The following is a 57,671-nucleotide window of genomic DNA, read 5'->3' as shown; positions in this document are numbered from 1 at the left end:
AATATATGGCGAAGCCCCGCTACTGAAGAAAACCCTGCCAATGTTTGAATATCAGATAAGGTCCGCTCACTACACAAATCGATACTGGCAACGCTTTTAAACGGCAGTTGGGCTCGTTGTTCTAAATACCGGATCTCACGCCAAGGACGTTCATTGTCGAACCCTGCTTCAACATGCACGTAGCCTGCAAGAGTGTGACCGCTAGAAAGTGTTAAGCTTCTTTCATCACATGACGATGCAATGGCTTGCTTGTCGCGCCAATACGGCGGACTTTGCGGCTTAAGCCAGTGGTAATCACCCGCCTCAAGGGCAAAAAAATGTAGATGACCATCGACGATATTCACTTGGCGGTATAACCGCCGTCGACAGCGTGTAAGCTTCCGGTAATGAAGGTCGCTTTTTCACTGCAAAGAAAATACACCAGTTCAGACACATCTTCGGGCTGGCCAATACGACCAATTGGTTGCTCAGCGGCCTCTTGGGCTACAACTGCGGTTTTATCGGCCCCTGATGCTGCCACATATTTATCTATGGCGTGGTGAAATAAGGGCGTTTCAATCGTACCCGGGCATACCGCGTTAGCTCTAATATTAAAAGGGGCATAATCCAGTGCCGTGGTTTTAGCCATAGACGCTAAGGCAGACTTTGTTAAACCATAGGCAAAAGAGTTCTGCTTACCGACAAAACACTGATCGGATCCCATCACCACAATAGCCCCACTTTTTTGAACTTTCATGATAGGCAGTGACGCTTTAATTGCCCCATACGCGCCTTTAATGTTTAGGCTCATTATCTTATCGAGTAGTGCTTCATCGGTGTCTTCAATGGTTGCCGACACGTGCATACCTGCATTACACACCAACGCATCTATACGACCATATTTTACGGCAATATTATCGATAGCATGTCGCACTTGTTCCACGTTGCTAACATCACAAGCCACCCATTCAGCGTTAGTTGGTGTGTCGTCAAAATCTCTTACATCCAGGTTTATCACTCGGTAGTCATTTTCACTAAAGGTATTACAAACCGCTAACCCTATTCCTAAACTTCCGCCGGTAACGACACAAACTGATTGCCCGTGGTTCATGAGTACTCTACTTCTTAATGCATGGAATTAACTATAGTTATAGGATGCCAGCGAGCTATTGAAAAGCAAGCTTTGCCACAGATTATGATGCCCCTGTGGTTTAAATTTAAAGGCATTGAACAGTTGTTGTGCAAATACAGCCATATTATTTTTCATTAACTTTCCCTTAACGGGCTACTCTGTCTATGCTTTTTGTGTCTATAATGTGGCAAAATTAAAACACTTGTTTGAAAAGGGAGTCTTCTATGCCTCTGTACCACGCCCCTACTACCGATTTTCAGTTCTTACTTAAGGACTGGTTAGGCCTAGATGCCCACTATGAAAAATTGGGTATCAGCGATTTTGATAGCGAACTGGCCAACGAAATTATTGCGCAAGGCGCTAAATTCGCCATTGATGTTGTAGCACCATTAAACCGTGAAGGTGATGAAGAAGGCTGTAAGCTGGAAGACGGGAAAGTCACCACACCGAAAGGCTTCGCCGACGCTTATCAAGAGTACGTAGCAAATGGCTGGAACGCCATGTTGGGTACGGCAGAATATGATGGACAGGAACTTCCCTACACCATGGCGGTGCCTGTACATGAAATGCTAAATGCCGCAAACCTAAGCTGGCGTTTAACAACTATGCTGACAGAAAGTGCCACTTTGGCGGTCACTAAACATGCTAGCAAGGAATTGAAAGATAAGTATCTCGCTAAACTCATCAGCGGTGAGTGGACAGGTACAATGAACTTAACCGAACCTCATGCGGGTACCGACCTTAGCTTACTGAGCACTAAGGCTGAACCGCAAGGTGACGGAAGCTATAAAGTAACAGGTAATAAAATCTTTATTACTGCTGGCGATCAAGACTGGAGCAGCAATGTTATTCACTTGGTACTTGCACGCCTACCCGATGCGCCTAAGGGCGTAAAAGGCATTAGCTTGTTTTTAGTGCCTAAGCTAATGCTTGATGAAAATAACGAGCCAAGCACTGCAAACTCTTTATCTGTGGGCAGCATTGAACACAAGATGGGTATTAAAGCGAGCCCAACCTGTGTGATGAACTTTGACGACGCGACAGGCTGGTTAGTGGGTGAAGAAAACCAAGGCTTAGCCTGCATGTTCACCATGATGAATGACGCACGTTTCCAAGTCGGTTTACAAGGTTTAGGCGCTGCTGAAGCTTCTTACCAAGGTGCGCTAACATATGCCCGTGAGCGTGTTCAATCTCGTGCGCCTCAAGGTGTTCAAAATCCTGATGGCAAAGCCGATCCTATTGTATTTCAGCCTGATGTAGCCCGTATGCTACTTACGCAAAAATCACAAATTGAAGGTAGCCGCGCGCTGTCTTTGCTATACGCAAAGTTCATGGATATCGAAAAATTAGGCACTGACGAAGAAAAAGAAAATGCAGATAAAGTGCTGCAGTTTCTTACGCCAATCTGCAAAGCCTACATGACAGATATGGGCCTTGAAACTACCAGCATTGGGGTGCAAGTTTTTGGTGGCCATGGATTTATCCGTGAATGGGGCATGGAGCAATTGATGCGTGATGTTCGTATCGCCATGTTGTATGAAGGCACCAACGGTATTCAGGCATTAGATTTAATTGGCCGTAAATTAACCCGTGATGGCGGGCAAATGATGGAAGCCACTTACCAAGCGTTTGCTGAGCTAGTTGCTGATATTAGTGATGCTGAAAACAAAGGGCTGGCGCAAGGCTTACTTGACGATTGGCGCGCATCATCGGCTGACTGCCTAGGTATGGATAGCACCACAGCAGCGGCGGCGGCGGCAGATTACTTAGCCTATTCTGCCTACTCGCTAATTGGTGTGCTTTGGTACAGCATGGCAGATAAAGCGGCGAGTACAGATAATGCTGTGCTAGCTTCTTCTAAGCAGAAAACCCGTGATTTCTACATGCAACGTATATTGCCTCGTCGCAATGCGCACAAACAAGCGTATTCAGCAGGCTATGAAAGCACGTTAGCCGTATCCGGCAGTGAGTTTGATTACATTTAATCAAGCAGGTAAAGCTAAAAAACCGCCTGTTTAGGCGGTTTTTTTATTCATATTGGTATAGCAAATAACAGCTGGTCGCTAAACGTAACTACTTATTAGCAACAAGGCTTTCTGCAAACGTATCGTTAAACCAATCTTCAATCATGTTCTTTTCGTAAACCAGATTATCGCTGGGTAACCTACGATTAACGGTATTCATGAACATCATATCTTTGATCTTAACCTCTTCGCTTTTAAGCACTGTGCTGTCACCGCCTGTAAGTACATATGAGAATGACATTCTAGGAATATCTATTTCTTTAATGATCCTGACATCCGTAGCAGACTGCCCCATACCAACAAAAGATGCTGGCCACACCTGACCGGCTAAATCTAAGTCAGTGACGGTAATTGACAGTTTTTGATCGTCAGGAAGCTTTTCTGCCAGTTCAGTAAAAAACTCATCGAGCTCTTTAAAAGTGCGTTCTCTAAAGCGAGTTCGAGATTCATTCGAAGGCTTAACATCTCGGTAAGACTTTGGTTCTTCCCAGGTTACTTCAACCTGTGCCGCTTGCAGTACACCAGACATACCCACACTGGCGAGCAAGAGCGCAGATACACTCGTTAACTTAGCTATTTTCATGTAACCCCCTACCTCGTTTCTAAAAACCCGGTATTAGTCAGCGACAAAAAACTGAGTAAGCGGGTAACGGCGCTTAGTGAAGCATGACTTCAACTTATAGCAATGTTACTACTTTTATCACAACTATATGCTCAATAATAGCACAGGTAGCTGAACGTAAAGTGAATGGCTTTATCTATATACACGGTAACAGAGTGGAAGGATTAGAAGGCACAACGGAAGAAACAATACCTTTAACGCCAATTATTTATCGGGTTCCAGTAATTATTTATCGGGCTCCAGTAGCTATTTATCGGGCTCCAGTAGCTTAGATTGCTCTATCATTGCGCACAATTGCTGGCGCTTGCCGCGGCTAAAATTAGGGTTTATATCGGTGGTTTCGCAATATGCGATATGAAAGCGCATGACCGTTGAACGACTTGCCAGAATTCTTCGAAGGTAGTTTGCTTCGAATTCTTTTAAAGGCGCAAGCTGCGCCGCCGCCTGATCTCTTAACGCATCCAGCTCTCTTTGTTCAGGTAACTCAGAAATAGAAACAAACCAACCTGAGACGGTACTTTGTATATCTGAAAAAAAGTATTGAACAAAAGGCGAACGTAGCACAATCACCAATAATACAATTTCGGCACAGATTACAAAGAAACGAAGCATTTAAAATTATTCCACTACTATACTTAATTCAAACAACGCAGCTATCGTTAGTTATTTTCAACAAACATTTTCGTCAAAAAAATCAAAAGGATAATTACTTGTATAATTTTCATTCGGTATTAAAAACTATTATCGTCATAGTAGTCAACTAGCATTAAGTAAAGATAGATTGATAAAATATAATTTCTGAACTTTCAGTATTGACTGAAAGATAAATAAAGATGATCATTAGCTCTATCATTGATCTATGTTAAACACGCTGAATTTTCACCTGTTATAATGCGCCGCGCAATACAAGAAGTTGGCTAAGGTTTTGAAAAAATGAACGAACAAATTCCGGTTAAAAACGTTACTCCAGTAAAGGTGCACAAACCCGCATCAACCACTGAAGGGAAGCGATACGACTCGCGTAGTCGTATTTATGTTCGTGCGGTTAAAGGCCCTCTTGAAACATTCAGACGTTTTTTCGGTTTGTTTTTTCTCGCCATCTTCGCCGCTATTCCTTGGATAAGATTTAATGGCCAGCAGGCAGTGCTACTCGATATTGTAGAGCAGCGCTTTTCTATCTTTGGGTTAACGTTATGGCCGCAAGATTTAACCTTGCTTGCCTACATTTTTATTGTAGGCGCATTCGCGCTGTTCTTCGTGACGACCTTTGCAGGCAGGGTCTGGTGCGGCTTCATGTGCCCTCAAACTACCTGGGTATATATCTACACTTGGTTTGAAGAGAAGATAGAAGGCCCTAGAAATAAACGCATTAAGCTAGACGCGCGAAACATGGATGCGGATAAATTTATTCGCAAAACCCTCAAACATACGGCTTGGGTGGCGGTTGCTTTACTTACCGCACTCACCTTTGTGGGATATTTCACCCCAATCGGCGCGCTCTTTATTGATTTTTTCACCTTTAATACAGGTTTCTGGGCCGCGTTTTCAGTGATCTTTTTTGCAGTGTGCACATATGCCAATGCGGGTTACATGCGAGAAATCATGTGTACCCATATTTGCCCTTATGCCCGTTTTCAATCGGCCATGTTCGACAAAGACACCTTTACCGTCTCTTACGATGCCAAACGAGGCGAACAGCGAGGCCCTCGCCCTCGTAAACTAAGCCATGAACAGGTACATGAAAAAGGCTTGGGCGACTGTATTGACTGTAACCTCTGTGTGCAGGTTTGCCCCACCGGCATCGATATTCGAAACGGTTTGCAGTATGAATGCATTAACTGCGGTGCGTGCGTAGATGCCTGTAACGGCGTAATGGATAAAATGGGTTACCCCAAAGGGCTTATAAGCTTTACGTCGGAAGAAGAGCTTGCGGGGGGTAAAACACATATCGTACGGCCTAAGCTGATTGGCTACCTTATCGTGCTTATTGTCATGACAGGGTTATTGGTTGCTGACATTGTGACCCGAGTACCCCTTGAAATTGATATTATTCGCGACCGTAACTCGTTATACCGTGAAACGAATGAAGGGTTAATTGAGAACGTTTATACCGTTAAAGTATTGAACAAATCTCAGCAAACTCATACCTATACCATTTCGGTACAAGGACTGCCTGAATACACCTTTATTGGCAATAAAGAAGTGACAGTGCAAGGTGGTGAGGTTTATAGCACACCGATTTCGGTTGCAACTGACCCGTATAATCTGGAAGATGTGGTAACAGACATTCAATTCACCGTTACCACTACCACCGATTCAGGTGAAAACGTTACGGTTAATGAGCCAACCAAATTCCTTTATCGATGAAAGACTTTTCGTTTTCTGGATTAGATCCAGACACTATATTAGATGCCCTGGAGACTCAGGGCATTTTTCTTCAAAGCGGCTTACTTGCTCTCAATAGTTATGAGAACCGGGTTTACCAGTTTCAAGCCGATGACAACAAACGTTATGTGGTTAAGTTTTATCGGCCTGCCCGTTGGACAGACGCGCAAATTTTGGAAGAACACAGCTTTGCCCAAGAACTTGCTGAAAGCGAAATTCCGATTGTTGCGCCTTTAGCGCTAAACGGAAAAACCCTTCACCACCATGGCGATTATCGCTTTACAGTTTTTCCTTCGGTAGGTGGGCGCCAGTTTGAGAACGATAATTTAGACCAGCTGGAATGGATGGGCCGCTTTATTGGCCGTATTCACCGCGTGTCTCAAGCGAAAACCTTTAAACAACGCCCTGATATCGATACGCAAAGCTATTTAGATGAACCTAGACAGGTTTTAGAAAATAGTACCTTGTTGCCCAATCATCTTAAAACAGCATTTTTTGCTATTTTGAACCCCGTGATAACCGCAGCCTCTTCGGCTTATAAAGCCACCGACGTCATTCGATTGCACGGCGACTGCCACCCCGGAAATATTCTATGGCGTGATGGCCCTACCTTTGTTGATTTAGATGACTGTCGGATGGGCCCTGCTATCCAAGATTTATGGATGATGTTAAGTGGCGACAGACAGCAACAACTATTGCAACTTGATACGTTGATTGAAGCCTATGAAGAATTTCAGCCATTTAATACTAATCAGCTTGTGTTAATAGAACCCCTTCGCGCCATGCGAATGGTGCACTATATGGCATGGCTGTCTCGCCGCTGGGAAGATCCAGCCTTCCCTCGCGCCTTTCCATGGTTTGCCGACGATAAATACTGGGAAGGTCAAATTCTTGCGTTAAAGGAACAGCTTTCAGCCATGCAGGAACCGCCTCTAAAACTCGGGTATTAGCTGGCAAAACCTGAACACACTCGCTATTTATTAGGCACTTAAGCTATACTCCTTCGCGCTTAGGTGCCCATCTATGGGTTAAACGGGAAATCAGTGAAATCTGATGCTGCCCCCGCAACGGTAAACTCAGTGTGAACACACACATTCTCCTTAATACGCCACTGTGTCATCGATATTTATGTCGCGACATGGGAAGGCAGAGAAACCATACACAGTATTGGTGAGTGAGCCCGGATACCGGCCTAGCTTCACGGCAGTTATTCTGCTTACATTCACCCTTGTACTCGGGCGGAGTACATAGCGAGAAATACAATGAAATTTCAAACACACTTTACCTGCACTGCAGTTTACGCTGCCGTGGCTACACTGCTGTCAGCACCTGTTTTAGCGCAAACTCCTGATACCATAGAAACACTCACCGTTACTGGCACCCGTTTGCCTGTACAAATAGCTAAGCTGCCTGCATCGGTAAGCGTATTAACCGAGCAAGATATTCAAGCCTCAGGCGCTGTACAACTTACCGATTTAATTCGCGGTTTACCTGGCGTAAGCCTTTCCCAATCAGGTAGCCCAGGCGGCCTTACCGAACTTCGTGTTCGAGGCAGCGAAAGTAATCACTTGCTTGTGCTTATTGATGGCGTAGTGTCTAACGATATTGGCCAAGGAAGCTTGATAGACTTGGCCCACTTAACCTCGGCGAACGTGGTACGTATAGAACTACTACGTGGCCCGCAAAGTGCCTTATGGGGCAGTGGCGCAATTGGTGGCGTATTAAGTATCACCACCAAAGCAGGTGAAGGAGCCAGTGCAAAACCTAGCATTAATTTAAGTGCGGGAATAGGCACACAAGGTACTTACCAAGGCAGCATTAATGCCGCCACGCAAAATGGCGATGTGGCTGTGCGCACCTACGCCAATTACCTAAAAACAGATGGCGATAACATTTCCCGCGTGGGTAATGAAGATGACGGTTATGACAACATGACCGCAGGCATCAACGTTGATTACGCATTGGCTGATGCACACACATTAAGTGCGAAATTTCGCAGCACCCAATACGAAAATGATTACGATGGTACCGACTATGTCACCACCGGATTACCTGCTGATGCCGACAATGTGACTGATGGTAGCCAACTTAGTACTAAACTAGCTTGGCGCTACGCGCCAGATGCATCTGCCTATGCGTCTACTGTGTCTTTCGATTACCGAAAAGACGACAATGACAACACCACATCAGGTGTCGATGCAGGTGGCACCACGGGGGAGCGCTTAGCCCTAAATTGGACAAGTTTTTACAACTTTGATAACTGGCAAGTAGCGGGTGGTGCTGAATACTTACAACGTTTGTTTGAACAACGTGGCCCTGTTGTATTTGGCGATCCAAATCAAAAGCAGCACGACAATACGACCAGCTTATTTGGTGAAGCCACTGGTGACCTCGTTGATAATGTTTTTGCGACCTTAAGCGCAAGGTTCGACAACAACAGTGAATTTGATGACGCCGTTAGTTATCGCGCGGGCCTAACGTGGCAAGTATCAAAAACCTATGCACTATTTTCAAGCTACGGTAAGGCGATTAAAACCCCAACCTTTACTGAACGATTTGGCTATTTCCCAGATAGCTTTATTGGTAACCCTGACTTAACGCCCGAAGAGAGCGAAGAGTGGGAAGTGGGCGTAAAAGCAGATTGGAATTCGGTTACCGCACAGATGAGTGCTTATAGTGCCCAACTTGAAGACGAAATTAATGGCTTCGTTTATGACGCCACCCAAGGCGTGTACACCGCTGCCAATGTAGATGGTGAAAGTAGCCGTGACGGCGTAGACGTTGAAGTAACTTGGCTTAGCGATTTAGCGAAAGTGTCGGCATCTTATAGCTATTTAGACGCTGATCAAACCAGTTTTGGCATTGCCAGCACAGAGCTTCGCCGTGCACGTCATCAAGGCGCATTATCGGTATTGTCTGATTTAGGTACCGAGAAATTTAGCCTTTATGCAAAACTGGCCTATACGGGCACCCATTACGATACTTACTTCCCTCCCTACCCTGCTAATGCAGAAACCTTAGGGTTGTCAGCTTATACCCTAGCGTCAGTTAACCTTGGCTACCAAGTTTCTGAAAAGTGGGCGTTATCATTAAAAGTGAATAACCTTTTTGATACTGACTACGAGGATATCGTGGGCTATGCAGGACAAGAACGACGTGCATTGCTATCGGTGAGCTACAATCACCAGTAACACCTATTCCGTCACTTTTTAAACTAAAATAGTGACACTTTATTCGCTTCTTCTTTACGAAGAAGCGAAACTTCCCCCTCAGATATCATCCATTCGTTGCATTTTTCCGCTCGCTTGTCGCGTAAACTAGTGCCCAATAAAAGCCTGTGGTAACCTCAGCATTGATAGATAGATTTGAAATCAAAGGATTCAATTACATGAAGAAGTTTGCAGTGTTGTTTGTAATGGCAATGCTTTTGCCATTAACCGCATGTGCCCAAGAAGGTACAGCTAAATGGAAAGAAGGTACCCATTACACGGTATTAGATGAAGAAGCGACTAAAAAGCCAGTTATCACAGAATACTTCTCGTTCTGGTGCCCACATTGCTTCCAATTTGAGCCAATCGTAAAACAAATTAAAGAGAAGAAAGGCGAGAACACTAAGTTTGAAAAAGTGCATGTTAACTTTATGCGCTTTACCGGCCCTGACGTTCAAGATGCCGCCACCCATGCCATGTTAATTGCCCGTGCAATGAAACAAGAAGATGCAATGAACACAGCTATCTTCAACTACATTCATAAGCAACGCGCAACCATTACCAACCTTAAAGATTTGCGTAACATCTTTGTGGTAAACGGTGTTGATGGCGCTGAGTTTGATAAGTTAGCCACCAGCTTTGGTGTAAACAATATGATTCGTAAGAACCAGCAGCTTATCGATAAGAACCGAGACTACCTTACAGGCGTACCAAGCTTTGTTATTAATGGTAAATATCAGCCTAAGTTTACTGCTGAAATGACCTTTGATGATATTGCTGATTTGATTGTTTGGTTATCTGAGCAAAAGTAATTTTTAAAATTATTGAAATAGGCTGCAACATGCCTATTTCAATGCAGAATTAAATGGGCCGTAGCGGTTATCGCTAAGGCCCATTTTCATTTTTAATACGTAAAAAAGCAGGAGCGATTCATGTCGTTTTTACCGGAAGATTTCAGTGCCTTTATTTGCGAATTAGACAAACTAAAAAGTGTTAAGCGCCAAATAACCTTGCCTTGTGATGGCGATCGCCAAGAAAACTCTGCCGAGCACAGTTGGCATGTTGCACTTATGGCCAGTACCTTGGCACATTATTCCGAGAAACCTATTGATGTCGCTCGGGTTATTCGTATGATTTTGATTCATGATGTAGTGGAAATTGATGCAGGCGATTTGTTTGCCTTCAACGAGGTCTCTGAACACCACGCGCAAGCAGAAAAAGAGCTTGATGCGGCAAAGCGTATTTTTGGCTTACTGCCGAGTTCCTATGCCGATGAGTTATTATCACTATGGGTAGAGTTTGAAGAAGCAAAGACCCCTGATGCCGAGTTTGCCAAGGCGATGGACCGAGTGCTTCCTGTGTTTCAAAACATGCAAAATCAAGGTGGTAGTTGGAATAAACATGCTGTTACCCGAGATAAGATAGAAAAACGTAACTTACACTTGAAGCATTGTGCACCTAAATTATGGGATTACGTGACGCGTCAATTAGATACCGCGGTACAGAATAAGTGGCTGCTTCCAGCAAAAAGCTAAAGCGATTAAACGCCCTGACCTTCGCGCTCATAAACGACAAAAAAGGTGCTAGAGAGTCTGTTCTCTAACACCTTTTTTTATAAGTCTTTTTAATGGGCCTGTTGGTGAATCTGTTTTGTCGGCCCTGCTGGTGGGGCTTATTTGATGTCGTTTTTTAAAACAACGGCATCAAACACCCTCAAGCATGATTAAAAACGCGTACTTGCCCACACCCATAGCTTATTGGCGTCTACTTTGATATCACCAGCCGAGTAGCTACCATACTTCACCGCAAGCGTGACCTTATCCATCACTTTAGTTACGTACTGTACGTTAATTTCGCTACCTAAATCATCCACCTCGGCTGAGGCTTCATCGGCACTAAAATCATGATAGGCCAGCAACCATTTACCACCCGCTAATTTTCCGGATAAAGAGAAAGTAACATCTTGAAGACCTTGTGCAGGTGTACCTAAGAATTGGTCGGTCCAACCGTTAAATTTATGCAGGGTGGCCAGTGGCGTGGCAAAACCATATGCACCGTCGTCAGAGCCTAACAATTCATAATCAATCTTCGCGGTAATACCTGAAAAGGTAGCTGCAAGGTTTGCATTAATGTAACTAGCATCATAGTCGGTAGCGGTTTCGCCAGAGCCTGACTCACTGCTTTGCGTAGCAAATTCAGCGCCGTATGCCCAGTTCACTGTCTCACCTTTCATACTGCCGTTATAGCGAATACCGTAGGTATCAAGCGCATTATCGGTGTCATTATCAATTTCTAATAAATAACCGTAAGCGGTAAATTTTCCTACCGCTGTTTTGAAACTCGCGTTGAATAAATGATCTTTTGAATCAAAATCAGCGGCTTGTGCAAAAATTCGATTTCGCTGGGTAAGGTACCCATAAAAGAAATTCACTTTCTCGTTAAGCGCATAGGTAGCAGTAACGCCATCAAAGGTCTGCCTATCTTGACGCCATCCCACATGCCCTACGAACCTGTGATTATCGAGGGCAATCACTTGTCTGCCCCCTTTAAGTGTAAGCTTTTCATTCTTGTACTGAATAAACGCTTGATCCACTTCTGTAGTTTCAGGATCTGCAATCACTGAATACTCACCTACGTTATAACCTGTAGGGCCTACTGTATAATCGCCTTGCCCCATAACAATGCGGCTATCTTCCACTTCTGCGGTAAAGGAAAACCCGTTCAACGTTCCGGATTTAAAACCCAGGCGAGTACGAAGTGTTAATGCACTAGCATCATCAAGTGCATTATCTTGGTCGACTGATTCATAACGTAAGTTCAAATCTGCCCATGTAGACGCCTCACTAAGCACATCATGCCAGCTCTGCGCCATTGATGGCGCACTAAAACACGCCAACATAGCACTTGTCAGTGCAGCTTGAGTAAAGCGCTTTTGTGCCGGTGTAAACCTATTTGACGGTGCTTTTGTCAGCGCTGTTGATGGTTTCATATCTTGCGTATTCATGTGCGTTCCCTTGTTATTAACGATGTTAACGTTTGATGGTTAGCGTTCTTATTGACGATTTTTAGTTAAGGGGCTCCCTCCCAGTAAAAAATGGGATAAGCACCTAAGGGTTTAAATAAGTTTTAGCGACTTATGTGTCGCGCTTTGAATCAGCGTTAAACGCCTAACTCAAGCTGCGTCGGATTTACTGTTCGCTTTTTTTGCAGAACCACCTCCAGCTTGGTTAGATTTGATATGGGAAGACACCGGCTCAATTTTTTTTTGTTTATCATACAAAAAGGTCAGCACTTCATGTCGGTAGTGGTTGTACTGAGGGTTGTCAGCCAGCTTAAGCCTGTCTCGGGGTCTAGGCAGCTCAATATCGAGGATTTCGCCTATAGTGGCAGCTGGGCCGTTATTCATCATCACTATTCTATCTGAAAGCAATACGGCTTCATCTACATCATGGGTGATCATAATCACTGTATTGCCTAAATCGGCATGGATTTCCATTAATGAGTCTTGCAGGTGCGCGCGGGTTAACGCATCTAGTGCCCCAAAGGGCTCATCCATGAGTAAGACTTTGGGTTCCATCGCTAATGCGCGAGCGATACCAACACGTTGCTTCATGCCACCAGATATCTCACTAGGTAATTTATCAAGAGCATGTGTCATATGCACAAGCTCTAAGTTGTGCATTATCCAATCTCGCATTTCTTTTTTAGACTTGCCACGCATGGTGTGCTTTACGGCCAATTCCACATTTTTATAAACGCTTAACCAAGGTAATAGCGAGTGGTTTTGAAAAACAACCGCACGCTCTGGCCCAGGCGTTTTCACTTCAGCACCATCGAGTATGACTCCGCCCGTGGTAGCTTGGTGTAAACCCGCCACAATATTAAGCACGGTTGATTTACCACAGCCCGAGTGACCGATTAATGAAACAAACTCACCTTTCGCAATTTTAAGGTTTACATCAGTAAGTGCCGTAAATGGGCCTTTCGGTGTAGGGAAATCGATGCCTACTTGTTCTAATTCCAAGTGTTTAGCTTGCATGTTCTTTCTCCTTAATTACCGTAATACGCTGGTTTTGTCCCAGCTCACTGCACGTTGAACCGACAGCATTATCCTGTCGAGTATGAAACCGATAGCGCCTATAGTGAGCACCGCTACCATGATGCGAGCCAAAGATTCTGAACTACCATTTTGAAATTCATCCCAGACGAACTTACCAAGACCTGGGTTTTGCGCCAGCATTTCTGCCGCAATCAATACCATCCAGCCGATGCCAAGTGACAGTCTTAACCCTGTGAAAATCATAGGAATAGAAGAAGGCAGAATGATTTTTGTTAAATGAGACATCGGCGTTAAACGCAGTACCTTGCTCACGTTAATCAAGTCTTTATCAATAGCAGACACACCCACCGCAGTGTTAATTAGCGTGGGCCAAAGGCAGCATAAAGATACCGTGAGTGCCGATGTTACAAATGACTTTGAAAACATAGGGTCGTCGCTAACATACAGCGCGCTCACGACCATAGTGACCAATGGTAACCATGCTAAAGGTGATACAGGTTTAAACAGTTGTATGAGCGGATTAATGGCCGCATAGGCTGACTTACTCAGCCCACATAAAATACCCACAGGTACAGCAATCACTGAGGCAATAAGAAACCCCACCATGACGGTGTAAAGACTTGTCCATATTTGATCAAAGAAGGTGGGTGAACCGGTATACTCACGAATTTTTGGTTCGTAAGTTGGGTCTTGTGCAACCCGAGCGGCGTTGCGCTCTTCTTGTCTGGAGTAAAACGCATTAGCGTTTTCTCGCTGTGCACTGTGCTCAGCAATAAGCGAACCTGCTTGCTCCCACACTTGAGCAGGACCAGGGAATTGCCCGAGTGAGGTATCAATACTTTTCGCCACACCATTCCAAACAGCGAGGAACATCAAAAGGCCAATAAGAGGCAATAATAAAGCGGGTGCTCGACTATAAACCGCCCCCATGGTACCGCTCATTGGTGACTTGGCTGGCGAAAAGCTTAATATATTTGCCATCTTACTCATGTTGTTCTCCGCTATTTGTGTATGACTGTGAAACTGTTAAAGAACAGTTTCACCCTTTAGCCCAATACCAAACTGCTCAAGATAAGCATTTGGCTTGCTACCGTCGTAGGTAACGCCGTCGATAAATTCAGATTGAGGTGGTTTAAAGCCAGTTTCAGTGGCAAACGCTGGGAAGTCCGTCGCTTTTGCTTTTCCTTCGGCAATAAGTGCTTTTGCAGCCATGGCGTAAACCTCTGGCTTATACACTTTACGTGCAGTCTCTTTATACCAATCGTCTGATTTAGGCTCTGAAATTTGTCCCCAGCGGCGCATTTGCGTTAAATACCAAATCGCATCACTGTAAAACGGGTAAGTGGCGTTATAACGGAAGAATACGTTGAAGTCTGGTACTTCACGCTTATCGCCTTTTTCATATTCGAAGGTGCCTGTCATGCTGTTAGCCAACACATCTTCATCGGCGCCAACATAGTTGCTTTTCGCTAATATTTTTACTGCTTCTGGGCGATTAGCATTGTCATTTTCATCTAACCACATGGCAGCTCGAATTAACGCTTTAACCACGCGAATATGTGTATTCGGGTACTTATCGGCCCACGCTTGGCTTACACCAAATACTTTCTCTGGGTTGTTTTTCCAAATTTCGTAATCGGTAATAACCGGCACACCAATACCTTTAAATACCGCCTGCTGGTTCCAAGGTTCGCCTACGCAATACCCATAGATAGTACCGGCTTCCATCGTAGCTGGCATTTGAGGAGGAGGGGTAACCGACAGCAAAGCTTCAGCATCAATCTGCCCAGCATTGTCACCTTTGTGTGGTGCATAGTAGCCTGGGTGAATACCACCGGCAGCAAGCCAGTATCGAAGCTCGTAGTTATGCGTCGATACAGGAAAAACCATACCCATGTTAAACGGCTTACCTGCATCACGGTATTCTTCAACCACTGGCTTTAAATAATCAGCTTTAATGGGGTGAACAGGTTTGCCGTCTTCTACCGGAATATGGGCTTTCATTTTTTCCCATATTTCGTTTGAAACAGTGATGCCATTACCATTTAGATCCATACTGAACGCTGTCACAACATGCGCTTCGGTACCAAAACCAATGGTTGCGCCAAGAGGTTGCCCTGCTAGCATGTGAGCGCCATCAAGTTGACCGTCAATGGTTCTATCAAGCAATACTTTCCAGTTTGCTTGGGCTTCTAAGGTGACATATAAACCTTCGTCTTCAAAAAAGCCTTTTTCATAAGCGATGGCCAATGGCGCCATGTCGGTCAGTTTGATAAAACCAAATTTTAATTCTTCTTTTTCTGGCCAACCCACTTTTTCATCGCTTTGAGCGCTAGCAAGTGGCGCGACTAAGGTAAAAGAAAGGGCTATCGCAGCGGTTAAGCCTGCTGTCATTTTTTTCTTTATTTGTTTGAGCATTGAAACGTTTTTAAACTTGGTCATTTATGTTTCCTTTAGCCAAAAAAAAACCCACCAGCGTAGACGAATAAACGTCGCGCTTGGTGGGCTTCGATGCCGAGCCTGTAATCATTAGTTAATGAGGTACAGGCGAACTTATTGTTTGGGTGTTAGTTGTTGCTACCAGTACTCAATGTACTTTTTTGTTTTGGTATTGCTTCATAGTATAACTGCCATTAATAAAGCAGAGTTCGTGCCAAAACCCTAACACACTGAAATAATAGGATTTAGCAAAAACACAAATGGTAATCATTCTTTTGCCTGAACAATAACAGTGCGTTTATTGCACTAGAAGTGTTCGATGCACGGCATAGGGATGGTTGATGCACAGCGGGAAGGAGAATAGAAACACGAGGGAGACACCACACTCCCCCTCAGTGCTTTATTTATCGTTTCAGGCTTTACAGCCGTTGGGTGAATTGACCAATGGCGTTTACGACTTCTGAGGAGCCATTTTGAATTTCGTTCATGACTTTGCCCGACTCAGTCGAGTACTCAAGCGCTTCTCTCGCTTTTTCCTGGCCCGCTTCAATAAGTTGCACCGCATTTTCGGTAAGCTTTCTGTTTTCATTTACCACACTGACAATTTCTTCAGTGGCAGTACTGGTTCTTGACGCAAGTTGGCGCACTTCATCAGCAACAACGGCAAAGCCTCTTCCTTGGTCGCCCGCTCTGGCGGCTTCAATTGCCGCATTCAACGCCAGTAAGTTGGTCTGATCGGCAATACCACTGATGCTTTTAACTAAATCAGCCACTTTTTGCGACTGTTCGTCGAGTTCGCGAATCCCCTCGCTAGCTGTTCCCATCTGCGAAGTGAGCTCCCCCATAATTCGCACCATACTACCCACTACCTCTTTACCTTTTTGGGCTTGCTCTCCCGTACCTTCCGATATATTGAAAGCAACATTAGCGGCCTCAGAAATAGCAAACTCTCTTTGCATTTGTTCTGTGATCGCTGTAGCAAATTTAACGACCTTATAAAGCACGCCTTGATCGTTCCTAATAGGGTTGTAGGAGGCTTCCAACCATACATCATTGCCTCGACTATCTACCCGCTTAAAACGGTCTGAAAACATTTTCCCTTGCGATAGGTCACTCCAAAATTGTCGATACTCTGGTGTGTCGACTTCATCTGCTGGGCAAAATATTTTGTGATGCTTTCCAAGAATTTGCTCTAATGAGTAGCCCATCGTAGATAAAAAGTTGTCATTGGCTTTAAGAATTTTGCCTGTCAGATCAAACTCAATTACCGCGATGGAACGGTTTAATGCAGCCAGCATATCGTTCATTTCACGACTTTTATTAATATTTTTGGTTTGCTCTGCCATGTACAGCGCGATGCGTTCTACACCACCGGATTCGTTAGTAATTGGCTGCAATATACCTCTGAACCAGCGGTCTTCACCATTAGCATTAGCAAGGTTTATCGCACCGTGCCAATGCTGTGCTTGCTTAATCGCGGCAATAAACTCTTTCGTGGCGGACTGCCCCATCACTCCCTGAGGAATGAGGCTATCCATGGTTTTTCCATCAAGTGCATTAGATGAAAAATCTATTGCATCTGAAAAGCTGTCGTTCACTCTACTGATTTTGCCGTTTCTATCCAATTCGACATAAAGCATTTCAGCCCTAAGTTCACTTTCCACTGTATGAAACGATTCAACATCTTTGCGTAAACGCTCTACTTCTTCTAACAATTGCTTATTCTTAAAAAACATCCCGTGCTCCTCGACGTTCGGGCATAGCATCTCGCTCACACAAACTTCCCATAACGTTTATGAGAGCAAGCGAGGATGCAAAGTCGTTATTGCCTTACTTGGCTGATCTAAAGATAGCAGAGGATTTACAAGTTACTTAATTATTAGAAGAATTTGGAAATAATTTGATTCTAAGACAACAGCATTAACTTCAAATGGCCTAATACTGAGTGAAGGGTAACGCGGTTTTATCTCGTTTTGCCCACATTTGTGTGGCAAGCGTATTCGCTTCATCTACGTCATACCCTTCAAGTAAGATAAGGTAACTCACTAGGGTTGCGTGAATGGCTTGTTCCCCATAAAGATGCGAAGTCTCACCTCGCCAAACCGCGAGCATATCGTTCACGTTCATTTGCGTATCTTTGAGGGCCATTTTTTCTGTCAACTCTGGAAGAATAATTTCTTCGGTACTTCCATTGCGCGTGACATAGAGTTCGGTTTTTCGTTCACTGTTTACTTCCGGATCTCCTCCATCGCCTCGAAAGCACAGCGCTTCGAACGCAGGAAAACTTTCATTCACACGACAATGTTTATGATCAAGGTGCATGTGATAGACACCCTGCACACAATAGGGAGCTGACGTCGGGTTCAGCAAGCGCGCCAAGGTATTTGCACATGAGCGTAACCCAAATACTTCACGTAATTTTATGATGGTATTAAGCGCTGGCAATAAGTGCGACAGGTCGAGGTAGGTAACACCAAACTCACCCATTTGGCGAGAGGCATCGGCAATACTATTTACTTCTTCAAGCCCCAAAGCAGGTAAAGCTTTGCTAGCGTATAACCGACCAGAGCCTGGCTCATGGGCGCCGTGTAGCATAATGGTGTAATTATTTTTAGCCAGTACCGCGCACGATAACAGATACCAGGGTAACTGGCGGCGCTTACCGGCATAACAGCCCACATCTAACGTGGGTGTTAAGTTAGCAAGTTCAGGTTCTAGTAATTCACGGCATGCATCAATAAACCCAATGACTTCTTCTGGGGTTTCTTCTCGCGTACGCAAGAGCATTAAAAACGCACCACGTTGATCGCCGGTAACCTGATTAGACAAAACCATCTTCATAGACTCGTAAGCTTCTTGGCGGGTAAGACTGCGCCCCCCTTTTTGGCCCTTGCCGATGATTTTTATATAGTTGCTAAATTGCTGAGACATGCTGCTTATTGTGTAAAAGTGATGTATTGACGAGTTGTCGTGACTCTACCACCTTTCCAAAAATAAGTAACGTAGGACCACTAACATTCGCATGAGATACCTGCTCACTAATTGAACTCAAGGTACCTTCAATAACACGTTGCTGAGGACTTGTAGCATTTTCTACCGCGGCAACAGGCCAATCATCTGCAATACCTTGTTTCTTTAGCTCTTCACATAACGTAGATAAACGACTTAATCCCATGTAAACCACCACGGTTTGAGAGGCTACGTTTTTTGCCAACTGGGGCATATCGGGCCATGCTTCAGGATTTTGAAAATGGGCAGTAATAAAACTTACTGACTGCGCACAGCGTCTATCCGTTAGCGGGATACCTGTGTAAGCAGACATGCCTGAGGCCGCCGTAATGCCAGGTACAATAGCAAAAGGAATATTTGCTTCTGTCAGTGCCATGGTTTCTTCGCAAGTTCTAGCAAACAACGCAGGGTCGCCACCTTTAAGTCGCACCACACAATGACCGGCCTTCGCTAGCTCAACCACCTTCGCGCTAATCTCTTGCTGCTTCATACTGTGCTGACCACATCGTTTACCCACATATTCACGTTTCACATGACGGGGAATTTCAGCAATAACATCTTTGCCCACTAATGCGTCAAACAAAACAATATCAGCTTGTTTGATTAATCTAAGCGCCTTAAGGGTGAGTAATTCAACATCGCCTGGGCCAGCCCCAACAATGTACACTTTGCCCTCTTTTTTGCTACGTGGCGCGCTTTTTCCGTTGCCTAACCATCCACTTAAAAAACCTGATGTAGAGTGACGAGCAGGTTGCGATAATGCATCGCGAAACAACAGCCCAAAGGTGTTAAACAAAGTGTTCATGATAATCTCTCCAGAGCAAGGTTCGTCGTCGCTCTTGTGTTAGTCACGTTCATGCAAAATGCTATGCCAGTAGCATTCTTGATAGTAATCTGCGTAGCTTTCTTATCAGCCACCCGCTTGGTGTTAACTTTCACGAGCGACGTCTTCTACTGTGGTAGCATGTTCGTTAATTAATGTTGCTAAAGCCGGTTTGCAGGAGCCGCAGTTTGTGCCGCACTTTAACGTATCGCCCAATGCAGAAACTGATGAGCACCCGTCTACTATTGCTTTGCTAATGGTTTTTTCCCTTACAGAAAAACAGCTGCAAACCACAGGGCCATTTAAAAATTCTTCGTCAACGTCACAACGTAAAAAGTTAGCCAGTTTTTCAGGGTTGAAACTTTGCGTTAATGCACTGTCTACCCATGAATTTGGCACATCATACTTTGGCTTCGTACTGGGGCTTTGCACACCAAAAAACGCCATAAAACAAAACGAATCTTCATATGTACAAATAAGCACTTGGCTGTCGGCGGTTTTGTGTTGATAGCACACCCAATTTTTAGGTAGTTTTTCTAGCAACCCTTTTATTACCGCTTGCGATTCAAGTTGGCTGGCAATAGATACGCCCAGCCCATTATCAATTAAATATTTAGCCCAGTAGCCGTTATTGCTTTCCACTACCTCGTTCAGCACCTTTACGATATCCCATTCGCCATGTGCCGCTTGAACGTCATCACTAATATAGAGCTTTCCGTAGCTTGAAAAGTTGAGGGGCGTAATCGATACCGCACCATGCTTAAGTTCTGGCTGCCCTGAAATAGGGTCGGTCGCGGGCGCATAAAGTTTTGCCAACTTACTGTGCGAACCCCACTCCCCAGACCAATGAATAGGGACGAATACATCGCCTTGGCGCTGACGTTTATCAATTTGCACAGGGAAAATACAGGGTGTTTCGCCGCTCACTTTACTGCTAAGCGTGACATAGTCGTTCGTTGAAACACCCAATGCTTTTGCATCTTCGGGATGAATATAAACATTAGCGTGGTCAGTATGAGCATGGAGTACCGGCGCTTTGCCTGTTCGTGTCATGGTGTGCCACTGATCACGCATTCGCCCACTATTAAGCACAAAAGGAAATGCATTCGAGGTAACTTGAGTGGGAGGTAAGAATCGCACTGCAACAAAATTTGCTTTGCCCGACGGGGTAGAAAACACTTTGTTATAAAAGGGGCGAACAGGTGCAAGTGTCTGGTCGCTGTTGGTAATAAGTGGCCATTGCACAGGCGCCATTGCATCATATTGAGCCTGAGACTTCCCGGTTAAAGGGGCAAGATTGAGCAATCGCGCGCCGTCGTTTTTGTATGCGGTCAAACGGGCATGTTCATCAAATATTTCGCTAGGGTGAGAGTAAGAAAACTCGCTGGCAAAGCCCATTTTATCGGCTACATCACACATGATTTGCCAATCATGTTTGGCTTCACCTGGAGGCGGCATGATGCCTCGTTGACGGGAAATTCTGCGCTCGGAATTCGTTACAGTACCGTCTTTTTCAGACCATCCTGTTGCAGGCAATGCAATATCAGCAAAGGCAAGGGTATCGTTACTTTGTACAATATCTGACACCACCACCATATCGCATTTTTTAAGCGCCGATTCAACTTGCTCCCGATAAGGCATACTCACTACAGGGTTCGTGCCCATTATCCACACAAACTTGATTTGCCCTGCATCCATAGCTGAAAACAAGTCTACCGCTTTTAATCCGCCGCACTCTGGCATAGCCGGAGACTGCCAAAACGCTTTTACATTTTCACGGTGCTCAGGGTTTTCAATATCACAGTGGGCCGCCAGCATATTGGCTAACCCCCCCACTTCTCTGCCCCCCATGGCATTTGGCTGACCGGTTATAGAAAAAGGACCACAACCTGGTTTGCCAATAAAATCCAATGCCAAGTGACAATTAATAATGGCGTTAGCTTTATCTACCCCAGCTGAAGATTGGTTAACCCCCATGGAATAGAATGTAACTGCAGTGTCAGCATTGATAAACCAATCATAAAAGGTGTTTAAATCCGCCTCATTTAAACCGCACAGACTAGCCACGTCTTTAGCATCAATAGTGTTAGCACTTGTGATGGCGTCATTTAACCCTTGGGTAAACTCACCAATCGCAGCTTCATCTATTGCCCCATTGTTGTGAGCAAATTGAAGTAACCCATTAAACAACGCAACGTCGCTGCCTGCTTTTAGCGGTAAATGTAAGTCTGCAATTGTGCAGGTCTCAGTTTCTCGCGGGTCAATTACCACCACCTTCATATCAGGATTGCACAGCTTAGCCCTTTGAATGCGCTGGAATAATACGGGGTGTGCCCACGCGGTGTTGCTGCCTGTAAGCACCAATAGTGAAGTACATTCTAAATCGGTGTAATCACAAGGCACCACATCCTCGCCAAACGCACGTTTATAACCTGCAACGGCAGAAGACATACAAAGCCGTGAATTTGTGTCTATGTTGGCGCTGCCAATAAACCCTTTCATGAGCTTATTAGCAACATAATAATCTTCGGTCAGTAGTTGCCCTGACACATAAAACGCAACGGCATCCGGCCCATGTTCAGCAATAGTCTGAGTGATTTTATCAGCCACCGCGCGGGTAGCCGTGTCCCAATCTACCTTTGCACCTGCCATGGTTGGGTGAAGCAAACGGCCGCTAAGATCGTTTGTTTCGAGCAGGTTTGTGCCTTTTACACACAGACGACCATAATTGGCCGGATGCTCGGGCGTACCAGTAACCTTGTCCAGGGAGGTAATACGCCCGCTAACGTTGCAACTGATATCTACACCACAACCCACACCACAATAAGGACAGGTGGTTTGCTTTTGCCGTAGTAATGGTTCCAGCATAGTGGTTTTTGGTGTAGCCATATTCATGGATAAACTCTCTTAATAAACAAAAACAACATAGAAAAGTGGGTTAGACAGCAACGAGTATTCGCTCACCTTCCACTTTCACATCATACGCCACTACGCTTACGTCATCACGTTCAATACACTTGCCTGTGGCCAACACGTAGTGCTCTTTATAAAGGGGCGATGCCACCACGACATCATCAGCTATAGAACCTATAAGGCCGCGATATAGCACGTTTGCCTTACCGATAGGGTCCCAGTTGCTAATGGCGTAAAGGAATTGCTCACCACCTCTCATCACACTAAACAGTGCCACTTGCTGACCTTCTACAAGTGCACAAACACCGCTGTTTGTTACCACTTCATCAATGCCACACACATCATGCCAAAGGGGCGCCACTTCTGTATTTGCTGTCATCAGTTTATTCCTTATTAAATTACGTCAACCGCAATGAGGTTGTCGGCACCTTTAGATTTCTCTAATTCAGTGGCAGGCCTAACTTGACCTCGCTCAGAAACAAACTGAATGTTTGTGTCGGTGCCATCTGTGTTAACGAATTGACGGAAACGTTTACGCGAGGCTTCGCTTTCAAGCGTGGTTTTCCACTCACACTGATAAGCACCAACCACGGTTTCCATTTGGGCTTCTAAATCAGCGTTAATATTTAGCGAGTCATTCATGACAACATCTTGCAGGTAAGCTAAGCCCCCTTCTAAGTTGTCCATCCATACCGATGTACGCTGAAGTCTATCGGCGGTGCGTACATAAAACATCAATACGCGGTCGATGTACTTAACCAGTGTTTCTGTATCTAAATCGGTAGCGAATAAATCGGCATGGCGAGGCTTCATACCGCCGTTTCCGCACACATATAAATTCCAGCCATTTTCGGTGGCAATAACACCAATATCTTTACTTTGAGCTTCTGCACATTCCCGCGTACAGCCGGACACGCCAAATTTAATCTTGTGCGGCGCACGTAAGCCCTTATAACGGTTCTCTAAATCGATGGCGGTTTTCACCGAATCTTGAACGCCGTAGCGACACCAAGTGCTGCCCACACAAGACTTCACCGTACGAAGGGCTTTAGCGTATGCATGCCCTGTTTCAAAGCCGCCTTTGACAAGGGCTTCCCAAATATCAGGAAGTTGATCGACCCGTGCGCCAAACAAATCAATACGCTGACCGCCAGTGATTTTGGTATACAGGCTGTATTTCTTGGCAACTTCGCCTAATAAAATTAGCTTTTCTGGCGTAATTTCTCCCCCCGCCACGCGAGGAACCACAGAGTAAGTGCCATCTTTTTGCATGTTTCCAAGATAGATATCGTTGGTATCTTGAAGAGGTAAATGCTCTTGTTTAAGTACGTAATCGTTATACACAGACGCTAAAATAGAGCCTGCTGCTGGCTTACATATTTCACAACCAAGACCGGTACCATGCTTGTCGAGCAATTCATCAAAAGAGGTGATGCCGTTCACTTTTACAATATGGAATAGTTCTTGGCGGGTATGGTTGAAATGTTCACATATGGCTTTTGAGACTTCGACACCGCGCTTTTCAAGCTCGCTATCAACCACGTTTTTAAGCAGAGCAGTACATCCACCACAACCCGTGCTGGCTTTTGTACAGCTTTTTACGTCGCTAAGGCTGCAGCAGCCTTCGTCGATAGCCGATACAATGTCGCTTTTGGCCACGTTGTGACAAGAGCAAATTGTGGCGGTATCTGGCAGTGCATCAGCCCCTAATGCTGGCGCAGCCCCTGCACTTGGCAAAATAAGAGTTTCAGGATTTTCCGGCAAATCAATGCCGTTTAAGGCGTATTGCAACAAGGTGTCGTAGTCACTCGTATCACCCACTAACACGGCACCCAACACTTTTTGTTGGCTTTCATCTACCACCAACTTCTTGTACACGCCTTCTGGCTGATTAAAGTAGGTGTAGCTTTGTGCGCCAGTGGTACGCTCATGCGCGTCACCAATAGAGCCCACTTCCACGCCCATCAACTTAAGCTTTGTGCTCATGTCGGCGCCAGTGAATACGGTATCACCACCTGCTAGTGCGCTTACTGCGGCACGAGCCATGGTGTAACCTGGTGCAACCAAACCAAATATGCGGTTTTGCCACAGTGCACATTCGCCCACGGCGAAAATATCAGGGTCGGACGTTAAACAATTATCATCAACCACAATGCCGCCACGTTCACCAAGGGCTAGCATGGATTTTCTGGCGAGTTGATCTGATGGGCGAATACCCGCTGAAAACAGCACCATATCGGTTTCAAGAAAAGTACCGTCGGCAAATACCATGCGATAGCGTGATTGCTCACCGGCTTCGATAACCTGTGTTGCTTTCTGGGTATGTACGGTTACCCCTAACGATTCAATTTTACTGCGAAGTACGTCACCGCCGGTTTCGTCTAACTGCACAGCCATAAGCTGAGGCGCAAATTCCACCACGTGGGTTTCAAGGCCTGCTTCTTTTAACGCGTTTGCCGCTTCAAGCCCTAATAAACCGCCACCCACTACCACACCCACTTTGCTTTCGCGGGCAGAGTTCTCAATCGCAATCAGGTCATCAATAGTGCGATACACTAAACAGTGCTCTTGGTCGTTTCCTGGGATAGGCGGAACGAATGGGTAAGAGCCAGTGGCCAGTACCAACTTATCGTAAGGAAATACCTGACCATCTTCCGTTAACGCCTTTTTCTCGTCGCGCAGCAAGTCAGTCACTATGGCGTTTGTCACCACATTAACGCCCCACTCACGATATACATCAGCGGTTGTTAGGGCTAAGTCATCTGCGCTAGCACCACTAAAGTAAGAGGACAAATGTACTCTATCGTAGGCCAGTCTCGACTCACCGCACAGTACGGTGATGTCAACGTTATCGCTGCTTTGATGAAGCTGTTCAACAAAATGGTGCCCTACCATTCCGTTTCCAACGACGAGAATTCGCGTTTTAGATGCCAAAGATGTCATGGTCTCTCCCCTTTATTCGGGACAAAAAAAAGCCCGCACCAACTTTCGTTGTTGCGGGCTTCGTTGCCTATCAAGCGCTACGAGTGATCATAGCTATCAAATTTTTATGAGCTAGGTTGCTCTAAACATACACACACAATTTTTCACACAAAAAAGTATATCCAATATTAGTGCCATGTCATTACTAGCCTGTTTTATATAGATTTATTCAAAAAACAGGCTTTTCGAACCACCTTAATTTGCACCAAACAAAAGCATTTGCGATTTCATTTGGTGCATCTAAGCGCTCTCTCGTATTGGTAATCTGCCTCAGTAGCGACACCAAGGCAATAACCAGCAGCGGTTAAGCTAGCTTATCGGTAGCAACCCGGTAACGTGGATCTTCATTCACGTTAATTTCTACGAACTTATCAGCTTTACGCAATAAGTTGCGACACTCATCACTAATATGACGAATATGCAGTTTCTTACCTTGTTGTTCGTATTTATCAGCTAACGTATCTAAGGCATCTATACCCGATGAGTCCCAAATTCGCGATTCTTTAAAGTCGATAACCACATGCTCTGGGTCATTGGCAATATCAAATAAGTCTTTGAAATGACTAACAGAGCCGAAGAACAGTGGCCCTTCTAAATCATAGACTTTCCAATCATCACTATCGATGTGACTTTTAACCTCAATATGGCGTGCATGCTTCCATGCAAATACCAAGGCAGAAACGATAACACCCACCACTACTGCAATCGCTAGGTCAGCTATAACCGTTACCGCGGTAACTAAAAACAGAACAAAAGCGTCTTCTTTGTTTACACCACGAATAATGCGGAACGATGCCCATTCAAAGGTAGCGATAACCACCACGAACATTACGCCAACTAACGCGGCTAGCGGGATCATTTCAATCAATGGTGCAGCGAAAAGGATAAAGGCAAGAAGTACCAAAGCAGCAGTAATTCCTGATAAACGACCACGACCACCAGAGTTAATGTTGATCATGCTTTGTCCAATCATGGCACAACCGCCCATGCCGCCGAAAAAGCCATTCACTGTGTTCGCCACGCCCTGACCAACACATTCTTTGTTGCCACGACCGCGGGTATCTGTCATTTCATCAATAAGTGATAAGGTCAGTAATGACTCAATCAAACCAACCAAACATAAAATGATTGAAGTAGGCAGAACAATCATCACTGTTTCCCAGGTAAATGGCACCATAGGGATAGCAAATGTAGGCAACTCACCGGCAAGTGTAGCAGTGGCCTTTTGCGCTTCAGGTAATAAATCACGCACAAAATCGATTACCGTACGCGCTTCTAAATCGAGACCGTGTACCATAGCCGTTACCGTAACAATAGCCACCAAAGACGCCGGTACCGCTGTGGTTAACTTAGGCAGTAAGTAGATAATCGCCATGGTCAGTGCAACCAATCCAAGCATCCAGTACAACATGGTTCCTTGCATCCACTCCAGCTGACCAAACGCATTAACCACTTTAAATTGCCCTAGTTGAGCAAGGAAAATAACAATCGCTAGGCCGTTTACAAACCCCAGCATAACAGGGTAAGGCACCAATCGGATAAACTTACCAAGCTTGAATATACCGCAGAGTATTTGCAGTAGACCGGCTAAAATAACAGCGGCAAACAGATATTGAACACCATGCTGTGCTACTAGAGCCACCATGACCACGGCCATCGCACCTGTCGCACCAGAAATCATTCCTGGACGTCCACCAATGGCCGACGTAATAAGTCCCATCATAAAGGCGGCATACAACCCAATCATGGGCTCAACACCAGCAACAAATGCAAAAGCAACCGCTTCTGGTACCAGTGCAAGTGCAACGGTAATACCAGAAAGCACGTCATTTTTTACATTACTATCTCGATTAGTAATTAAATCAAACATGTTTTCTCAGGAGTCTAGAGGTTTTAGGGGGCGTGCGTTAACAGTACAGCTGTGAATACTGTAGATCACTGTCATGCACAATTTTTGTGTGCGATTCTACCACCATTAATGCTTAAAATCTTTTAATAGAATGTTAATCGTACGGCGGATTTTAAGCTGACAAGGCTGGCTTTCCATGGCATCGTAATAAGCTTAGTTTTTCCTAACAATTGATTCGTCGTTTATTGTCATTGGCGCTCTCAATTGTATTCACACTAATTTTTCAATCTAGGTTACTGATACTTTTGGCAACGAGGTGTATTTAACCAACCGATAAGGAGTGGAAGTGGTCCCTTATTTACTCACTATTTTATGCGTGCTAGTGGCAGGCGCTATTCATTGGGCATTTCCAAAAACCTTTTGGAAATCTACGCTAATGTCTACTGCAGTCATTTTGCTATTTTCTATCGCCGCATTATTTATCTTCAAAGCATCTGGCATGCTAATGACGGAAGCCGGTGAAGACCCTGACTTTTCAGGCAAATTATTGATGATTACTGCGTTAATGTCTTTTTTCGGGCTTCTTATTTCTATTTTTGTCGGCTGGTTTCTTCGAGTTGTAAGAGCGTAATAGCAAATATTGAAGTAGGTGCAAGTTTAAGCCCCTCTTAACTTGCACCGTTATTGAGCATAGACCGCGGTACGCGCATTAACGGCTATAGATGCCTGCTCAAAAAAACACCTTCACCATCGCCCCATAAGAATAAATAAGCAAAGAAAAACAAACACTTAAATAAACATGTTAAAGAGTGATACGTTCAGGCATACGCATTGCTTTTATAAAGTATTCCTTAAGTTCGCTAATTCCATAACGTATCATGCAAACAAACCATGAAATAACGGCCACTACGCATTATAGCGATGCCACTAAGCGCTTCTTGCTCGCCGCGAAACGAGCTGAAATCACGGTGCTTGAGCAGTTATCCAGCAACTGCCGCATTGTTATTTCCGTTCGAAATATGGTGCATGCTCTGCAGCGAGAACGTGGTGCCACCAACATTTATTTAGCGTCTAAAGGCGATAGGTTTGCAGGGCAACGTGCCACCCATATTGAAGCAAGCTGTGAAGCAGAGTCGATGTTGCGCAGCCAACTTAAATCACTGTATTTAACCGATAGCCATGACACGGCTAACCCTCGCTTGTTAAGCAGCATTACTTTAGCCCTTCAAGGTATTGATTACCTGCCCGTACTTCGTGAACAAGCGAAAAACCTAACCCTTTCACCGTTAGATTCCACCCGCGCTTATTGCCGCTTAGTAGCAGGGTTACTTACTGTAATTTTTGAAGCGGCAGATATTGCAAGCGATCCCGTCATTACCCGCCTTTTAGTTGCACTATTTAACTTTATGCAGGGGAAAGAATATGCGGGGCAAGAACGTGCATGGGGTGCTATTGGCTTCGCAGAGACGCATTTTGACAAGCGCTTGTGTGACAAGCTCAGCGCACTACAACACGCCCAGCAGCATCACTTTACCGTGTTTAATGAATTCGCCCGCACCTGCCACAAAGAGGCTTATGAGCTATTAGATGACAGCCCCGCGGCGCACGATATTAGTCAATTGCGCAAAATGATTGCGCAGCTTGCTGATGGTAGCCCCATTGCGGCTGAAATTAGTGAAGTATGGTTCGATGTGGCCACACGTCGTATTGATGCCATGCAAGAAATTGAGAATAAACTGACCGACAGCTTAACGAAAGAAGCGCAAACTAAAGTAAGCAATGCGCATCATGAAATGAAAAATCATCAGCGGTTAATTGAAAGCTTTACCGATGAACACGCACAAGATGGCTCCCCCCTCACAATGCTATTCGACCCTAGCATGCCAGGTTTAGTGGAAGACAGTGATCTCTCGCTACTACAACATGATATGACGGGTTCGGGTAAAAACACTGATATTAGCGAACAAACACAAACCCTGTCTGCACATCGCTCATTTTACGATTTATTGCGAGGACAAGCTCAGTATATTGAAGACATGAGCCGTGAGTTAGATGAAGCCAAACGCGCCATTACCGAGCACAAGTTGGTGGATAGAGCCAAACTTATTCTGATGCAGCAATTTCAATTAAATGAAAATGATGCGTACCGAAAACTACAAAAGCAGGCCATGAATGAGCATAAAAAGCTGACCGATATAGCCGCTACCGTGGTTGAAATATCAAATAGAGCTAACCAACGCTGAACTCAACGTAAGTTGCGGCCACGTTACCAGCCAATTTTTCGTGTGTACCCGCTGAGTAAATACATCGGCTCTAGGGTGGCGGGGGTTTATCGAAATCGTACCGGCAAAATTACGTGATAGCCCATAGGGTGCAAGCATATCAAACTTATCGCCCTCTTCATTTGGGCAAAGCCTAATAGCCACACAGGTTTCTTGTTCTATCCAATAGCTAATCGCTTCTTCACAGTCTTTATACGCGTTGTGACCGTGCTTCACATGCATACGTGCCTGATTCTTCACTTGCCAGAGTGCTGAAGGTACTTGCTCAGACAGCGCATTTTCTATGTGGAGCTCTGATTTTTTTGAGGTATCTGATGGGTTGTAGTAGATAACATCGATGTCGTTTAACGGCGTAGGTTTCTTAAAGCCGTGAAGCTCATCCCATATGGCATTACGTAAAAATCCCGCCGCTAAATACCCTTGGGGCAACTTTAGCGATTTTAATGCGTTCAAGCACTGCATGCGGTAAAGATCTTCGGTTAGCATGCGGCTAACCGATAATCTAGCATCGCTTTCTGCGTTCGTCATAATAGAAGCCATTTTTTTGTAAAAGCTAATTTCATGAGGCTAATTTGAGAAGGCCAATATATGAAAGCTAAGGGTTATTTCGAATGATCAGAACGAATGCGTAAATTCCTTTGCCATTTAATCACGTAGAAACTAAATGCGGCTATCGCCCCGCCTCCTAGCCACCCCGCTATTACGTCTGTCGGCCAATGCACACCAAGCTGCACACGACTCAAACCAATAACAAATACCAATAGCGTAGTCAGAGAATATACCCATATTTTCAATTTAATTTCTGTAATAGAAAAACAAAAAAGCCTCGCTATACAGAAGTAAACAAGGGTAGACATCATGGCATGAGCAGAGGGAAAGCTTTGCGTTAATACGGTAACTTGATGGCCAGACAGCGGCGGCCTAGGACGGTCTATACCCGCTTTAAGCACAAAGGTAATCACTAAACCTGCAGCGACCGCCATTAATAGCGTAAGTGCTTTTTTTGGATGCCCAGTCAATTTCAAAAAACCAGCAACGGCAAGTGAAAAAAAGATAAGTACTTCATTACTGCCAAGCGCAGTGAAATTTTCAAAGAAGCGTTGAATCACCCCTGGCATATCGTCCCACACCAACATTTCAATGACGGCGTTGTCAAAAGGGGCTAATACTTCCATAGTGGCAAATAGCATTAGCAGCAAAAAACCTCCGCCTAATAACACCACCTGCACCGTAGGTGTTTTTACTATTTGCAAATACGCGTTAACCGAACTTCTTACTTCCATGTTACGTAGCGCTCCTATTGGGGCTATAGAAAATTAAAATGAATACTTAATCAAGTTCTTAATTGAAAAATGAAGCGACTATAAAAACGCGTTATGACTTACTGCCACCTAAACAGGCTGGCGATGTGAGCGCTTCGCCACCACGGGCCACCCACTCTGTTGGGGTATAAGTATGTAATGCTAGCGCATGTACGGGCCCTTTCAAGGCTTCATCGACCAACGTATTAATTTCGCGATGACGGGCAATTAAACGTTTGCCTTCAAAGGCATCAGTAACGACGGTGACCTTGAAATGGCTTTGTGCACCGTCAGGCACATTGTGCATAAAGCTCTCGTCTTCCACGTTCAACAACGCAGGCGAAAGCGCGCTTGTTAGGGTTGATTCTATAAATTCTTTAACATTCATATGAAAACTACTTTGTTGAAATTAAGTGCCGGAAAGTAAGGTTAATTCTACCACCGATATGTTTAGTCGTCTTAGCAATACCGTGCAGATAATGCGATTGAGTGGTTTCCCCCATGACTAATAAACTTCCGTGCTCCAATATTTGGGTAAAACGGGCGCCAGTTTCTTTGTGTTTAAACACAAAAGGGCGAGACTCACCAAAAGTGACCGACGCTACCACGGGATTAGGTCCGAGTTCAGGCTCATCATCAGCATGCATACTCATGCTGTCTTGCCCATGTCGATACCAGTTTGCCAGCACACTGTTGAAGGGTATATCACAAACCTCGATGCATTTATCTCGAATGACCGCTAGTTCAGGGGTCCAAGGTTGTGGTGCAAGCTTAATACCCGAATATTTATAAAGACACTCAGGATCACCTTGCCAAGCCTGTAATCTAGGCACGTCGAGGTATTTTCCATACATACGAATGGTATCTTGTCGCCACGGCAAAGTGCTTTCAAACACGCCTTGGTAGTCATTCGCTTGCTCTGAGCTAATCCATTGCGGATAATAGCGCACCTCAGCTTCTGGCAACGGTAGCGTAATGGGTGAGTTTTTCGCTGCTTTCGCGTCAGTAAAAAGTGGTAATTGCATAACACCCCGATAACTTTAGACAAGAAAATAATGAATACAGAATTTTCAATGGCAGAGCGCCAGTTTACCTTAATACGCTACCCTGAAAAACATCAGCATAAAAGCCTACAAGCGTGGGATAGTGCCGATGAGCTGCTTATTGAGCATGTGGAAGCGCACCTTGAAGCGCTTGTTGAAACTCAAACTGAAACATCCTCTACCTTGGGGCCCATACTCATTTTTAATGATGACTTTAGTACCCTTGGATGTTGGTTTACGCAGTATAATCCTATTTGGATTTCAGATTCGTATATTAGCTTGCGATCATTACAAGAAAACCTAAGGCGTAACCATTTGAAACCGGTTATTGATGAGGCTGGCGCACTAACGTCACCCGTAACCAGTTTAACCAGTGTTGAAAGCCTTACTTTCATGCCAGAGAATGCCCCCAGCGTTATCATGCTGAAAGTACCTCGCACACTGGCGTTACTTGAACAACAGCTTATCGATATTAAACGCTATGCTGCGCCTGGTACGCATATTGTGGCGGCAGGTAAAATAAAAGCCGTGACCAAGTCGGTATCCGCCTTGTTTGAGAAAATCATTGGCCCTGCTAAAACCTCTTTGGCAAAGAAAAAATCGCGATTGGTTTTTAGTACCCTTGATGAAAAAATTTCACCTATCCCTTCGCCTTATCCTGAAACATGGGAATGCAAAGGCGCCACAGGCCAAACCTTCGTATTAAAAAACCACGCAAATGTATTTTCTCGTCAGTCATTAGATATTGGTGCCCGTTTAATGCTTGAGCATATGACCGTAAGTGCTAACGAAACCGTGGTCGATTTAGGCTGCGGCAATGGAATATTAGGCGTAAACGCTTTAGCCTTGGCAGGCGACTGCAAGGTCATATTTATTGATGAGTCTTTTATGGCAGTGGAGAGTGCGCGATTAAACGTACTTGAGAATTTCCCAGACAAAATCGACCAGTGTGAGTTTATTGCCAGTAATTGCCTTGAAAGCTTGCTAGAAAAGCAACAATCGCCTTGGGTAACCAAGATATTGTGCAACCCCCCTTTCCATCAACAAAATGCCATTACCGACCATATTGCATGGCAAATGTTTAACGATTCAAAACACGCGTTAGTAAAAGGTGGCCAGTTAGTGGTGGTTGGAAACAGGCATCTTGAACATCACGTTAAACTTAAACGCATGTTTGGTGGTTCAGACGTGCTGGCAAGCGACAAAAAATTTGTTATTTTGGGCACAGCTAAACGATAAGGAATGTACATGTTAAAACCGCTTATAATGGCCTTAATTTTCTCAGCTCTCGTTTTTACGTCAGCAGCAATGAGCCCTAACGCATTGGCGGCTAAAAAAGATGATGGCTCACAAATTCAGCCAGATAACTATTACCCTAGAGTTAAAATTGAAACCACCATGGGTGATATTGTGGTTGAATTAGACCGCCGCCGTGCGCCTATTACCGTGAATAACTTTTTACGTTATGTAGACAAGCGCAGTTATGAAAACACTATTTTTCATCGTATTGTGCCAGGGTTTGTGGTGCAAGGCGGCGGCTATACCACCGATTTTGAAGGTAAGTCTAATTACCCTGAAATATTCAATGAGTCGGGAAATGGGCTAACCAATGACTTACACACCATCGCTATGGCCCGACAAGATGATCCGCATACTGCAAATCGTCAGTTTTTCTTTAACGTTAACGACAACGAAACCCTAAACCCAGGTCGAGACTGGGGCTATGCGGTTTTTGGCATGATTGTAGAAGGCGAAGATATTGTGGATGCGATGTCTGAAGTGGAGACCGAGTATTCGCTAATGCTGAACACCAACAATGTACCTATTGAGCCTATTATCATTAAAAAGGTGACTGTGCTTCCACCGTTCTAACGGCTAGCGGAATCACTGTTGCGCCAGAATAGGGTTTGAACCGGTGTGGACCTATCAATAAAGTAAGGGCCGCGTTTTTTAAACCCTAGCTGGCGTAATAGATGTTGAGAACGTTCGTTTTCGGGGTGGGTAGAGGCGGTAATGAAATGCATATCTCCTTCCATTTCCACCCAATCAATAACCGCTTTAGTTGCTTCTAACGCTATCCCCTGTTTACGCGCATCTGGTAGCAGCGCAAAGCCTAAATCAGGGCAACTGAAAACATAGCGATTAATTAGCCCACACACACCATAAGGCGCGGTGGTTTTTTTATTTCGTATTGCCAATAAGCCATATCCCCACTCACTAACCTGCGCGTTCACTCGGTCAATATAGTCAGCGGCATCTTCAACGCTCGCCACACCACGATAACCAATAAACTGCTTCCATAGCGGGTCTTGGTGCATTTCAACTAACCACAGTTTGTCAGCTTGCGTCAGTGGGCTTAATTCCAACCGTTCAGTTAGTAACAACATGAATGACTATGCCTCTGTGTGGATTGTGTTACCTTTTTTAGCAGCGTGTCTATTTGCGTTAAATGTTGCTTAGAAATAGCGGCAGCTCTTGGGTAAACGGGATTTACTCTGTCATTAATTCTAGGGTGGTTCCAACCATAAGTGTGTTCAATAAAAGCGGTAGCTTCACTTATCCCGCCATGCTCTAAGCAGCCCACTAGACAAGTATCAATGTAGGTTTGTGAAACGGGGAAGTCGCTGCTGGGGTGATGACACAGTAAAGTTTCACATAACCAGAGTTGGTGATGGCTTAACGCATCACGAAGCGCAGAAGTGAAAGAAGGTTGATTGCACAAGGAGGAACTTACATGTTCGATTGCACTGGCTGGCACTTCCACAAAGCGGTAGTTTTTTTCTCGCGCGCGCAATGAAGGGTTTACCTCGGCAGGAATAAGCTGGGCATTTAATTGAGATGTTCTATCGGCAACGGCGCCAACATAGGTTTGTTTTTCTTGCAGGCTTCGGGTAACCCATGCGCGTTTAAAACCTGAAACACGCACGGGTAAACCTTGAGTATAAATACCGGAGTGACGCTCTCGGGAATCTCGACTAAGCAAACTGCCATAACCTAGCACAATATGTTTACTTTGCTGGCTAGCTAAGGTAGCTAACCAACTGTCTTTCGCTGAATCTTTTATCGATTCATTTGCCGAGCTTTTTACCGACTCTTTAACCGAGCCGTCTGCTGCTTTTACGTCTACCAAGCGCACCCCGTTTTCGCTGCAATATTAGAACAGCGCACGTACTCCTAGCGTAAGATTACGGCCAGGTAGTGGCGCTTGATCTTTCAAAAATGATGTATGAACGCGAGCCTCTTCGTCGGTTAAATTGTTTCCTTTTGCATAAACAATCCACTCTACGCCTTGGCCACCAAATTCGTACTGAACACTGGCATCTAACAAAGTATAACCATCGGTTTGTGTTTCGTAAGACGCAACGTCATCTTGGTCATCATACCAAGTTACGCCAACATCAGCACTTAGCCCATTGCTCATATAACTGATGTTACCACCAAATCGCATAGGAGGCGTTCGAGGTAGGTTATCATCTTCAATTTCTGCGTTAATGTAATCGCTAAATACCGTTACGCGTACTTGCCCATTTACATCATAGTAGGCTTCGGCTTCCAGACCCCAGATATCCGCATCAGCTTGCTGGAAGTAGTAGATAGGTGTGCCTTCTTCTTCATGGCCTTCCTCTTCTTCTTCCTCGTGATCTTCGTGCTCTTCAGTTATTGCCAATAACCCTGTATTTGTTTGATAAATATAATCATCTGCTTGGTTATAAAACAATGAAACCGTATAGCCCCAATCGCCAGTGAATTTACGGAAAGTAACATCGATATTGGTGCTAACTTCTTTTTCTACGTCTTTTAAGTCTTCTTCAATATGACCGTCTTCATCTAAGTCAAAAACCAAACCTAGCTCGTAGCTTTGTGTGGCCAAATGCTGACCTGCAGAAAACAGCTCTTGTTGGCTAGGCGCACGCTCACTACGTGAAAGTGTAGTGGCAATTGAGCGACCTGCTGCATATTCCCAGTTTAAACCAGCAGATAAAGACGTACTGGTGAAGTCATACTTGTTGAAGCTATATGACGTGACTTGCTCTTCATGTTCTTCGTGATCCTCTTCTTCTTCATGCTCTTCTTCATCAGCATGGGTCACTTCAAGAGATAATTCACTGTCATCGGCATCGTATTCGGTGTATTCAACACGACCACCTAATTCGAAGGTCACATCACCCACGACTTTTTGCTCTACAAGGTAAACCGCATAGTTAGAAGAGGTATTTGCAGGGGTAAAGGCTTCTTCACCCTCGGCTTCATAATCACTGTGTTGGAATTGAACACCTAGCACACCATGCCAGCCATCCACTTCTTCGTGAGACACTGAAGCGCGTATATCGCTAGATTTGTTAGTGAAGATAGTCCCTTGCTCGCCATCTTCAATTTCAACATGTTCGTAATCGGTATAAGCCGCAGCAAACTTAGCATTGGTTAACCCTTTGATAGGTGAATGCCATTCGCCTGCCGCTTGATAACGTGTCATGTCTACGTCAATCAATACGCCTTCTTCTTCGTGCAACTCTTCATCATGATCTTCTTCGTCATGATCTTCTTCATCATGATCTTCATCATCGTGGTCTTCTTCATGTTCGTGACTGTGACCAGGCACGCCATAACGGTTATCAAGTTGCTCTACCGCAAAGCCAAAGTAACCTTCCTCACCAATATAAGACAAGCCAGCCGTTATATCGCTGGTTTCCATCGCAGTGCTTTCTAATACACCGTATGCTTCGTCTTCATCAGGCTCTACTGAGGCATAACCAGGAATATCAGTGTCATCTGTGTTACGAGAGTAACCATCGATATGCCATGCAAAGTTACCGCTGCCACCAGTGACATCACCGCGAGCGTATTTACCGTTATCTACTGTGCTGTAGCTAACTTCAGCCTCGCCTTCAACACCGTCCATTTGATGTTGCACAATACGCTTATCAACAATATTAACCACACCGCCAATGGCGCCGCTTCCATATTGTAATGTTGCAGGACCACGAAGCACTTCTACTTGTGTGGCACTTGCCAGGTTGCTCGTGACGTTGTGGTCAGGGCCAACACGAGATACATCAGAAACATCTAAACCGTTTTGAACAATTTTAACCCGTGGGCCATCGTTACCACGAATAATCGGGCTACTTGAAACTGGGCCAAAGTACGTACTTTGTACCCCAGGTGTATTCTTCAATGTTTCGCCTAATGTAGGCGCTTCAATACGTCTAAGGCGCTCTGCTCCAATCACGGTTACAGGTGTAACAGACTCAAGCACTGAAGATTGTAATGCGGTAGCCGTCACAACAATATTTTCAACTGATGAAGGAGTAAGTGAAAAATCTACGGTTTTGTCACCGACGATTTCACCAAGGTCGTTATCACCATGAATATATTGGCTTGAAAATACGTGAAGATGTACATGAGTTTGCTTAACATCGTTAAAACTGTAAACACCATTTTCATCGGTGGTAACGACTCGGCGCGTACCTTCAATGCTAACCTCGGCACCTTCGACGGGTTGACCTGATACATCGGTAACTTTACCGCTAATAACAGTCGCAAAGGATGGAGACGAGAGTAGACCTGCTATCGTAAGACTTAGCAGTGAACGCATTTTCATAACGGTTTCCCTAACAAATTTTTATTCATTTTGACCAGTTGCATGGCCATTTTTGTGATGTTATAACATCTTGTAGGTTAGGGCGTTTATTGTCAATGGCAACTTGTCTACGATTTAACTTCATTCAGCGACAAGATTATCTAAGTAAGTCACTGTTTAGTGAAAACAACGCTCTGATTTGAGCTGCTACGATTACTATCTTGGGCTGGAAAAAGGTAATAGGAAGCAAGCGTTACGAGCAAAGTAAGAACCTAGGCTCTACTCACGGGAAAGTTAAGCACCTCTTGAATATGCGACGCCCCTATTTTAAGCATTAACAACCGATCTATACCTAACGCTACCCCTGCGCAGTGTGGCAAACCGTTTTCTAGCGCAGACAGAAATCGCGTATCAATGGGCTTTACAGGCTGGCCATTTTTACGACGCTTCTCATTGTCTTGCTCGAAGCGTTGTTTTTGTTCCGAAGCCTCGTTTAATTCATGAAAGCCATTCGCTAACTCTGCCCCTTTAAAATACACTTCAAACCTGTCGGCAGTACGTGAGTCTTGTGCATTGATGCGGGCGAGGGACGCTTGTGAAGCAGGAAAACCAAACACAAAACACGGCCGCTCTTGACCAATAACCGGCTCAATCGCCATTGAAAAAAGCAGTTGTAATTTACTGTCTTTATCAAGCTGTTCAGGGCTTGAAATATCGATATTGCAGTCAGCCATTTTAGCCAGAAGCATTTCATCAGTTGCGGTGAGCGGGTCAATACCCAACCGAAATTTAAACACATCTTGATAACTGATTATCTCGCCAGCATCTGTACCTAGCGTTTCTATTAATAACGCATCAACTTCCTGCATTAGGGCATGGTGGTCGAAGCCCGGTCGATACCATTCCAGCATAGTGAATTCAGGGTTATGCCAGCGCCCTTCCCCTTCATGTCGAAATGCTTTGCAGATTTGATAAATAGCTCCACTTTGACCGCACAATAGGCGTTTCATAGCAAATTCAGGAGACGTTTGTAGATAAAGGTCTACCGGTGCGCCATCCCGCGAATGATTAAACTTTGTAAGGAATGCATCGAGATGTTCATCGGTTACCGTGCCGCTGGATAATAATGGCGTTTCTACTTCCAGCACATCTCGGGTATAGAAAAAGTGTCTTATGCTACGCAGTAAATTGGCTCGTGCAATTCGAGAATCATGTGATGAGGTTGGTTGCCAGTCGTTCATGAACAGAGGTGTCTTTGCTTATTGATAAGAATGATGACAAATACGATAAACAGCTTCGGGGATTATCGATTAGTAAGCTTTATTTGGCGAATCACCCATAGGAAAAAATGTGTAACGGTAAGCGAGTTACCGATGCCAAATACGGCATCGGCTAACTGCAGCTGTTTCTTATTTCTTACTTACTTTTGTTACTTTTGCGCACGAGACGCATACTCACCAGAGCGAGTATCAACTTTAATTACTTCACCGGTTTGCACAAACAAAGGAACACGTACTACTGCGCCCGTTGTTAGTGTAGCTGGCTTACCACCTGTACCCGCTGTATCGCCTTTAAGGCCTGGGTCAGTTTCAGTAATTTCAAGTTCAACGAAGTTGGGTGGTGTTACTGTAATTGGCGTACCGTTCCACAAGGTAATAACGCACACATCGTTTTCTACCAACCACTTAACACTATCGCCTACTGCTTTTTCGTCTGCCGCGATTTGTTCGAATGTTTCGTTGTTCATAAAGTGGTAGAATTCGCCGTCGGTGTACAAGTAAGCAAGCTCAGTGTCTAAAACATCTGCGCCTTCTACTGACTCACCAGAGCGGAAAGTTTTTTCTAAAACTTTACCTGAGATAAGTTTACGAATTTTAACGCGGTTAAATGCCTGACCTTTGCCCGGCTTCACGTATTCGTTTTCTAAAATGTTACAAGGTTCACCATCCAGCATGATTTTCAGGCCGGCTTTGAACTCGTTAGTGCTGTAATTAGCCATAATTCCTCTGTCTAAACATAAGGTACAAAAAATTTCGTGGAACAAATAATACCTAAAAAAGCGATTTCTGTAGAGCATAACTGGCAAAAAGAATTAGCTAATAGCTTTACCAGCCCTGAAAAGCTGTTGTCTTTTTTAGATTTACCCAGCAAAGACTACGAACAAGACAGTAAAGCACGACGCCTTTTTCCTATGCGTGTTCCTCGGCACTTTGCCTCGTTAATGGAAAAAGGAAACCCCAACGACCCGCTTTTTTTGCAAGTGATGCCACTTAAACAAGAGTTTAGTATTGAACCGGGTTACACGAAAGACCCATTAGAAGAACACGATACTGCTGGTAAAGGTTTGCTACATAAGTACGACTCTCGCGTATTATTAATGGTACGTACCGGGTGTGCGGTTAATTGCCGTTATTGTTTTCGCAGACACTTTCCATATGCCGATAACGCGGTGAATAAAGCCCAGTGGCAAGAGGCATTAGATTACATTGCTGGCAACCCAGCCATTAACGAAGTGATTTTCTCGGGCGGCGATCCGCTAATGGCAAAAGATGATCACCTGGCCGCATTAGCAAAAGAAATCGCCGCAATACCGCATATTAAACGACTTCGTATTCATACCCGTTTACCGGTTGTACTACCCGAACGCCTCGATAATGCTTTTTTTGACTGGTTTACTCAGCTGCCTATTCAAAAAATACTCGTATTGCATGTTAATCATTCAAATGAAGTATCACCAGCGCTTAAGAGCCGCTTAGAAAAATTGCGCACTCACGGGGTTACCTTGTTAAACCAATCGGTGTTGCTAAAAGATGTAAATGACTCAGCGGATGCACTGTGTGAATTAAGTGAGCGGTTATTTGATGCAGGGGTTCTGCCCTACTATTTACATGTACTTGATAAAGTAGAAGGGGCAAGTCACTTTTATGTTAGTGACGACATGGCAAGACAGATTATGCAAGAAGCGATAAAGCGCCTACCAGGTTTCCTTGTGCCTAAACTCGTTAGAGAGATAGGCGCTCAGCCTGGCAAAACGCCCATCGACTTACATTTACATCCCTAACCTTAAGCGAAAGTATCTATATTTGCGCCTACAGCTGGATTAGAAGATGTTGATTTTGGTACGTCAGCTGAATTTTCTAATAGCTGAAGCGCCGCTTTTCCTTCTTGCTCTTGTTGACCCTTGGCCAACTTAAGTGAAGCGAGTTCAAGTGACGCACCGGACGTTCCAGAGGCACTAGCACCTTGTAGATCCATACCGTTTTCCTTTGTTGCTTGAAGCAAAGTAAAAAAATAGGCAAAATTGCCCACCTTCGAGGTTATCGGCGCGACATGCTGAAACTTTAATCTAATTTTACACTGCTTTTTTCAGGCGACTTTTGTGAGACGTCTTTTATGGGGCTTCTTTTACAGGAAAAGATATGCAAGGTATTCACCAACAACTACAAGATACTATCCAGGCCCTTTACCGTAAGGCGGTGGATGCAGATCAGGCATTGGATCGTTTGCAAAAAGACAGTCAAGGTAAGTTTGCCGCCATATTTGCAGAAGATAGCCCTTTCACCACACAAGCAAAACGCTTCGGCCCCTATGTAGAGGAAATTGCATTAGATTGGCAAGCGCTTAAAGACATGACAGAAGAAGAAGCGAAGGCAGCGCTACCTTCTTTGATTAAAAAGATTGAATTGGCACTCACTACCGTCTCTCAATTTCAGCAGTCACTGGCAAGTAAATAGTCGCGCTTTTTAACCTACAAATACCATTAACCTATAAAATTCCATGCTACCTTGAATCGTATTTAGGTAGCATGGCTGGTTAGATTTAGGCTCAAAGGGCTAGCGCTCGCTATTAGTGCTCCCCGACATCACCCGCTTCAATTTGATTTATTAAATTCCCCTCAGCATGCGCCTTTTGATACATAGGCACTTGTTTGATAAGGCGTTTAATCTCAGCCACTTCATTCAAATAAGCTTCACTGTCTACACGCCCATATTTTTCGGTAAATGCTTGCTTACTTAAGCCTTCGGGGAAGGCTTTAATCGCTGGAACAATATCGTTATCAGATTGAATTCGTGCCACAGCATTTTGTGTACTTTCGGCATGCTCAGGCATGGTCGCCACTCGGGCAAATTGTGAGCCCGACATATCAGCACCTAAATCAACAAAGCTGTAGCCTGAACCACCTGCTCCTCTGTCCATTAACTCTTTAAATTCACCAATTGCCCACGACATATCCTGCTCGGCAAGTAACTCAAGGGCAGCGGAAATAATAAAATGGCGGGCTAAGTCGTTACGCGCTAATAAAATAGCCGGGGCTCGGGGCTTTAATGCTTTTGTTGGGTCGGGCTGTAAATCGCCCACTAGGCTACCAATACGATAGTGCCCCACATACGCAGCAAGGGCCAATATCACCGCTTTATTATGTAGCGCTGCCTCGTGGGGAGAATGGCTTTGCTCTCTTGCGCGAGCCATGCCTTCTCGTAAGTACTCAATAAGAGGCACTGGTTGCTTTGATAGCGCTAAATCACGCCCTGAGATGTAACGCAAATAATAAGCTGCAAGGGTTTGAAGCTCTGTTTCTTCTTGAACGCCCATATTGTTAGACACCACGGTAAGCTCTTCTAACAAAGAGGCCAGTGGCGCAGTATGTAAGGACACTTCACCGCGGCGCATCGTCACTTTTTCAACACGAGTCAGTGCAATAGTGGCAATTTCGGACTTAGTCCAATAATTTATACCCTTTTCAGCAAACGAGAGCATGAGAGGCCCAGACAAAGACAAGTCTCCCACACTAATATAATCAATTTGCAGGCTATCGCCGGGTAAAATTAACGCTGATACATTGAAATATAAATCAACACTGCTGGGTGAAAAGGTAAAGGTAATCGTACTGCCCACTTCTGTTACGTTCACAACGCCACTAAAATTAGGCACGGCCCGCTGCAATACGCCCACTAAGCTTTCTATTTGGGTTTCGGTTAAATGAATAACGTGGTTAGAACTTCGCTGAGTGAACGCATTTTGTAACTGAGACAGCAAGTCGTTAACGCTATCTGCGCCATCTAATTGGTTTGGTGCACTAGACACCACCAACGGCGAACGCTGAACCACAGCTACGCTTACCCCAATCAATACGACAAAGGTCACCACGAATAAAACAACGAAAACACCAAGAATCCAACGGGCCATTCTCATCATGATTTAATCACTTCCCAAACACCATGCATACATACCACCACGACCTTACCTAAACGCTACGTTGTGAAGAGTAGAAATAGTAGCTAAATCTAGTGTTTATGACTAGCGACCTGTGATCTCTTGTTCTAACCATAATGGTAAGCTTTCGTAACGAGAGGTCGCTTTCGAAAAATCATGGGTGGCCGATTGTGTGGTTGGAATAACCACACAAGGTATTTCTGCCGATACCGCTGATTGCATGCCGGTGTGGGTATCTTCAATGGCGACACACTGCGCTGCTGAAACCCCTAACTTTTCCATGGCCAGCTGGTAGCAATCGGGGGCAGGCTTACTGTGAGTAACATCTTCTACCGCCACCACACATGAAATGTATTGAGCTAGGCCATAATTTGCGAGGGTTTTCTCTACCGACAAAGTACTTCCCCCAGTCACAATTCCTATTGTGTAGCCTTTATCAGCGCATGCTTTTATGGTTTCAGCAGCGTGTGGCATAAGTGGGAAAGCTTGCTGTGAAAGATACGCTTCAATTTTTTCGTGTTTCTTTTTGGCCAATCGCTCAGGGGTTTCGTCTAATGAGAAATGCTCAACGACATCTTTGGCATTTTGCTTAACCGGTATACCCGCCATTGCTTTACAGTAAAATTCATCTGTTAGCTCTGCACCATAACTGGCCACTATTTCTTGCCACAGTGTAAAGTGGACGCGCTCTGAATTAATCAAGGTACCATCATGATCAAACAATAGCGTGGTAGTGTTATTGGAAACGGAAGAACTTGCCATCGGCTCACCTCGAATATGAATAAATGTTAAAACGATTTTCCAACTACTTGCGTGAATGATTGTTAAAACATGCAGTGGTAACTGTACTTGAAAAAAAGAACCTCCAATCAGGAGGTTCTAGATAGACTGTCAGACTAAATACCTAACGTGTTAGCGTTCGGATTAACGATGCCCGCAGTTTTTTGGAAAACAAAATATCTCGCTTAGTCCACGGTAAGCTTTGCTCACCATCAATTTCACTCCACCGCTCAAATGACGCACGTGGTGAGAGCATGCCTTGTTCGTTAACGTCTTTTTCCGGTTTACCAGCCCAATGGGTTATTTGCGCTTCGGGCTGTCTAAAGATATACAATCGCGCTTTAGCTAATTCGTAGTTCATACGAATTAGCATTACGCCTCTGACATTTTCTGGGTCTACTGTCTCTAGCCCTGTGTACTGGCGAATATCTTGAGTATGCAGAATCACATCAGAGGTGTCTGACTGAAAGACTTTATCAATACGCTTTAGCTGTTTTGTATCATAGCCATCATCGTCACTGAAAAACCACTTCCCATTAATAAAAATGGCCGCCCCGCATGCGGTGAAATCTTGCTTTACGTCTTCTAAGAACGCTTGAGTTGCTTGGTCATCTTTCAAGCGAAGCTTATGCGTAATGGCCCCAACCTTCTCATCTAAAGACGTGAGTAATTGCAGGCGCTTTTTCGATTTGTGCGTGGAGTACACCATAGAAAAATACTTAACCAGCATTTCAGCTTGATGGCGCAACTGCGCATCAATGTGCGATTCGATGCTATTGTGACAGGATACTATGCCCCACAGCTTACCGGTTTGAATGATAGGAATAGAAAATGATGTAGCCACCCCCATATTCTGCATGTATTCGCCATGAATTGGCGACACACTTCGTAAGTCTGAGTAAGTTAAGTTTAGCGGTTGTTCTGCTTGATTCAGAAAGTCAGCGGGCGGTGTAGCACTACTAGCAATATATCGTGACGGATTCTCATAATACATTTGACGGGCAATAGCAGGTATGTCCGATGCTGGAAATTTTAATCCAAGATACTTTGGTGCCCCTTCAATCACTTTTTCAGCCACGACTTCGCCACTCCAAAGCTCATTAAAGCGATAAAGCAATATACGTTCGCAGGGCAGAAACTCATCAAGGGCTGCGATAAGTTGCTCCCAAAAATCTTTATCTTCCCAATGCTGTTCGATGGTCGGAAGTATTGAGGATCTTAATTGTAAGTACTGACGCTGAGAAACATTGGCAACACTAGACTCTATCTCAATTAAGATACCTTCGTCGCTACGATGGCTTCTGAAATTCAATACCTTATCGTTTAAGGGCTCGTTAAAGGCATAAGCTCTATCGCCGGCCTTTGACCCTAAATTATACAGTAAACTTAACGGCAACCAGTCGAGTGATTTTACTGGGCAGCCCACCAGTTCAGAGGGCGAAAGTTGAATAAAGTGGGCCAAATTACTACTAGCGGCAGTGACCTGCAAAGATTCACTATCGATAAAGAACGCACCGCCAAATTGCTGAACCTTGCCACTTAAATGCAAAGCCTCTTTTTCACAATTCTCAACCAAGGCGTCCATCTCAGCATTGTGTTTATTAAAGGTAGTCGTATCAGGGTTCATAATATTATTAACTAATTTGTTTATTAAGCTCTGCGCATGTAAGCATAGGCGAAAAAACAAGCCCCTGTACTACATCGCACCCGATATCCCGTAAGTAATCGAGTTGCTGCTGAGTTTCAACTTTATCCGCGATGATTTTAAGGCCTAGTGCTTTTCCTGCATTAATCAAAGCGTGAATAAGTTTGTTTGAATCATTGTTATCGCTAACGTCGGCTAATAATCGGCTGGATAGCTTAATTTCACTCGCTCCGCTTTGTTGAAGCTGAGATATTGCACTCTTGTACAGGCCATAGTCGTCAATACTAATCACACTGCCCATCGAGGCCAATGTCCTCAACCGATGGTAAATTCGCTCTTCACCACTTTCAATATCTTTTTCTGATACTTCGAATTTAAATAGTCCTGCGGTTAGTTCATAACGGTCTAGTACTGCCACAAAGTTTTTAATAAAATCAGATGTAAGCAACTGCGATCCAGATAAATTAATCGCTATGGCGGGCAGTTTACTGCCAAGTTGAATATATTGAGCAATTTCTCGCGCAACCAACTCAACCGCATGAAAGCCTATGGTTTCAATCAGTTTTCCGCGCTCGGCAATATTAATAAATGACTCAGCATTAAGTACTTCACCGTCGCTATTTTTATAACGCAGTAATGCCTCGGCGCCAACTATGGCGTTCGACGTAGACTCAAACTGAGGTTGGTACACCATTGAAAACTGTTTACCATCTAATGCTACTTTAAGCTGTTTTTCGACTTCTAAACGGGCTAATGCCTGCTCTTTCATCTTCGCGGTAAAGTACTGATATTGGTTGCGACCAGTAGATTTCGCTAAATACATGGCTTCATCAGCGTGCTGCAAGAGTACTTCTGAGCTAATCCCATCAGCAGGGTAAACGGCGATACCGATGCTCGCAGAAACCGAAATAGAATGGGTTGATACATCAAACTCATTTTGAACCTGGCTGATAATACGCTTTGCAATATCATCAATTTCGTCAATATGAGAGGCCGATATTAAGGCTACAAATTCATCACCGCCAATTCTCGCCAACAAATCGGTATCGCGAATACATTGTTGCAGACGCTTCGTGACCTGCTTGAGTAGCAAATCCCCTACCTTATGTCCTAAGTTGTCGTTAACCGGCTTAAAGTTATCTAAATCAACAAAGAGTACACCGCATAATTGCTTGCTGCGCTTTGCCCCACTAATCATTAGTTCAAGGCGTTCAAGTAACACGGTTCTATTGGGTAGCCCCGTAAGCTCGTCATGGGTAGCGAGATATTCAATGCGGCGCTGCATATTCTTTATTTCGTCAATATTGCTATAGGCCGCCACGTAATTAACAATATCGCCATTGGCGCCTTTCACCGCATTAACCGTTAGCCACATTTTTACATGACTACCATCTTTAACCTTGTTAATGACCTCACCTTGCCAAAATCCTCGTTCGTTCAACGAGGCTTTCATTGCTAAAAAGAAATCTTTAGAGTGCTCTCCTGATTCCAGCATTTTTGGCGTTTTGCCAGTTAACTCTTGCTGAGAAAACCCCGTTAACTCAGCAAACGTTTCGTTAGTGGTAAGAATGCGCTGGTTGGCATCGGTAACAAGAATAGCTTCACTGGTACGTTCAAATATCTTGCCAGCTAATCGCAATTGTTCATTAGCATGTAGCTCTTTTGAAATATCTGTTGCTTGGGTACAAATTGACTTAATGGTGCCTTCGGCATCAAAAATAGGGAATCGCACACTTTTGATAATAACTTTACCGGCTCGTAATATGAACTCATCAAGCGTTTCTAACGGGGATAAAGTACGCATGGTGTCTAAGTCTTTTTCACGGAACTGACGAGCCGTTTCTCGCTCAAAGATTTGAAGGTCGGTTTTGCCAACCACTTCTTGTGCAGTTACGCCAAAGACTTCCTCAAACCGCGAGTTAACAAACTCATATCGACCCGCATTATCTTTAAGTGCAATTAACGCCAACGAATTATTCATGATAGACAAAAGCTGCTCTTGGCTTTTTTCAATTCGCTCGTGGGCAATAACCAATTCTGAATTATCAATAATAACTAAAATAGCCCCAGTGATGCGGTCTCTACTGTTTAGAATTGGCGTAATAAACACATTGTAAGTTTCTTGGCTCGACGGCTTGATCACTATGCTGGTATTTACCCCGTTGCGCAGGGTTTTGCTTAAGCGCTTTTCAATGTCTTCAAAATAGTCGGGGAAATTAAGCGTGTACATCGGCTTTTTAAGCGAGCCATTATTTAAATGAAAACGGCGATTGGCGGCGTCATTGGTTCGACTTAAGCAGGTATCGGTATCAAATACCAAGATGGGAAAATCTAACGTGTCATAAACGCTCATCAACTCACTGTTTATCGCACCTAAATCAGCAGACTTACGCATGCTTTCTTCGTTAACGCTAATCAGTTCTTCATTGGTAGCCTGAAGCTCTTCGTTGGTAGCTTCCAGTTCTTCGTTATTCGCTTGTAGCTCTTCATTAGCGGCCTGCACTTCTTCATTAAGTGCCTGCATTTCTTCTGCTGAGGCAGCCATTTCTTCGGTAAGCGTTTGTAGTTGCTCACGGGCCGCAATCAACTCAGCAACATCAGCTTCATTGGTTGCCAGCGCCTCTTTAGGCTCGACATCAATGATGGCCTCGTCTTCGTAAAAATTAACTAAGTAGTGCTGAGGGCTTTGGTTTTCTAGCGGCAGTACCCGTAATTTCCACAGTTGACTGTCATCGTCACCTAGTCGCTTAGCGCGGCTTGTCGCTATTTCACCAGTACGACTTGCCTTATTAACGCAAGAAATTAAGTCTGCGGCAAAAGGCACAGCAATCAGTTTCGATAAGTTAAGGTCGGGCACCCCAGATGGAAAAGTAATAAAGCGCTGTAAGTTGCCATGCGAGTGTAAAATGGCAAATCTCTCACTTATTAGTAAACTTGGGCCAAAACTATTCAGCACCGAACGGGTAAAAATATTTTCGTAGCTGTTAGTGATAGCCGTTTTCGTTTTGGTGATATCTACATGGCTTTTTAACATTTTCGGTAGTGCAGGAGGCTTAGATGCCTCGCTCACTTTAAAAATTCTACTGCGCCTATCAAGGGCAACAAACATATCTTCTGTTGAACCAATCGATTCAGACTTACCTAAAAAGAGAATACCTTCTTTGGTTAACGAGTAGCGAAACAGTGATAAAACCCGCTGCTGCAAATCGCTGTTAAAGTAGATAAGTACATTTCTAAATGACACCATATCAAGGTGTAAGAACGGCGGATCCCGCGTGATATCCTGACGCGAAAAAGTAATTACATCACGCAGCAATTTTTGCGAGTAATACGCATTGTCTGCATATCGAAAGTATTTATCGGTTAAATCCGATGAAAGGCTCGCTATGGCTTGAACAGAATAAGCACCTTTACGAGCAACTGAGAGCGCATGTTCGTCGATATCAGTCGCAAAAACCTGTAAGTTGGCATCAATACCCTGCTTCTCAATAGCCTCTAGAAACAAGATGGCTAATGAATATGCCTCTTCCCCTGTAGCACATCCTGCTACCCATAACCGAATAGCGTCGCCACTGTTTTTACGCTCTACAATACTTTCGATGTGTGTACTGATAGCTTTAAATGCTGTGTTGTCTCTGAAAAAATCGGTAACTGAAATCAGTAGTTCTTTCGACAACGCAATGACTTCGTCAGCGTTATTATCTAAATAAGCCAAATAAGTCGGCAAATCTTCAGTTTGTGTGGCAATTAAACGGCGATTCACTCTGCGCAATAAGGTCGATTGTTTATAAAAACTGAAGTCTATCTTTGTAGCCGTTCTTATCTTTCCGTAGAGCTCACTCATTAATTCACTTCGAGTGTCTTCCTGCACAGCTAAGAAATTGCGTGCTATGTTTTGTGAAATATGTGCTATTTCTGGCCCCATTTCTTGGGGCTCAAGAATTGAATCCACAGCCACATTTTCAAGAGCCGCTTTGGGCATGCCATCATATTTTGCTGATGCAGGATCTTGTACAAAGGCAAATCCACCGACGCTTTTAATAGCCTTCAGCCCTCTGGCACCATCGCTGCCAGTACCCGATAAGATAACGCCAATTGCGTGATCGCCAATTTCATCAGCTAATGATTCAAACAAGAGGTTAACGGAGGGCTTAGGAGATAGTTCATCCGGTGATTTATCGAGGTGTAAATACCCCTCTTTGTATTTAAGGTGGTAACCCGGTGGCCCCACATAAATGGTGTTTGCTTTAATTTTGCAATGCGGCGTAGCCTCAACCACAGGGTATTCAGTTTCTCGCGCCAATATTTCCGTCATTTGGCTTTTATGAGTAGGAGATAAATGCTGAGCAATAATAAAAGACGCATTGATGGCTTTTGGTAATTCGCTTACCAGATTGATTAATGCTTCTATTCCGCCCGCTGAAGAGCCTACGCCAACAATAAAAGGAGCTATCTCAGGTTTAGTCGCCCGCGATGACGGTAAAGATTCCATACTACATTTAGCTCCGTTTGAGTTAACTGAATGCTAATGCGAACATTCAGTATTTGCGGCATCTTCACCGCATCTAATACGCTTACTATACCAGTAACTAGCACTCCAGAAATATACCAAAGTCTAATATTATTACGTTAAATAAAACGTGTTATGCGCCTAAAAGGTTCAAACACCTCAAAGTTTATGTTGAAAACTAACGAAAACATCAGGGTAACTCGCTAGTATTAGTTAAATAATTTCTCGGTATTATTTGGTAACTATTTCATCACCCTAAATATAGTTTCGATATCGAGGCGCTAAACAGGAAGATATTAGTGAAGTGGAGCAGCAAAGAAGCTTGAAAGTAATGGGTAAATGCATATCTATTGATAGGCGAATTGCTTGAGGAATTAATACGTGAACGACGAAAGGGATTGGACAGAGTGAAGCCATATCGATACCGATATGGCTAACAGGCAAGCAAAGGTTAAACGCCGACTTCCGCCATATTTCCTTTGCTTTCAAGCCAGATTTTTCTGTCGCCAGAACGTTTTTTGGCTAACAGCATGTCCATCAACTCTAGCATTTCTGCCGAGTCTTCTATCGTGAGTTGAACTAACCTACGGGTATTGGGATCCATAGTAGTTTCACGAAGCTGTAACGGGTTCATTTCACCTAGCCCTTTAAAGCGCTGAACGTTTACTTTACCGCGTTTTTTCTCTGCTTCTATACGATCCAATATGCCTTTTTTCTCGCCTTCATCCAGCGCATAGAAAACTTCTTTGCCCACATCGATACGAAATAAAGGTGGCATGGCCACATAAACATGGCCTTGGTCGACTAGCGTTCTAAAGTGCTTCACAAACAATGCACACAGCAAGGTAGCAATATGCAGTCCGTCGGAGTCGGCATCCGCTAATATACAAATTTTACCGTACCGTAAACCTGATAAATCGGTAGAATCTGGGTCGATACCTAACGCTACTGATATATCGTGAATTTCTTGTGATGCTAATACCTGTGAAGAGTCTACTTCCCAGCTATTAAGGATTTTACCGCGAAGGGGCATGATAGCTTGGAATTCTCGGTCTCTAGCTTGTTTGGCAGAACCACCTGCTGAATCACCTTCCACTAGAAAAAGCTCAGAGTAGGAAATGTCTTGAGACGAACAATCGGTTAATTTACCTGGCAGTGCTGGCCCTTGGGTGACCTTTTTACGCGCCACTTTTTTGTTTTGACGTAATCGGCGCTGTGCATTGTTGATACACATATCTGCCAAGGCTTCGGCCACTTCGGTATGTTGGTTTAACCACAAGCTAAACGCGTCTTTTACCACGCCAGAGACAAAAGCAGATGCTTGGCGTGACGACAAGCGCTCTTTGGTTTGCCCTGCAAATTGTGGGTCTTGCATTTTGGTAGACAAAATATAAGCACATCGGTCCCAGATATCATCCGGTGACAGCTTCACCCCACGAGGCATTAAGTTTCTAAATTCACAAAACTCGCGCATAGACTCTAACAAGCCTTGGCGCATACCATTTACATGGGTACCGCCTTGGGCAGTAGGGATAAGGTTAACGTAACTTTCGGTGGTTAACTCACCGCCTTCAGGCAGCCACATTACCGCCCAATCAGCGCCTTCGGTGTTACCTTTAAAGCTACCTACAAAAGGGACATCAGTAGGAAGTGTTTCGTATTCTTGTACCGCTTGATACAAGTAATCTTGCAAACCATCTTCGTAGTACCATTCTTGTGAATCTTTGGCGATTTTATTGTCAAAACGAATACGTAAACCTGGGCTTAGTACGGCCTTTGCACGAAGATTATGAATAAGACGGCTGGCTGAGAATTTTGCTGAATCGAAGTATTGCGGATCGGGCCAAAAATGTACCCGGGTACCAGTGTTACGTTTGCCGCACGTATCTATTACCGCAAGTTCTTCAATTTTATCGCCATTGGCAAAGGCAATTTGATACACGTTACTGTCACGACGAATAGTGACTTCTACCCGTGTGGAGAGGGCGTTCACCACTGAAATGCCCACACCGTGTAACCCCCCAGAAAACGCATAGTTTTTGTTGGAGAATTTTCCCCCAGCATGTAGCTTACTTAAAATAAGTTCTACACCAGAGATTTTCTCTTCTGGGTGGATATCCACCGGCATACCACGGCCATCATCAATGACTTCAAGAGATTGGTCTTCATGCAAGATAACTTTAATGTTGGATGCATGACCTGCTAGGGCTTCATCCACACTGTTATCGATAACCTCTTGGCCCAAATGGTTGGGTCGTGTGGTATCGGTATACATGCCTGGGCGGCGCTTAACCGGGTCGAGACCGTTTAAGACTTCAATTGCATCAGAGTTATATTGATTTGACATAGTTATGGTTATTATTTAAGCCAGCAACAAGGGTTAACGTACGCAGAAGACAACTGCAACGCAAGATAAATTGATGTTACCAAGGCTAGCCTACCCTCGCAATGAAAAGGCGAAAGTCAGCAAGCTTGGTGGGTACGATATGAAGCTAATACGGCTAAAATTAATACTACAAGTAGTAACGCAACAACGAGAAACAAGATTTCGTTAACGGCTTCTAATCGTTAAGTAGAAAGTCGGCGATAGCAGGCAAGTGATTTTCAAAGCCAATAAAGCTGTGATCGCCGCCTTCTTCAACGACTAGCGTGCTCGATGCGTATTTGGTTTCTGCTAAACGATAATCTAAGGTTTCATCCTCAGTTTGCAATAACACTTTATACGCAGGTGCATGCCGTAATTCTTTAGCGTCTAACTTTTCTATTACATTAATATCGCTTTCAACGATGTGGAACACTTCACCCGTGTAAGGGTTGGTATGTTCACCAATAAAACCTTGCAGTAATTCATAAGGTTTTACCGCAGGGTTTATCAATACGGCTTTGCCCGAGAATTTTTCAATTAAAAACGTAGATAAATAACCGCCCATAGAACTGCCAATAACACGCAGCCCATCTTTAATTAACGCGGGGGTACTCTCTATCAATGCCAACAACTGACTTTCTACTTGGCTCGGGTAATTCGAAAGCGCGGGAATATGCAAGGTTACATCGGGATGATGCTGCTCGAAATACGCTTTGGTGGCCTGCGCTTTTACAGACTTTGGTGAGCTTAAAAAGCCATGAAGATATAACACGTGTTTCATATTATTTTTATTCTCTTTATATCGCTGGTTAACGTTCCATCGTCGTGTAACCTAATGAGTTGATAACCGGGCTGTTCGTTGCTTAACGCAAATTCAGATGCCATTTCCCACTGCCAACAGCTCGCAGGGCAGCCCATCACTGGTACAGGATTATCTGTACCTAACGTGTAACGAAGGGGGGAGTGAACATGGCCATGAATGATCGCCGCTAATGCAATGCCCTCTTCTACCCAGTGTAAAAACGCATCGGCGTTAGACAAGTCGTGTTTATCCATCCAACTTTCTGATGGCGAGGCATGGTGATGCATAGCCAGTAAATGATGGCGATGAGAATTTTCAGTTACCTGTTTGCCTATAGCCTTGAGCTCTTGAGTATCTACTTGGCCTCTCGCCCCGTCAAAACGTGTGTCTAGGCCGTGAATTTGCCAATCGCCTAATTCAACAGGCTTACCAGCAACAAGATGGTAAGCAGATAACGTATCAAAGTGAGGGTTATTATCATGATTGCCCGCAATCACATAAACCGGTGTTGTGACGTGGTTTTCCATCAAGGTAGTAAAATGCTGATAGCTTGCTAAGGAATCATCGCCGCTAATATCACCGGTAACAATAACCGCGCTAATATTTTCGCAGAGCTTGAAAGCATCAATCAAAATTTGTTTTAAGCTGAGTTGAGGGTTAATTGCGCCGTAGCCTTGGCGAGTGGTATCACCAAATAAATGGCAGTCGCTAATATGCAGCAGGGTACTCACGCTAGCGAAGTTACCTTAGGACGCAATTTGCGGCAAAAATCTAACCACTCAGCAAGAAAGATATTCACCATTTGCTTTTCATTGCGTTGGCGCATTTTCAAATTAGGGTATTCGTAGGAAGGTTGAAGTGCGCCCGTATTTTGGCTATTTATGACTTCGGCCATTCTGGCATCATGGTACAAACGCACCGTCATTGAAGGTGTTAAATAGCTGGGCATATCGTCGGACGTTTGTTTAAGGCTTAACGTACTGGTATATCGAGCAGACTCAATAATCTTAATTTCGTACGTAAGCGCGTCGCCCACGGTAAATACGTAGTTAAGTTCCTCTGTATCACAATCGGGCAGAATACGAAGAATGTGCGCGTAGTTTAACTCGCACATTGCCTGCATTGTGGGTAGATGAGGGACGTATTTTCTGTGGGTACGTTGTGTCACGATATCTTCCATTGCTCCATTAGCGTGGATTTGTTCATAAAGAACCATTGTAGCGCAATTACTGCGGCAGCGTTGTCTATATGTCCGTTTTCCAGCCATTCAAGGGCAGTTTGCTCAGCCACTCTATGTACTTTGATATCTTCCGACTCAGTCTCTAATCCGTGAATGCCATGTGCTTTTTCTGCATCGGTTTTTGCAATAAAAATATGAATACGCTCGGTCGTTCCCCCGGGGCTAGATAAATAACTCATTGCTTTGGTGATATTTTCAAGCTCAATACCGGCCTCTTCCATCGACTCTCTATGGCATACATCTACGTCTGTTTCACCTTCATCAATCATGCCCGCTATTATTTCTATCAGCCAAGGGGTTGAAGATGTCGCTAATGCCCCTATTCTAAACTGCTCAATAAGAACAAATTCATTCAAAATAGGATCGTAGGGCAATACGCCTACAGCATGACCGCGTTCAAATAGCTCTCGTTTCACCGTACCGCTTTGGGTGCCGTCGAAGCATTTGTGCGTAAACAGATATTCTTGCATGGTGAAAAAACCACGATAAACCGATTTTACACTCTTAATTTCAACGTCGTTTGAGGTAAATGAAAGGATTTTCTTGCTCATTTGCAGACACTTTTGGTTCGAAACGATTTATCATGCATAGTACATAGACATACCACTTTTGTATACGCGCCCTAATCGCGGACGGAAGCATAAAAAGTTAATACCGAATTTTCTGAGATAAATGTGATTACTTGCCAATGAACTAGGTTGGATCACATATTCTGTTACAGTTAAAGCAACACTGTTACGACTGTACTGTTTCGGTTTACGAATAAAATTTATACACTTCACATATTATTTATAATTATTAGCAGTCACTTAGACTCATCTAGACATAACAGGAAGACGTAAGCATGAATCGAAAACTTCTGTCGCTCGCAATCGGTTTCTCAGTAACAACCGGTGCGCTTGCCGATGATCTGACGCAAGTGTATCAACAAGCACTTGCCAATGACCCTTTGGTAAACCAAGCGAAAGCGCAGCGTGATGCTGCATTTGAAGGGATCAGCATTAGTCGTGCAAACCTTCTCCCTCAAATTTCTGGATCTATGTCGTACACCACCTCTACCACAGAGAGTGCGCAAACCGTCGGTACAAATGCCGAAAACCTTCAAGTTCTTACCTATGAAATCGACGCAGACTCTATTGATTACGGTATTTCGTTGTCTATGTCGTTGTACGACCACGCAAACTGGGTTGGCTTAGATCGTGCCGAAAAAGTAGCAGAACAAAGTGATGCGCAATTAGCCGCTAGCATGCAAGACCTAATTGTACGAACAGTGACTGCTTATTTCGATGTATTGCGTGCACGTGATAGCGTTGAATTTGTTAATGCAGAAAAACGTGCCATTGAACGCCAGTTAGAACAAACCCGTCAGCGCTTTGAAGTTGGCCTAACTGCTATTACCGATGTTCACGAAGCTCAAGCTAACTACGACAGCACAGTGGCCCAAGAGATTCAGGCTGAAAACCAGCTAGAATTTGCCCTTGAAGCACTACGGGTTATCACCGGTAAATACCACGACCGTTTGTTTGGCTTAGATAAAGAAACCTTCTCTGCCACTATGCCCGTGCCTGCAAAAGTCGATAACTGGTTAGAAACAGCGCAAGATAAAAACTTAGCATTGTTGGTTGACCGTTTAGCGATGGACATTGCCAAAGAAGATATTGCGGCAGCCCGCTCAGGCCACTTACCGACCCTTGATTTATCGGCAAGCCTTGGTCGCTCTAAAAATGACGTAGATTCTCAGTTAATTCAGTACGAGACGCCTTACCTTGATAGCCAGTCAATTGGCCTGTCAGTGTCAGTACCGATTTACTCTGGCCACCGTGTAAGCTCGCAAACTGACCAAGCGAAATACCTTTACGTTTCTGCCAGCCAAGCGGCTGAACAAACGTATCGTGAAACGGTTCAGTCTATTCGCAGCTCGTTTAATAACGTAAAAGCGTCAATATCTACCATTCGCGCCCTTGAACAGTCTGTGGTTTCTGCAAACAGTGCGTTAAAAGCAACTGAAGCGGGTTTTGATGTAGGTACGCGTACTATTGTGGATGTACTTGATAGCACCCGTAATTTGTTTGATGCACGCAACAATTTATCTGGCGCCCGCTACGACTTTATCCAATCGGTTGTTACCTTAAAGCAAGCTGCAGGTACCTTAACCGGTGAAGATGTGGCTATTATCAACCGTGGTTTAAAGCCAATGGAAGACGCTGAATAGTCATCTACACACAAACTGAAAAATAATCTGGCGATACAACCAGCGTTATTAAAGAAGGCGGCATTAGCCGCCTTCTTTGTCAATAATGTAATATCTAAAGATAATGTCAGGCACGTTAAGCCGGCAATATGCGGTAATACAATTTTACTTGCAACAAGCACAATGCATCGTCCATGATGTTGCCCCTTTTTTATTATCCCTAAATAAGCCTATTTATCTTAAGTGATTGGCAGCGCTTATTTGTTTGTAATGTGAGCAAAGAAAAACATGCAAGCTTCTGAGTTACAAAGTCGATTTGAACGTATTCGCGCTAATAAATGGTTTGAAGCCTTTGTGGTTAGCGTTATTGTCATTTCAGCGTTATTAGTTGGCGCCAAAACCTACGAACTGCCTGCTGGGTTTGGCAGTGTTACCCTACTACTAGACTGGTTTATCAGCGCATTTTTCTTAACTGAAATTACTATTCGCTTTTTAGGTGAACGCCGAAAGCGAAACTTTTTTAAAAGTTTCTGGAATGTCTTCGATACCGTCATTGTTATTATCAGCCTTATACCCGCCGATGATACTGAACTTGCGTTGATAGCACGATTAGTTAGGGTATTTAGGGTGCTGCGGATGATCTCTATCATTCCTGAACTTCGCATACTCTTAGTGTCGCTGGTAAAAGCTTTGCCTCAACTGGGCTACGTAATGTTGCTCATGTTTATCATTTTCTACATATACGCCGCGGTCGGCAGCACCTTGTTTGGTGATATCAACCCTACGCTTTGGGGCGACATTACTATCTCATTGCTTACCCTATTTAGGGTGATGACATTTGAAGATTGGACCGATGTTATGTACGAAACCATGGGGGTTTATCCGCTAAGCTGGGTGTACTACTTAACCTTTATCTTCTTTACTGCGTTCGCCTTTTTGAACATGGTGATTGGTATTGTGGTAAACGTGATGGAGCGTGAGAACGAAAAAGCCAGGGAAGAAAAGGAAGCACTGCTAAGAGCAGAATTAGAAGCTGAAGGCCATAGTGAACCTACATTACAAGACGTAATGGCAGAGCTCACGGCGATTAAGGCCAAACTCGAAGAACCAAACTCAAAAAAATAACCAACAGTAATAACTAACAGCCAATAAAAAAGCGCCAAGGGAAGATATCACCTAAGGCGTGTTGATCTTTCGTGATTGGTTTTTGAGCAGCATGGTAAAGAGTTATAATTTGCTTCGCCAAAAGTAAAAGAACAACTCACTACCATGCCGAGACTAATGCTAACTGATA

48 protein-coding genes and 1 riboswitch (1 of these 49 running past the window's edge) are annotated in these 57,671 nt (G+C 44.3%); of the genes, 14 read left to right on the top strand and 34 right to left on the bottom strand.

Annotation, left to right across the window (positions count from 1 at the left end):
- Nucleotides 1–344, bottom strand: partial view of an amidohydrolase family protein gene (locus tag C7Y69_RS08765; RefSeq protein WP_126872450.1) — the start only. Its footprint begins 526 nt before the window's first position; the window shows 344 of its 870 coding nt (coding positions 1–344); its start codon is at nucleotides 342–344; its stop codon lies beyond the left edge, outside the window.
- Nucleotides 341–1,090, bottom strand: coding sequence for an SDR family NAD(P)-dependent oxidoreductase (locus C7Y69_RS08760; RefSeq protein ID WP_126872449.1), 750 nt, complete (start codon nucleotides 1,088–1,090; stop codon nucleotides 341–343). The genes C7Y69_RS08765 and C7Y69_RS08760 overlap by 4 nt, the downstream gene beginning before the upstream one ends.
- A 245-nt stretch (nucleotides 1,091–1,335) precedes the next feature.
- Between C7Y69_RS08760 and C7Y69_RS08755 the strand changes: the two genes are divergently transcribed.
- Nucleotides 1,336–3,096 carry an acyl-CoA dehydrogenase family protein gene (locus C7Y69_RS08755; RefSeq protein WP_126872448.1) on the top strand — a complete coding sequence of 587 codons (1,761 nt, stop codon included), beginning with the start codon at nucleotides 1,336–1,338 and terminating at the stop codon, nucleotides 3,094–3,096.
- 88 nt (nucleotides 3,097–3,184) lie between these two features.
- Here C7Y69_RS08755 and C7Y69_RS08750 read toward each other — a convergent pair whose 3' ends face one another.
- Both C7Y69_RS08750 and C7Y69_RS08745 read right to left on the bottom strand, forming a co-directional pair.
- Nucleotides 3,185–3,718, bottom strand: a complete 534-nt coding sequence (locus tag C7Y69_RS08750; RefSeq protein WP_126872447.1) for a DUF3016 domain-containing protein — start codon at nucleotides 3,716–3,718, stop codon at nucleotides 3,185–3,187.
- A gap of 285 nt (nucleotides 3,719–4,003) precedes the next feature.
- A complete protein-coding gene (locus C7Y69_RS08745; protein WP_126872446.1) occupies nucleotides 4,004–4,369 on the bottom strand; it encodes a hypothetical protein in 366 nt (121 codons plus the stop codon).
- Between the two features lie 321 nt (nucleotides 4,370–4,690).
- Here C7Y69_RS08745 and ccoG point away from each other — a divergent pair, with 321 nt between their 5' ends.
- The 5 genes from ccoG to C7Y69_RS08720 all read left to right on the top strand — a co-directional run bounded on the left by ccoG (nucleotide 4,691) and on the right by C7Y69_RS08720 (nucleotide 10,886).
- Nucleotides 4,691–6,124, top strand: coding sequence for a cytochrome c oxidase accessory protein CcoG (ccoG, locus tag C7Y69_RS08740; protein WP_126872445.1), 1,434 nt, complete (start codon nucleotides 4,691–4,693; stop codon nucleotides 6,122–6,124).
- On the top strand, nucleotides 6,121–7,092 hold the full coding sequence (locus C7Y69_RS08735; RefSeq protein ID WP_126872444.1) for a serine/threonine protein kinase: 972 nt from the start codon (nucleotides 6,121–6,123) through the stop codon (nucleotides 7,090–7,092). Before ccoG ends, C7Y69_RS08735 begins: the two co-directional genes overlap by 4 nt.
- 44 nt (nucleotides 7,093–7,136) lie before the next feature.
- Nucleotides 7,137–7,353: riboswitch (cobalamin riboswitch) on the top strand.
- A gap of 51 nt (nucleotides 7,354–7,404) precedes the next feature.
- The gene (locus C7Y69_RS08730) at nucleotides 7,405–9,333 is read left to right on the top strand and encodes a TonB-dependent receptor plug domain-containing protein (protein WP_126872443.1); all 1,929 of its coding nucleotides are present in this window, start codon (nucleotides 7,405–7,407) and stop codon (nucleotides 9,331–9,333) included.
- A gap of 197 nt (nucleotides 9,334–9,530) precedes the next feature.
- Nucleotides 9,531–10,163, top strand: a complete 633-nt coding sequence (locus C7Y69_RS08725; RefSeq protein WP_126872442.1) for a thiol:disulfide interchange protein DsbA/DsbL — start codon at nucleotides 9,531–9,533, stop codon at nucleotides 10,161–10,163.
- A 120-nt stretch (nucleotides 10,164–10,283) separates the two neighbouring features.
- Nucleotides 10,284–10,886 carry an HD domain-containing protein gene (locus C7Y69_RS08720; RefSeq protein WP_126872441.1) on the top strand — a complete coding sequence of 201 codons (603 nt, stop codon included), beginning with the start codon at nucleotides 10,284–10,286 and terminating at the stop codon, nucleotides 10,884–10,886.
- Between the two features lie 188 nt (nucleotides 10,887–11,074).
- Here the strand turns inward: C7Y69_RS08720 and C7Y69_RS08715 are convergent, their stop codons facing one another.
- The 11 genes from C7Y69_RS08715 to C7Y69_RS08665 all read right to left on the bottom strand — a co-directional run bounded on the left by C7Y69_RS08715 (nucleotide 11,075) and on the right by C7Y69_RS08665 (nucleotide 27,447).
- Nucleotides 11,075–12,250: an alginate export family protein gene (locus tag C7Y69_RS08715; protein ID WP_409513425.1), complete on the bottom strand. Its 1,176-nt coding sequence runs from the start codon at nucleotides 12,248–12,250 to the stop codon at nucleotides 11,075–11,077.
- 273 nt (nucleotides 12,251–12,523) lie between these two features.
- Nucleotides 12,524–13,390 (bottom strand): ABC transporter ATP-binding protein, encoded by an 867-nt coding sequence (locus C7Y69_RS08710; protein WP_126872439.1) that lies wholly within the window; start codon nucleotides 13,388–13,390, stop codon nucleotides 12,524–12,526.
- 15 nt (nucleotides 13,391–13,405) lie between these two features.
- Entirely contained in the window at nucleotides 13,406–14,401 is a 996-nt protein-coding gene (locus C7Y69_RS08705; protein WP_126872438.1) for an ABC transporter permease, read from the bottom strand.
- Nucleotides 14,402–14,437: 36 nt separating this feature from the next.
- Nucleotides 14,438–15,853 carry a CmpA/NrtA family ABC transporter substrate-binding protein gene (locus C7Y69_RS08700; protein ID WP_126872437.1) on the bottom strand — a complete coding sequence of 472 codons (1,416 nt, stop codon included), beginning with the start codon at nucleotides 15,851–15,853 and terminating at the stop codon, nucleotides 14,438–14,440.
- Between the two features lie 416 nt (nucleotides 15,854–16,269).
- A complete protein-coding gene (locus C7Y69_RS08695) occupies nucleotides 16,270–17,586 on the bottom strand; it encodes a methyl-accepting chemotaxis protein (RefSeq protein ID WP_126872436.1) in 1,317 nt (438 codons plus the stop codon).
- A 199-nt stretch (nucleotides 17,587–17,785) separates the two neighbouring features.
- Complete coding sequence (locus C7Y69_RS08690; protein ID WP_126872435.1) at nucleotides 17,786–18,781, bottom strand: glycosyl transferase family protein; 996 nt, start codon at nucleotides 18,779–18,781, stop codon at nucleotides 17,786–17,788.
- Nucleotides 18,765–19,664 (bottom strand): uroporphyrinogen-III C-methyltransferase, encoded by a 900-nt coding sequence (cobA, locus tag C7Y69_RS08685; protein ID WP_126872434.1) that lies wholly within the window; start codon nucleotides 19,662–19,664, stop codon nucleotides 18,765–18,767. The genes C7Y69_RS08690 and cobA overlap by 17 nt, the downstream gene beginning before the upstream one ends.
- 123 nt (nucleotides 19,665–19,787) lie before the next feature.
- Complete coding sequence (locus C7Y69_RS08680) at nucleotides 19,788–22,577, bottom strand: nitrate reductase (RefSeq protein WP_126872433.1); 2,790 nt, start codon at nucleotides 22,575–22,577, stop codon at nucleotides 19,788–19,790.
- Nucleotides 22,578–22,620: 43 nt separating this feature from the next.
- Nucleotides 22,621–22,974, bottom strand: coding sequence for a nitrite reductase small subunit NirD (gene nirD / locus C7Y69_RS08675; RefSeq protein ID WP_013785469.1), 354 nt, complete (start codon nucleotides 22,972–22,974; stop codon nucleotides 22,621–22,623).
- 14 nt (nucleotides 22,975–22,988) lie between these two features.
- Nucleotides 22,989–25,538, bottom strand: coding sequence for a nitrite reductase large subunit NirB (nirB, locus tag C7Y69_RS08670; protein WP_126872432.1), 2,550 nt, complete (start codon nucleotides 25,536–25,538; stop codon nucleotides 22,989–22,991).
- Nucleotides 25,539–25,881: 343 nt separating this feature from the next.
- Complete coding sequence (locus C7Y69_RS08665; RefSeq protein WP_013785471.1) at nucleotides 25,882–27,447, bottom strand: SulP family inorganic anion transporter; 1,566 nt, start codon at nucleotides 27,445–27,447, stop codon at nucleotides 25,882–25,884.
- Nucleotides 27,448–27,772: 325 nt separating this feature from the next.
- On the opposite strand from C7Y69_RS08665, the gene C7Y69_RS08660 reads away from it, so the two are divergent.
- Together C7Y69_RS08660 and C7Y69_RS08655 are read left to right on the top strand one after the other, a co-directional pair.
- Complete coding sequence (locus tag C7Y69_RS08660) at nucleotides 27,773–28,057, top strand: hypothetical protein (RefSeq protein ID WP_013785472.1); 285 nt, start codon at nucleotides 27,773–27,775, stop codon at nucleotides 28,055–28,057.
- Nucleotides 28,058–28,304: 247 nt separating this feature from the next.
- Nucleotides 28,305–29,669, top strand: coding sequence for a nitrate regulatory protein (locus C7Y69_RS08655; protein ID WP_126872431.1), 1,365 nt, complete (start codon nucleotides 28,305–28,307; stop codon nucleotides 29,667–29,669).
- Here the strand turns inward: C7Y69_RS08655 and C7Y69_RS08650 are convergent.
- The 4 genes from C7Y69_RS08650 to C7Y69_RS08635 all read right to left on the bottom strand — a co-directional run bounded on the left by C7Y69_RS08650 (nucleotide 29,646) and on the right by C7Y69_RS08635 (nucleotide 32,034).
- A complete protein-coding gene (locus C7Y69_RS08650) occupies nucleotides 29,646–30,236 on the bottom strand; it encodes a nucleotidyltransferase family protein (protein WP_244360436.1) in 591 nt (196 codons plus the stop codon). The two genes, C7Y69_RS08655 and C7Y69_RS08650, sit on opposite strands and share 24 nt — an antisense overlap.
- Before the next feature lie 74 nt (nucleotides 30,237–30,310).
- Nucleotides 30,311–30,991 (bottom strand): phosphatase PAP2 family protein, encoded by a 681-nt coding sequence (locus C7Y69_RS08645; protein WP_126872429.1) that lies wholly within the window; start codon nucleotides 30,989–30,991, stop codon nucleotides 30,311–30,313.
- A 91-nt stretch (nucleotides 30,992–31,082) separates the two neighbouring features.
- The gene (locus C7Y69_RS08640) at nucleotides 31,083–31,397 is read right to left on the bottom strand and encodes a BolA family protein (protein ID WP_013785476.1); all 315 of its coding nucleotides are present in this window, start codon (nucleotides 31,395–31,397) and stop codon (nucleotides 31,083–31,085) included.
- 7 nt (nucleotides 31,398–31,404) lie between these two features.
- Entirely contained in the window at nucleotides 31,405–32,034 is a 630-nt protein-coding gene (locus C7Y69_RS08635) for an alpha-ketoglutarate-dependent dioxygenase AlkB family protein (RefSeq protein ID WP_126872428.1), read from the bottom strand.
- A 30-nt stretch (nucleotides 32,035–32,064) separates the two neighbouring features.
- Between C7Y69_RS08635 and C7Y69_RS08630 the strand changes: the two genes are divergently transcribed.
- Both C7Y69_RS08630 and C7Y69_RS08625 read left to right on the top strand, forming a co-directional pair.
- Nucleotides 32,065–33,291 (top strand): methyltransferase, encoded by a 1,227-nt coding sequence (locus tag C7Y69_RS08630; protein ID WP_126872427.1) that lies wholly within the window; start codon nucleotides 32,065–32,067, stop codon nucleotides 33,289–33,291.
- 27 nt (nucleotides 33,292–33,318) lie between these two features.
- Entirely contained in the window at nucleotides 33,319–33,924 is a 606-nt protein-coding gene (locus C7Y69_RS08625) for a peptidylprolyl isomerase (protein ID WP_409513424.1), read from the top strand.
- Here C7Y69_RS08625 and C7Y69_RS08620 read toward each other — a convergent pair.
- From C7Y69_RS08620 to efp, 5 genes are all read right to left on the bottom strand, one after another.
- Nucleotides 33,921–34,439, bottom strand: coding sequence for a GNAT family N-acetyltransferase (locus C7Y69_RS08620; protein ID WP_013785480.1), 519 nt, complete (start codon nucleotides 34,437–34,439; stop codon nucleotides 33,921–33,923). The genes C7Y69_RS08625 and C7Y69_RS08620 overlap by 4 nt on opposite strands.
- Nucleotides 34,427–35,188 (bottom strand): gamma-glutamylcyclotransferase family protein, encoded by a 762-nt coding sequence (locus C7Y69_RS08615; protein ID WP_126872426.1) that lies wholly within the window; start codon nucleotides 35,186–35,188, stop codon nucleotides 34,427–34,429. The genes C7Y69_RS08620 and C7Y69_RS08615 overlap by 13 nt, the downstream gene beginning before the upstream one ends.
- A gap of 18 nt (nucleotides 35,189–35,206) precedes the next feature.
- A complete protein-coding gene (locus tag C7Y69_RS08610) occupies nucleotides 35,207–37,651 on the bottom strand; it encodes a TonB-dependent receptor (protein ID WP_126872425.1) in 2,445 nt (814 codons plus the stop codon).
- Between the two features lie 251 nt (nucleotides 37,652–37,902).
- Nucleotides 37,903–38,871 carry an elongation factor P--(R)-beta-lysine ligase gene (gene epmA, locus C7Y69_RS08605; protein WP_013785483.1) on the bottom strand — a complete coding sequence of 323 codons (969 nt, stop codon included), beginning with the start codon at nucleotides 38,869–38,871 and terminating at the stop codon, nucleotides 37,903–37,905.
- A gap of 188 nt (nucleotides 38,872–39,059) precedes the next feature.
- A complete protein-coding gene (gene efp, locus C7Y69_RS08600) occupies nucleotides 39,060–39,629 on the bottom strand; it encodes an elongation factor P (RefSeq protein WP_013785484.1) in 570 nt (189 codons plus the stop codon).
- Between the two features lie 36 nt (nucleotides 39,630–39,665).
- Between efp and epmB the strand changes: the two genes are divergently transcribed.
- A complete protein-coding gene (gene epmB, locus C7Y69_RS08595; RefSeq protein ID WP_126872424.1) occupies nucleotides 39,666–40,691 on the top strand; it encodes an EF-P beta-lysylation protein EpmB in 1,026 nt (341 codons plus the stop codon).
- A 2-nt stretch (nucleotides 40,692–40,693) separates the two neighbouring features.
- Here the strand turns inward: epmB and C7Y69_RS08590 are convergent, their stop codons facing one another.
- Nucleotides 40,694–40,885, bottom strand: a complete 192-nt coding sequence (locus C7Y69_RS08590) for a hypothetical protein (protein WP_013785486.1) — start codon at nucleotides 40,883–40,885, stop codon at nucleotides 40,694–40,696.
- Nucleotides 40,886–41,049: 164 nt separating this feature from the next.
- On the opposite strand from C7Y69_RS08590, the gene C7Y69_RS08585 reads away from it, so the two are divergent.
- The gene (locus C7Y69_RS08585) at nucleotides 41,050–41,364 is read left to right on the top strand and encodes a hypothetical protein (protein WP_126872423.1); all 315 of its coding nucleotides are present in this window, start codon (nucleotides 41,050–41,052) and stop codon (nucleotides 41,362–41,364) included.
- A gap of 112 nt (nucleotides 41,365–41,476) precedes the next feature.
- Here C7Y69_RS08585 and C7Y69_RS08580 read toward each other — a convergent pair whose 3' ends face one another.
- The 9 genes from C7Y69_RS08580 to nudF form a co-directional block, all read right to left on the bottom strand.
- Entirely contained in the window at nucleotides 41,477–42,826 is a 1,350-nt protein-coding gene (locus C7Y69_RS08580; RefSeq protein ID WP_260563470.1) for a hypothetical protein, read from the bottom strand.
- 102 nt (nucleotides 42,827–42,928) lie between these two features.
- Nucleotides 42,929–43,606: an HAD family hydrolase gene (locus tag C7Y69_RS08575; RefSeq protein WP_126872421.1), complete on the bottom strand. Its 678-nt coding sequence runs from the start codon at nucleotides 43,604–43,606 to the stop codon at nucleotides 42,929–42,931.
- A gap of 142 nt (nucleotides 43,607–43,748) precedes the next feature.
- The gene (locus C7Y69_RS08570) at nucleotides 43,749–45,251 is read right to left on the bottom strand and encodes a GAF domain-containing protein (RefSeq protein ID WP_126872420.1); all 1,503 of its coding nucleotides are present in this window, start codon (nucleotides 45,249–45,251) and stop codon (nucleotides 43,749–43,751) included.
- 7 nt (nucleotides 45,252–45,258) lie between these two features.
- Nucleotides 45,259–49,761 (bottom strand): chemotaxis protein CheB, encoded by a 4,503-nt coding sequence (locus tag C7Y69_RS08565; RefSeq protein WP_126872419.1) that lies wholly within the window; start codon nucleotides 49,759–49,761, stop codon nucleotides 45,259–45,261.
- Between the two features lie 469 nt (nucleotides 49,762–50,230).
- On the bottom strand, nucleotides 50,231–52,126 hold the full coding sequence (gene parE / locus C7Y69_RS08560; protein ID WP_013785492.1) for a DNA topoisomerase IV subunit B: 1,896 nt from the start codon (nucleotides 52,124–52,126) through the stop codon (nucleotides 50,231–50,233).
- Nucleotides 52,127–52,340: 214 nt separating this feature from the next.
- On the bottom strand, nucleotides 52,341–52,925 hold the full coding sequence (locus tag C7Y69_RS08555; protein ID WP_126872418.1) for a YqiA/YcfP family alpha/beta fold hydrolase: 585 nt from the start codon (nucleotides 52,923–52,925) through the stop codon (nucleotides 52,341–52,343).
- Nucleotides 52,922–53,677 (bottom strand): metallophosphoesterase, encoded by a 756-nt coding sequence (locus C7Y69_RS08550; protein WP_126872417.1) that lies wholly within the window; start codon nucleotides 53,675–53,677, stop codon nucleotides 52,922–52,924. The genes C7Y69_RS08555 and C7Y69_RS08550 overlap by 4 nt, the downstream gene beginning before the upstream one ends.
- Nucleotides 53,674–54,069, bottom strand: a complete 396-nt coding sequence (locus C7Y69_RS08545; RefSeq protein ID WP_185864155.1) for a DUF1249 domain-containing protein — start codon at nucleotides 54,067–54,069, stop codon at nucleotides 53,674–53,676. The genes C7Y69_RS08550 and C7Y69_RS08545 overlap by 4 nt, the downstream gene beginning before the upstream one ends.
- Before the next feature lie 41 nt (nucleotides 54,070–54,110).
- Entirely contained in the window at nucleotides 54,111–54,737 is a 627-nt protein-coding gene (gene nudF, locus C7Y69_RS08540; RefSeq protein ID WP_126872415.1) for an ADP-ribose diphosphatase, read from the bottom strand.
- A 293-nt stretch (nucleotides 54,738–55,030) separates the two neighbouring features.
- On the opposite strand from nudF, the gene tolC reads away from it, so the two are divergent.
- Entirely contained in the window at nucleotides 55,031–56,398 is a 1,368-nt protein-coding gene (gene tolC / locus C7Y69_RS08535; protein WP_126872414.1) for an outer membrane channel protein TolC, read from the top strand.
- Nucleotides 56,399–56,665: 267 nt separating this feature from the next.
- Nucleotides 56,666–57,502 (top strand): ion transporter, encoded by an 837-nt coding sequence (locus C7Y69_RS08530; protein ID WP_126872413.1) that lies wholly within the window; start codon nucleotides 56,666–56,668, stop codon nucleotides 57,500–57,502.
- Nucleotides 57,503–57,671: the final 169 nt, after the last annotated feature.

The sequence above is a fragment of the Alteromonas sp. KS69 genome (assembly GCF_003989595.1).
In the GTDB taxonomy this organism is placed as follows: Bacteria; Pseudomonadota; Gammaproteobacteria; order Enterobacterales; family Alteromonadaceae; genus Alteromonas; species Alteromonas naphthalenivorans.
This window is presented reverse-complemented; position numbering and strand designations above follow the sequence as displayed.

Coding starts and splice junctions, on each gene's coding strand:
- C7Y69_RS08705 (WP_126872438.1), bottom strand. CDS start 14,401: ATGAGTAAGATGGCAAATATATTAAGCTTTTCGCCAGCCAAGTCACCA.
- parE (WP_013785492.1), bottom strand. CDS start 52,126: ATGTCAAATCAATATAACTCTGATGCAATTGAAGTCTTAAACGGTCTC.
- ccoG (WP_126872445.1), top strand. CDS start 4,691: ATGAACGAACAAATTCCGGTTAAAAACGTTACTCCAGTAAAGGTGCAC.
- C7Y69_RS08700 (WP_126872437.1), bottom strand. CDS start 15,853: ATGACCAAGTTTAAAAACGTTTCAATGCTCAAACAAATAAAGAAAAAA.
- C7Y69_RS08760 (WP_126872449.1), bottom strand. CDS start 1,090: ATGAACCACGGGCAATCAGTTTGTGTCGTTACCGGCGGAAGTTTAGGA.
- C7Y69_RS08645 (WP_126872429.1), bottom strand. CDS start 30,991: ATGGAAGTAAGAAGTTCGGTTAACGCGTATTTGCAAATAGTAAAAACA.
- C7Y69_RS08650 (WP_244360436.1), bottom strand. CDS start 30,236: ATGACGAACGCAGAAAGCGATGCTAGATTATCGGTTAGCCGCATGCTA.
- nudF (WP_126872415.1), bottom strand. CDS start 54,737: ATGAGCAAGAAAATCCTTTCATTTACCTCAAACGACGTTGAAATTAAG.
- C7Y69_RS08725 (WP_126872442.1), top strand. CDS start 9,531: ATGAAGAAGTTTGCAGTGTTGTTTGTAATGGCAATGCTTTTGCCATTA.
- C7Y69_RS08655 (WP_126872431.1), top strand. CDS start 28,305: ATGCAAACAAACCATGAAATAACGGCCACTACGCATTATAGCGATGCC.
- C7Y69_RS08735 (WP_126872444.1), top strand. CDS start 6,121: ATGAAAGACTTTTCGTTTTCTGGATTAGATCCAGACACTATATTAGAT.
- efp (WP_013785484.1), bottom strand. CDS start 39,629: ATGGCTAATTACAGCACTAACGAGTTCAAAGCCGGCCTGAAAATCATG.
- C7Y69_RS08635 (WP_126872428.1), bottom strand. CDS start 32,034: ATGCAATTACCACTTTTTACTGACGCGAAAGCAGCGAAAAACTCACCC.
- C7Y69_RS08730 (WP_126872443.1), top strand. CDS start 7,405: ATGAAATTTCAAACACACTTTACCTGCACTGCAGTTTACGCTGCCGTG.
- C7Y69_RS08710 (WP_126872439.1), bottom strand. CDS start 13,390: ATGCAAGCTAAACACTTGGAATTAGAACAAGTAGGCATCGATTTCCCT.
- C7Y69_RS08630 (WP_126872427.1), top strand. CDS start 32,065: ATGAATACAGAATTTTCAATGGCAGAGCGCCAGTTTACCTTAATACGC.
- C7Y69_RS08575 (WP_126872421.1), bottom strand. CDS start 43,606: ATGGCAAGTTCTTCCGTTTCCAATAACACTACCACGCTATTGTTTGAT.
- tolC (WP_126872414.1), top strand. CDS start 55,031: ATGAATCGAAAACTTCTGTCGCTCGCAATCGGTTTCTCAGTAACAACC.
- C7Y69_RS08625 (WP_409513424.1), top strand. CDS start 33,319: ATGGCCTTAATTTTCTCAGCTCTCGTTTTTACGTCAGCAGCAATGAGC.
- C7Y69_RS08565 (WP_126872419.1), bottom strand. CDS start 49,761: ATGGAATCTTTACCGTCATCGCGGGCGACTAAACCTGAGATAGCTCCT.
- C7Y69_RS08745 (WP_126872446.1), bottom strand. CDS start 4,369: ATGCTTCGTTTCTTTGTAATCTGTGCCGAAATTGTATTATTGGTGATT.
- nirD (WP_013785469.1), bottom strand. CDS start 22,974: ATGACAGCAAATACAGAAGTGGCGCCCCTTTGGCATGATGTGTGTGGC.
- C7Y69_RS08620 (WP_013785480.1), bottom strand. CDS start 34,439: ATGTTGTTACTAACTGAACGGTTGGAATTAAGCCCACTGACGCAAGCT.
- C7Y69_RS08720 (WP_126872441.1), top strand. CDS start 10,284: ATGTCGTTTTTACCGGAAGATTTCAGTGCCTTTATTTGCGAATTAGAC.
- C7Y69_RS08750 (WP_126872447.1), bottom strand. CDS start 3,718: ATGAAAATAGCTAAGTTAACGAGTGTATCTGCGCTCTTGCTCGCCAGT.
- C7Y69_RS08690 (WP_126872435.1), bottom strand. CDS start 18,781: ATGTCTCAGCAATTTAGCAACTATATAAAAATCATCGGCAAGGGCCAA.
- C7Y69_RS08545 (WP_185864155.1), bottom strand. CDS start 54,069: ATGCAGGCAATGTGCGAGTTAAACTACGCGCACATTCTTCGTATTCTG.
- C7Y69_RS08580 (WP_260563470.1), bottom strand. CDS start 42,826: ATGATGAGAATGGCCCGTTGGATTCTTGGTGTTTTCGTTGTTTTATTC.
- C7Y69_RS08680 (WP_126872433.1), bottom strand. CDS start 22,577: ATGAATATGGCTACACCAAAAACCACTATGCTGGAACCATTACTACGG.
- C7Y69_RS08715 (WP_409513425.1), bottom strand. CDS start 12,250: ATGTTGGCGTGTTTTAGTGCGCCATCAATGGCGCAGAGCTGGCATGAT.
- epmA (WP_013785483.1), bottom strand. CDS start 38,871: ATGAACGACTGGCAACCAACCTCATCACATGATTCTCGAATTGCACGA.
- C7Y69_RS08640 (WP_013785476.1), bottom strand. CDS start 31,397: ATGAATGTTAAAGAATTTATAGAATCAACCCTAACAAGCGCGCTTTCG.
- C7Y69_RS08585 (WP_126872423.1), top strand. CDS start 41,050: ATGCAAGGTATTCACCAACAACTACAAGATACTATCCAGGCCCTTTAC.
- cobA (WP_126872434.1), bottom strand. CDS start 19,664: ATGAACACTTTGTTTAACACCTTTGGGCTGTTGTTTCGCGATGCATTA.
- C7Y69_RS08755 (WP_126872448.1), top strand. CDS start 1,336: ATGCCTCTGTACCACGCCCCTACTACCGATTTTCAGTTCTTACTTAAG.
- nirB (WP_126872432.1), bottom strand. CDS start 25,538: ATGACATCTTTGGCATCTAAAACGCGAATTCTCGTCGTTGGAAACGGA.
- C7Y69_RS08530 (WP_126872413.1), top strand. CDS start 56,666: ATGCAAGCTTCTGAGTTACAAAGTCGATTTGAACGTATTCGCGCTAAT.
- C7Y69_RS08555 (WP_126872418.1), bottom strand. CDS start 52,925: ATGAAACACGTGTTATATCTTCATGGCTTTTTAAGCTCACCAAAGTCT.
- C7Y69_RS08695 (WP_126872436.1), bottom strand. CDS start 17,586: ATGTTTTTTAAGAATAAGCAATTGTTAGAAGAAGTAGAGCGTTTACGC.
- C7Y69_RS08610 (WP_126872425.1), bottom strand. CDS start 37,651: ATGAAAATGCGTTCACTGCTAAGTCTTACGATAGCAGGTCTACTCTCG.
- C7Y69_RS08590 (WP_013785486.1), bottom strand. CDS start 40,885: ATGGATCTACAAGGTGCTAGTGCCTCTGGAACGTCCGGTGCGTCACTT.
- C7Y69_RS08570 (WP_126872420.1), bottom strand. CDS start 45,251: ATGAACCCTGATACGACTACCTTTAATAAACACAATGCTGAGATGGAC.
- C7Y69_RS08665 (WP_013785471.1), bottom strand. CDS start 27,447: ATGTTTGATTTAATTACTAATCGAGATAGTAATGTAAAAAATGACGTG.